At 50.7% G+C, this 57,671-nt stretch carries 42 protein-coding genes and 2 tRNA genes (2 of these 44 running past the window's edge); 34 read left to right on the top strand and 10 right to left on the bottom strand.

The window, feature by feature from the left end; all coding sequences use genetic code 11:
• Positions 1-263: the 3' end of a D-alanine--D-alanine ligase family protein gene (locus CCUR_RS07015; protein WP_015778947.1), read on the top strand. 679 nt of this gene lie to the left of the window's left edge; the window shows 263 of its 942 coding nt (coding positions 680-942); its start codon lies beyond the left edge, outside the window; it ends in the stop codon at positions 261-263.
• Here the strand turns inward: CCUR_RS07015 and CCUR_RS07010 are convergent.
• On the bottom strand, positions 260-907 hold the full coding sequence (locus CCUR_RS07010; RefSeq protein ID WP_015778946.1) for a hypothetical protein: 648 nt from the start codon (positions 905-907) through the stop codon (positions 260-262). The genes CCUR_RS07015 and CCUR_RS07010 overlap by 4 nt on opposite strands.
• Positions 908-995: 88 nt before the next feature.
• Here CCUR_RS07010 and CCUR_RS07005 point away from each other — a divergent pair, with 88 nt between their 5' ends.
• The 23 genes from CCUR_RS07005 (at position 996) to CCUR_RS06895 (ending at position 29,987) form a co-directional block, all read left to right on the top strand.
• Positions 996-4,127 carry a helicase C-terminal domain-containing protein gene (locus CCUR_RS07005; RefSeq protein WP_015778945.1) on the top strand — a complete coding sequence of 1,044 codons (3,132 nt, stop codon included), beginning with the start codon at positions 996-998 and terminating at the stop codon, positions 4,125-4,127.
• A 66-nt stretch (positions 4,128-4,193) separates the two neighbouring features.
• A complete protein-coding gene (locus CCUR_RS07365) occupies positions 4,194-7,829 on the top strand; it encodes a hypothetical protein (protein WP_015778944.1) in 3,636 nt (1,211 codons plus the stop codon).
• A 131-nt stretch (positions 7,830-7,960) separates the two neighbouring features.
• Positions 7,961-8,110, top strand: coding sequence for a DUF5679 domain-containing protein (locus CCUR_RS07575; protein ID WP_015778943.1), 150 nt, complete (start codon positions 7,961-7,963; stop codon positions 8,108-8,110).
• 113 nt (positions 8,111-8,223) lie between these two features.
• Positions 8,224-8,298, top strand: a tRNA-Gly gene (locus tag CCUR_RS06990).
• A gap of 72 nt (positions 8,299-8,370) precedes the next feature.
• Entirely contained in the window at positions 8,371-9,024 is a 654-nt protein-coding gene (locus tag CCUR_RS06985) for an HAD family hydrolase (protein WP_015778942.1), read from the top strand.
• Positions 9,025-9,065: 41 nt separating this feature from the next.
• On the top strand, positions 9,066-10,322 hold the full coding sequence (locus CCUR_RS06980) for an isochorismate synthase (protein WP_015778941.1): 1,257 nt from the start codon (positions 9,066-9,068) through the stop codon (positions 10,320-10,322).
• Positions 10,322-12,883: a 2-succinyl-5-enolpyruvyl-6-hydroxy-3-cyclohexene-1-carboxylic-acid synthase gene (gene menD, locus CCUR_RS06975; protein ID WP_015778940.1), complete on the top strand. Its 2,562-nt coding sequence runs from the start codon at positions 10,322-10,324 to the stop codon at positions 12,881-12,883. The genes CCUR_RS06980 and menD overlap by 1 nt, the downstream gene beginning before the upstream one ends.
• Before the next feature lie 15 nt (positions 12,884-12,898).
• On the top strand, positions 12,899-14,041 hold the full coding sequence (locus CCUR_RS06970) for an alpha/beta fold hydrolase (RefSeq protein WP_083771599.1): 1,143 nt from the start codon (positions 12,899-12,901) through the stop codon (positions 14,039-14,041).
• Between the two features lie 68 nt (positions 14,042-14,109).
• Positions 14,110-14,949 (top strand): 1,4-dihydroxy-2-naphthoyl-CoA synthase, encoded by an 840-nt coding sequence (gene menB / locus CCUR_RS06965; protein WP_015778938.1) that lies wholly within the window; start codon positions 14,110-14,112, stop codon positions 14,947-14,949.
• 26 nt (positions 14,950-14,975) lie between these two features.
• Positions 14,976-18,059, top strand: a complete 3,084-nt coding sequence (locus CCUR_RS07360) for an AMP-binding protein (protein WP_015778937.1) — start codon at positions 14,976-14,978, stop codon at positions 18,057-18,059.
• Positions 18,060-18,220: 161 nt separating this feature from the next.
• Complete coding sequence (locus CCUR_RS06955; protein WP_015778936.1) at positions 18,221-19,708, top strand: basic amino acid/polyamine antiporter; 1,488 nt, start codon at positions 18,221-18,223, stop codon at positions 19,706-19,708.
• Positions 19,709-19,749: 41 nt separating this feature from the next.
• Positions 19,750-20,541: a dimethylarginine dimethylaminohydrolase family protein gene (locus CCUR_RS06950; RefSeq protein ID WP_015778935.1), complete on the top strand. Its 792-nt coding sequence runs from the start codon at positions 19,750-19,752 to the stop codon at positions 20,539-20,541.
• A 202-nt stretch (positions 20,542-20,743) separates the two neighbouring features.
• Positions 20,744-21,280, top strand: a complete 537-nt coding sequence (yfcE, locus tag CCUR_RS06945) for a phosphodiesterase (protein WP_015778934.1) — start codon at positions 20,744-20,746, stop codon at positions 21,278-21,280.
• A gap of 20 nt (positions 21,281-21,300) precedes the next feature.
• A complete protein-coding gene (locus CCUR_RS06940; protein WP_015778933.1) occupies positions 21,301-21,756 on the top strand; it encodes a GIY-YIG nuclease family protein in 456 nt (151 codons plus the stop codon).
• A gap of 130 nt (positions 21,757-21,886) precedes the next feature.
• Positions 21,887-21,963 (top strand) — tRNA-Met (locus tag CCUR_RS06935).
• 395 nt (positions 21,964-22,358) lie between these two features.
• Positions 22,359-22,943 (top strand): type IV toxin-antitoxin system AbiEi family antitoxin domain-containing protein, encoded by a 585-nt coding sequence (locus CCUR_RS06930; RefSeq protein ID WP_015778932.1) that lies wholly within the window; start codon positions 22,359-22,361, stop codon positions 22,941-22,943.
• A 174-nt stretch (positions 22,944-23,117) separates the two neighbouring features.
• Entirely contained in the window at positions 23,118-23,786 is a 669-nt protein-coding gene (locus CCUR_RS06925) for a nucleotidyl transferase AbiEii/AbiGii toxin family protein (protein WP_280985057.1), read from the top strand.
• 113 nt (positions 23,787-23,899) lie between these two features.
• Positions 23,900-24,118 carry a hypothetical protein gene (locus CCUR_RS06920; protein ID WP_041225313.1) on the top strand — a complete coding sequence of 73 codons (219 nt, stop codon included), beginning with the start codon at positions 23,900-23,902 and terminating at the stop codon, positions 24,116-24,118.
• 25 nt (positions 24,119-24,143) lie between these two features.
• Positions 24,144-26,222: a DUF262 domain-containing protein gene (locus CCUR_RS06915; RefSeq protein ID WP_015778930.1), complete on the top strand. Its 2,079-nt coding sequence runs from the start codon at positions 24,144-24,146 to the stop codon at positions 26,220-26,222.
• Between the two features lie 37 nt (positions 26,223-26,259).
• The gene (locus CCUR_RS06910; RefSeq protein WP_015778929.1) at positions 26,260-27,207 is read left to right on the top strand and encodes a cyclic GMP-AMP synthase DncV-like nucleotidyltransferase; all 948 of its coding nucleotides are present in this window, start codon (positions 26,260-26,262) and stop codon (positions 27,205-27,207) included.
• Positions 27,191-28,843 (top strand): ThiF family adenylyltransferase, encoded by a 1,653-nt coding sequence (locus CCUR_RS06905; protein WP_015778928.1) that lies wholly within the window; start codon positions 27,191-27,193, stop codon positions 28,841-28,843. Before CCUR_RS06910 ends, CCUR_RS06905 begins: the two co-directional genes overlap by 17 nt.
• Complete coding sequence (locus CCUR_RS07355; protein ID WP_015778927.1) at positions 28,843-29,334, top strand: Mov34/MPN/PAD-1 family protein; 492 nt, start codon at positions 28,843-28,845, stop codon at positions 29,332-29,334. Before CCUR_RS06905 ends, CCUR_RS07355 begins: the two co-directional genes overlap by 1 nt.
• Positions 29,325-29,987 carry a Cap15 family cyclic dinucleotide receptor domain-containing protein gene (locus tag CCUR_RS06895; protein ID WP_015778926.1) on the top strand — a complete coding sequence of 221 codons (663 nt, stop codon included), beginning with the start codon at positions 29,325-29,327 and terminating at the stop codon, positions 29,985-29,987. Before CCUR_RS07355 ends, CCUR_RS06895 begins: the two co-directional genes overlap by 10 nt.
• Positions 29,988-30,077: 90 nt before the next feature.
• Here the strand turns inward: CCUR_RS06895 and CCUR_RS07350 are convergent, their stop codons facing one another.
• Positions 30,078-30,827 (bottom strand): hypothetical protein, encoded by a 750-nt coding sequence (locus tag CCUR_RS07350; protein WP_015778925.1) that lies wholly within the window; start codon positions 30,825-30,827, stop codon positions 30,078-30,080.
• A gap of 320 nt (positions 30,828-31,147) precedes the next feature.
• Between CCUR_RS07350 and CCUR_RS06885 the strand changes: the two genes are divergently transcribed.
• Together CCUR_RS06885 and CCUR_RS07570 are read left to right on the top strand one after the other, a co-directional pair.
• A complete protein-coding gene (locus CCUR_RS06885; protein WP_015778923.1) occupies positions 31,148-32,440 on the top strand; it encodes a hypothetical protein in 1,293 nt (430 codons plus the stop codon).
• Between the two features lie 9 nt (positions 32,441-32,449).
• Positions 32,450-32,602, top strand: a complete 153-nt coding sequence (locus tag CCUR_RS07570) for a hypothetical protein (RefSeq protein ID WP_169302074.1) — start codon at positions 32,450-32,452, stop codon at positions 32,600-32,602.
• 114 nt (positions 32,603-32,716) lie between these two features.
• Here CCUR_RS07570 and CCUR_RS06880 read toward each other — a convergent pair whose 3' ends face one another.
• Complete coding sequence (locus CCUR_RS06880) at positions 32,717-33,046, bottom strand: ORF6N domain-containing protein (protein ID WP_015778921.1); 330 nt, start codon at positions 33,044-33,046, stop codon at positions 32,717-32,719.
• A gap of 116 nt (positions 33,047-33,162) precedes the next feature.
• On the opposite strand from CCUR_RS06880, the gene CCUR_RS06875 reads away from it, so the two are divergent.
• Positions 33,163-33,774 (top strand): HD domain-containing protein, encoded by a 612-nt coding sequence (locus CCUR_RS06875; RefSeq protein ID WP_015778920.1) that lies wholly within the window; start codon positions 33,163-33,165, stop codon positions 33,772-33,774.
• 34 nt (positions 33,775-33,808) lie between these two features.
• Here the strand turns inward: CCUR_RS06875 and CCUR_RS07345 are convergent, their stop codons facing one another.
• The 4 genes from CCUR_RS07345 to CCUR_RS06850 form a co-directional block, all read right to left on the bottom strand.
• Positions 33,809-34,696 carry a tetratricopeptide repeat protein gene (locus CCUR_RS07345; protein WP_015778919.1) on the bottom strand — a complete coding sequence of 296 codons (888 nt, stop codon included), beginning with the start codon at positions 34,694-34,696 and terminating at the stop codon, positions 33,809-33,811.
• Positions 34,697-34,992: 296 nt separating this feature from the next.
• Positions 34,993-35,751, bottom strand: a complete 759-nt coding sequence (locus CCUR_RS06865; protein ID WP_143711828.1) for a phosphate ABC transporter ATP-binding protein — start codon at positions 35,749-35,751, stop codon at positions 34,993-34,995.
• Entirely contained in the window at positions 35,721-37,505 is a 1,785-nt protein-coding gene (gene pstC, locus CCUR_RS07440; RefSeq protein WP_083771598.1) for a phosphate ABC transporter permease subunit PstC, read from the bottom strand. Before pstC ends, CCUR_RS06865 begins: the two co-directional genes overlap by 31 nt.
• Before the next feature lie 28 nt (positions 37,506-37,533).
• Positions 37,534-38,529, bottom strand: a complete 996-nt coding sequence (locus tag CCUR_RS06850; RefSeq protein WP_015778916.1) for a phosphate ABC transporter substrate-binding protein — start codon at positions 38,527-38,529, stop codon at positions 37,534-37,536.
• 654 nt (positions 38,530-39,183) lie between these two features.
• On the opposite strand from CCUR_RS06850, the gene CCUR_RS06845 reads away from it, so the two are divergent.
• The 5 genes from CCUR_RS06845 (at position 39,184) to CCUR_RS06825 (ending at position 49,663) form a co-directional block, all read left to right on the top strand.
• A complete protein-coding gene (locus CCUR_RS06845; protein ID WP_041225311.1) occupies positions 39,184-43,413 on the top strand; it encodes a Cna B-type domain-containing protein in 4,230 nt (1,409 codons plus the stop codon).
• 372 nt (positions 43,414-43,785) lie between these two features.
• Positions 43,786-44,058, top strand: coding sequence for an ArsR/SmtB family transcription factor (locus tag CCUR_RS06840; protein ID WP_049754342.1), 273 nt, complete (start codon positions 43,786-43,788; stop codon positions 44,056-44,058).
• Positions 44,059-44,250: 192 nt separating this feature from the next.
• Positions 44,251-44,469 (top strand): cation transporter, encoded by a 219-nt coding sequence (locus CCUR_RS06835; RefSeq protein WP_015778913.1) that lies wholly within the window; start codon positions 44,251-44,253, stop codon positions 44,467-44,469.
• Between the two features lie 69 nt (positions 44,470-44,538).
• The gene (locus tag CCUR_RS06830) at positions 44,539-46,455 is read left to right on the top strand and encodes a heavy metal translocating P-type ATPase (protein WP_015778912.1); all 1,917 of its coding nucleotides are present in this window, start codon (positions 44,539-44,541) and stop codon (positions 46,453-46,455) included.
• 316 nt (positions 46,456-46,771) lie between these two features.
• Positions 46,772-49,663, top strand: a complete 2,892-nt coding sequence (locus tag CCUR_RS06825) for a Cna B-type domain-containing protein (RefSeq protein ID WP_015778911.1) — start codon at positions 46,772-46,774, stop codon at positions 49,661-49,663.
• Positions 49,664-49,805: 142 nt separating this feature from the next.
• Here the strand turns inward: CCUR_RS06825 and CCUR_RS06820 are convergent, their stop codons facing one another.
• The 3 genes from CCUR_RS06820 to CCUR_RS06810 all read right to left on the bottom strand — a co-directional run bounded on the left by CCUR_RS06820 (position 49,806) and on the right by CCUR_RS06810 (position 54,633).
• Positions 49,806-53,570, bottom strand: a complete 3,765-nt coding sequence (locus CCUR_RS06820; protein ID WP_015778910.1) for a phosphoribosylformylglycinamidine synthase — start codon at positions 53,568-53,570, stop codon at positions 49,806-49,808.
• 114 nt (positions 53,571-53,684) lie between these two features.
• Positions 53,685-53,954, bottom strand: a complete 270-nt coding sequence (locus CCUR_RS06815) for a hypothetical protein (protein ID WP_015778909.1) — start codon at positions 53,952-53,954, stop codon at positions 53,685-53,687.
• A 76-nt stretch (positions 53,955-54,030) separates the two neighbouring features.
• Positions 54,031-54,633, bottom strand: a complete 603-nt coding sequence (locus CCUR_RS06810) for a class I SAM-dependent methyltransferase (protein WP_015778908.1) — start codon at positions 54,631-54,633, stop codon at positions 54,031-54,033.
• Between the two features lie 231 nt (positions 54,634-54,864).
• Here CCUR_RS06810 and CCUR_RS06805 point away from each other — a divergent pair, with 231 nt between their 5' ends.
• Positions 54,865-57,480: a molybdopterin-dependent oxidoreductase gene (locus CCUR_RS06805; RefSeq protein WP_015778907.1), complete on the top strand. Its 2,616-nt coding sequence runs from the start codon at positions 54,865-54,867 to the stop codon at positions 57,478-57,480.
• Positions 57,480-57,671: the 5' portion of a 4Fe-4S dicluster domain-containing protein gene (locus tag CCUR_RS06800; protein ID WP_041225308.1), read on the top strand. The gene runs 528 nt beyond the window's last position; 192 of the gene's 720 nt are visible here — the first part of the coding sequence; its start codon is at positions 57,480-57,482; its stop codon lies beyond the right edge, outside the window. Before CCUR_RS06805 ends, CCUR_RS06800 begins: the two co-directional genes overlap by 1 nt.

Raw genomic sequence — 57,671 nt, 5'->3', positions numbered from 1 at the left:
AGCATATTTGCCCTGCCCGACTTACTGATGAACAAACTACTGCTGTTCAACAGGTAGCTGTTCAAGCACATAAAGCACTTGGCTGCTGTGGTGTTTCGCGATCGGATGTCATTCTTGCTGCTGATGGGACACCGTGGGTACTTGAGACAAATACCATCCCGGGCATGACAGCAACATCTCTTTTGCCCGATGCGGGTCGCGCTGCAGGGATGAGTTTTCCTCAGCTGTGTACTCGTTTGATTGAGCTTGCCCTTGAGCGTTAAAAAATACCGGTGATCAGGTGAATTACCCACAGCAGTGCAAGAATAAGAAAAATGATGAAGCCCCACCCAGCTATAAGGCATCCAGGCGCGCGCCGGCGGGAAAGATCGACCAGTGTTTCGTTTAGGGAACGTTCGCTTTTAAGGAAGATACGTCCTTCTTTTTGAAGCGGGGCCTGTCGGGTATTGGGAACCCACTGACCCTGCGAAGCAATAACCTGCTCAACACCGTAGCTTGAAAGGTCGACAGTAGGCCTGATCCCATTTGCAAGTTTTTGACCGATTACCTGGCTAAATGCGATGAAGCTTTCTGCAACGGTTTGTTCAAAAGCAAGAAATACTACTTCTCCACCATATGTACCGGGATGAGGGTTTTGATCAAAGTACAAAGAGGCAAGACGCAGTGAGGTCTGCCATCCGCGCGCATGCGCTAAGCTGAATTGTTCGATAAAGAAATCGTTCTGTATGTAACCAAGGTCACAGCCAAATTTGTTACTAATAACGACGACTCGTTTCCCGTTTTCCCATTCTTCGTGCGCAGTCAATTCGTCGCCGACGATGCAGTCGGCGCCCAGAAGGGTGCCAACGAGTGTTTTGTCGGTAACAGTGAACGTTGCATACGTGCCAAAAAAGGGGATTTGAGGCATGCTCTCTCCTTGCAGCGGACAGACAAGAAAAACGTCGCATGTTTCATGATAGGGTTATAAGGTTATAAGGTAGCTGGAGCAGAGGGACATGATAGAAAAATACCTCACTGAAACGACGCCTCATCGGATTGTCGAGCGCTATAAGGCACTAAAAGACCGCGCAGCAACTGGCCGTTTCGGTGTACTTGATAAAGATATTGTTGTGATAGATACCGAAACGACGGGCATCTCGTTCGTTCGTGATGAACTAACGCAGATCGCTGCAGCGCGCATGGTAGAAGGAAAGATTGTCGACTGGTTTGTTACCTTTGTAAACCCCGGTCGACCTATTCCTGAAGAGATATCTCATCTCACCAGCATTTATGAGAGCGATGTTGCTGATGCTCCCAGCCCCGAAGAGGCCGTTTTCCAACTGGTCGACTTTGTGGGGGAAAGCTGCTTGGTTGCGCATAATGCTGCATTTGACAAACATTTCTGCACCAAGCCCGCAACGGGAGAATCGCTTACTCATAACATATGGATCGATTCGCTTGATCTGGCGCGTATTGCCTTGCCGCGGTTAAAGTCTCACCGCTTGCTCGACCTTGTGCGTGCGTTTGATGCGCCCCTGTCGACTCACCGAGCAGATGCTGACGTTGAAGCACTCTGCGCGGTGTTTCGTATTCTTTTGGCTGCCGTCGACGCTATGTCCCAAGGTCTTATCGACGAAATTGCTGCAATGGCAACTGAAGAAGAATGGCCGACGGTGCACGTATTTAAGCAGTTTGCTTCGCAGGATGCGCTGAACAGTGCGACAGGTGACACCACCGATAGTGTCGCGACAGATGGTATGGCGATTCCCACAAATAGCGTCATGAATGCCAAAAAAAGCCACTTTGACCTGCGTGCACTACGCAATCATACCGTTAAGCAAGAATGGGGTTCACCGCGGGTGGATGCGGAAACGCTCGCAGCTGACCCTCAGCGTGGCTTGCAATTTGCTTCATCAGCTGAGATTCGCGAAGCATTTTCTTCGGCTGGTCCAGTTGGAAAGATATACCCAGAATTTGAAGCACGTGACGAGCAGGTCACGATGGCCGAAGCGGTTAACGATGCTTTTTCAACCGGAAAGAATCTTGCAGTAGAGGCTGGCACCGGGGTAGGAAAGTCGATGGCATACCTTGTGCCAGCAGTGTTTACGGCTCAGAAGAACGGTATTACTGTTGGTGTTGCGACAAAAACAAATGCACTGCTTGACCAGCTGATGCATCACGAATTACCACGTTTGTCATCAGCGGTTGGGGGTATTTCTTACTGCAGTTTGAAGGGCTTTTCGCATTACCTGTGCTTGCGTAAGGTAGAACGCCTTATGCAGACAGGACCGCACATGAAAACAGTGCAAGACCGAGAGTTGTCTCAAGCTCCTGCGTTGGCGGGTGTTCTTTCCTTTATCGAACAAAGTGAATATGAAGACATCGATGGCATGCGGGTGGATTACCGACTGATGCCACGATATGAAATTACTACGACGTCACACGATTGCCTGCGCAAGAAATGCCCGTTTTACGGACAGCGGTGCTACGTACATGGCTCTCGGTTTAAAGCTGAAGCAGCAGATATTGTTGTGACAAACCAAACCCTGCTCTTTTGTGATGTTGCGGCCGATGGGGGATTGTTACCTTCTATTCGATATTGGGTTATTGATGAGGCCCACAATGCAGAGGGAGAGGCACGTCGTGCTCTTGGCAGTAGTATTGAACTTGATGAGTTAGCACGGCGTGCCCAGCGGGTGAGCCCGTCTTCTGCGATGGGTCAAACGATATTTGATCAGGCAGAACGAAAGCTTGTGGGCAAAATTGATGCTAATGAAGATGCATTCGCATCAACAGTTACCGCTGACCTTGATGAAACCGCGCTGCTGCGCGATGACTTAACCCTGAAGAGTCAGAATGATCCAATCAGTGGTCAGACGGGGCTATCTGGCGGAGACACGCTTTTATTTGCCTTGAGCGGTAAAGCGAAACGCGCCGGCGATGCTTTTGCTTGCGCGGTCGATGAATTCACCCAGGCAGCTGAGAGTCTTCTTTATTTTGATACGTCATCGCGCTCAAAGAGCTATGACCTTGTTGATATATGGATTAACGATCAAGTTCGTTCAAGCGAAGTATTTCAGAGTCTTTCGACGGCAGGTCACGCTCTTGTTGATGCCTCTGAGAAGCTTATCAAAGCATGCCAAGAGATGGTGGGGCTCATGGAAGATGTTAAAGGAGCTGCCGCCATTCAGCGCGATATTGCTTCAATGGCCCTCTATTTGAAGGATGTCATTAATTCAATCGAGCTGATTGTATTTGAAGGTTCCGATACCTTTGCCTATTCTGTTCAGCTTGCGCGCAAAAAAAATACGTATTCACGCAGGTCAGAAAAGCTCGATGCTCTTATGTTAAATGTGGGTAATGAACTTGCTGAACGTCTGTATGCGCGGACTCATAGCATTGTTTTTACCTCTGCAACGATGACGATTGCTAATGCGTTTGATTCTTTCTTTACGGCGTTGGGCCTTTCTGAAGAAGGGGAGCGCGCGACCGTGCATTTGCAGTTAGGGTCCAGCTATGACTTCGATGAAAATATGAAGATATATGTTGTCGAGGATATGCCAGAACCAAACGACGCGCGATATCTTGCAGCTCTCGAACAGCTTCTTATTGATATTCATCGGGCAAGTGCAGGTTCAACCCTTTCTCTGTTTACAAATCGTCGGGAAATGGAGCGAGCGCACAGTACAGTTCAAGCAGCCCTTAAGGGTGATGGCCTGCGAGTTGTGTGTCAGAAGTGGGGCGTTTCAGTAAAAGGCTTGCGCGATGAATTTATCGCCGATGAGCATCTTTCACTGTTTGCGCTTAAGAGCTTCTGGGAAGGTTTTGATGCTCCCGGCGCGACGCTCAAGACGGTGGTCATTCCCAAATTGCCGTTTAGCAAGCCGACCGACCCACTCTCATGCGCCCGTGCGCAGATGGATGCCCAGGCGTGGTCGCATTATGTGCTTCCTCAGGCGGTTATTGAAACAAAGCAAGCTGCAGGACGGCTCATTCGGTCAGCGCACGATACAGGGTCTCTTATTTTGGCTGACAGGCGCTTAGTAACAAAGGGCTATGGGAAGGTTTTTCTAAAATCTATGCCGAGTCGCAATATAACAATTTTGTCCGCTCGTGAAGTGGTTGCGGCATTATCGCAGGATAGATAGGAAATAGCGTATACTCATGCAGGACGCCACCTGCGCGGTACCGCTATCTGACCGAAAGGCGCATATATGTCGACAATGATGGATGATATCGCATATCTGTCTCAGGAAATCGGCCCCCGACCGGCGGGCACGGAAGAAGAGCAGAGAGCGAGCGAATACCTGGCTCAGCAGTTTCGTGCTACGGCAGGGCTGCGTGCTCAGGTGGAAGAATTCGCCTGCAATTCTCAACCGGGGATTATTGAAGCAATCTGCTTTGGGGTTGCGGTCTTTGTAACCGTTATTGCTCTGCTTCTGCCCATGATGACATGGCTCGCATTTGCACTTACATTAGTTGCAGCGGGTCTGATAGCGGCAGAGATGTTTGGGCAACCCGTTCTTTCTCGCTTGTTTCAGCGGGGGATCAGTCAAAACGTCGTTGTACGGTATCATCCAGGCGAAGTGGCTGTTCATCGTCATCGCAAAGTTATTATTGTGGCGCCCTACGACACCGGCAAAGTTCTTTCCGATCTCAATGGTCTCGGTACGCAGGTTTATTCCATTATTCAAAAATCTGCCTATCTGGCGCTGGCGATTTTGCCCATACTCTGGTTACTTCAGGGTCTTGTGCATCCCTCAGGGGCAGGGGCTGTGGTTTTCGCCGTCCTTCTCGTAATTGCTGCGGTGCTTGCTCTTGCTCCGGCCATTTCTTTTGGTTTGCATCGGGCAGCGGCTTACAACGAAGGAGCCAATAACAATGCATCGGCTTCAGCAGTACTTGTTGAATTAGCTCGTCGCCTGTCTGGTTCCTCAGCAGGAACTGCTGTTGATGAGGATATGCAAGATGAATTTGGACAGGACGGTTTCTCATCAGCTGAGTTTGCGTCAGATGACTCTACGCCAGGTGATTTTGTAGTAGACAATGCTATGCAGGATAGTTATGTGCCTAGTAATTCTGTAGCAAGTGTTGTTGATCAGACCGGGGATGTTCCCTATAGCTCTGTACAAAACAGTTCAGAGAACACGGTTATTCACGGCGCGGCAGCTGCTGAAGCAGCTGGTGTTGTACCTGAAGGTGCCGAGCTTGTGTATGAAGTAGCTCCGACTGATGTTCCTGCGGCCGCGCACGATCAATTGCAACGCGCTGCTGCTGTCGAGGAAAAATTGCACGACCAGGAAAGAAAACCAGCTGATCAGCCGGCATCTATGTTGGATGGTGCAGCAGTCCCTGCGCTAACAGGTAATGGCGATGAAGAAGCAGGTCAGTCTGCGCATGGCCGTACTGCTGAGCCAGATATGAGTGAGTCGTCCGCTCTGAACAGCCAGCAGCCTGCCAATAGCACCAGTCAACAGTCCACCGTTCCTGATTGGTATAAAGCTGCGCAACAAAAAGCAAAACGCCCTCAGGCAGATAAACCTGCCAAACGCTCACGGTATGCTGATGCTCTTGATGCGGCAGTGGCGGAAAGCAGCGCTCATTTTAACGAAGCAAACCGGGTACTTGGTACCGAAGCGCGTGCTTATGCTGAAGCCTTCCAACCGTCAATCAGGGAAGTGGCTGCACCAACAGCACCAGAAAAAGCAAACAACGCAAGCGCTCTTTCTGCTGCTCAAAACGCTTCTGTGACTGAATGCCGAAATGTTTCTCCGAGTGACCAAAGTGTTTCGGCAACTGATCACTTCAGTGCTATCCCTTCCAGCCAGAATGTTCACGCAGCGACTCCTTTGACCCCCAGATCAGAGAGTCTCCCTAATAGTCAATCTCAAACACCCATGGTGTCTGCACCTCGCCAGCAGGAAGTGGTGGCTGCGGGCGCGCCCAGCAGTGTTGATGTCGCTAGTAACGGTGATGCGGGTCAGACAACGGCCATGCCTCCTCTTGATGTTTCATCATTGCAACAACCACAGCGAGCGGAGAACCTTAGTCGTGTAGAACAACTGCAAAAAGCACCCTCTCGCCGTGTTATGCCTGCGGTCCGTCGCGGGGGCGACCGAGTGGTAGTTAACGGAACAGACGACCCATCTTTGCAGTTTGTCGATCATGATGAAGTGGATCCACGCGCACCTATTAACGATCATGATGTATCGGATGCCACCATTGCTCGTGAACGCGCTGCGAGACCTTCTGTTTCATATCGTCGTTCACCATCACAAGGCGCTACTGCTTTGAAAGATACTTCATTACCACAGAGCGCCACCGATTCGCAACGTACTGCAGGCCAACGGAACGTTGCGTCTCCAGCGCAGCCAACCGTTGCAATGCGCCCGATTGATGTTTCTGAGGACCCCGACATCAATGCATCGGCTCTGCCTAATCTAGAAGCACCAAGCGACGTTCCACCGGCACCAAGTGATATGAAGCAGCCGGCTCCCCTGGCTGCTGCCGCAGAAGATTCATCTGATACGGCTGCCAAAACACTGTTGTCTTCGCGCATTCCGCGTGTAAATCCCGACGGGACGGGCGCGCTTTCTCTCGACATGCTGCAGATGGATAATAAGAAAGCAGCTCTGCGCAATACCCTTCCATCGATGAGCGGTTCTATTTCGGCCGTTTCTGCGAACGAACGTGACAACAACAGTACCGTGAGCCTTGCTGGGTCCTTTGCTTCAGCAGGAGCGACGGGTTCGTTTGCGCCTGTTGGCGACGAACTCGTCGCTGATGTGGCTGAAGATGAACTCTATATTGACGATGCCGACGATTCCGATTACGAATCGCAGGCTACCCAGACCGGGTCGTTTGCGGGTCCTGGATATATGGAAATGCCCACAAAACGCGGCTTCTTCTCGCGTTTATTTGGGCGTCGTAAAAAGGATGTCGAGGAGCAAAGTACTTCCGAGTGGCTTGATATTGGAGACGACTTCAATCCAAGGGAAGTAGGCGCAGCGCGCGGCGGATGGGAAAGTTTCCAGGAGGGAAGCGACTATCAAACCTCGCGTGGCACGGAGGACTCATCGGATTCGTACGATCAGTCTAAATGGGATCATGACGACGAAGATAAACGCTGGAATGGCGGCGCTTTCTCGCGTGCTCGGGCGGCTGCGAGTGATCTTGTTTCACGTGCTTCATATGCGCGTGAAACCGATGAGGGCGCTGCTGAAGCACCTATCGAACCAGAACATCCGACACGGTCTCGTGCGGCACACGAAGGTGTTTCCCCTGAATTTGCTGAGGTTGCACGCATGGCAGACCGTCTTGCTGCGGGTGATAGCGCGGCTTCTGAAGGTTCACAGGCTTCCCCAACGGTTGCTGATGAAATGCAAGAGATCTACGCCTTGCGCGGTACCGACGTTACTGTTGAAGTGTGGCTTGTCGCGCTTGGTTCGTCGGTTGACGGAAATGCCGGCATGAAAGCGTTTTTGCGCGACCATCACGCGGAGCTCCGTGGCTCTATCGTGATAAACCTCGAATCGCTTGGCGGTGGCACGCTAAGCTATATCGACGAAGAAGGTGCGGTTCTCACGCGGAAGCTTTCCGCGCGCGTGAAGCGTTATCTGCGCATGGCAAGTCAGGCTTCGGGCATCCTGGCAGCTTCAGCGAAAATCGACTGGCGAGATAGCGCTGCGTCTGTCGCCATGAAGAACGGCTTGCAGGCTGTAACTGTCGCTGGCATGGCGGCGGGTAAGCCAGCAGGGCTGGGGCAAGGCGATGATGTTGTGGAGAATATTGACGCTGAAGCACTGCAAACCAGTGTAGATTATGTGCTCGCCACACTTAAAAATATTTAGTCACATATAGATTTCTAGTGTTTTCCCTGTTTTAACTGGAGATTTATGAAGAAGGAGTATAATTGGTACTATCTTAGCCACATCAGCTAAGCGCAGGCAGAAAGACAAGGGAACGAAAAAGAGGTTATTTCATGGCTGTAGAAGCGTACTGCATGAAGTGCAAGGCGAAGAAGATCATGAAGGATCCCGTCGAGGGCACAACAAAAAATGGTAAGCCGATCGTAAAGGGTAAATGTCCAGACTGTGGCACTACTATTTGCCGTATCGGCTCTGTGAAATAGCCTACATATCTTTGCAATAAAGAAAAGCCGTCTGCCTTGAAAGGTGGGCGGTTTTTTAGTGGTCGAGTTGCAACGGGTTGGCAAAACGTGTCTGCTATAATGCTCTTCGCATTGCGGGTGTCGCCAAGTGGTAAGGCACAAGCTTCCCAAGCTTGTATGCGCGGGTTCGAATCCCGTCACCCGCTCCAATCGATTGTCAGCCCCGCTTTATGCGGGGTTTTTGCTATCAAAAGGTGCTATCGGGAATAAGGAGCAAGCGGATGGGTACAGTGCGGGCAGTGATCTTTGATCTGGATGGAACCCTGCTTGATACCCTTCCTGATTTGGTTGTCATCACTAACAAAGCCCTGAGTGATTTGGGATTTTCAACTCATAGCCGTGATGAAATCTTGAGCTATATCGGTCTTGGCGCTGAATCGCTGATCAGCCAGGCACTTCCTGCGGGGACCTCGCAAGAGGATCTTTTACGGACGCTGGATCATTGGCGTGCGCTCTATCCAGTAATGGGGGATACCCTTACCAGTTATTTCCCCGGCATAGAAGATATGCTTGCAAATCTGCGGCGGGCAGGTATTAAAACCGCAGTACTTTCTAATAAGTTTGATGCTGGTACTCAGCAAGTTGTAACGCGTTATTTCCCCGGCTTGTTCGATATCGTTCATGGCGAGGGTCCTGAAATACCGCGTAAACCCGACCCAACGGGCTTATTGCGTACGCTGAGTGAACTTGCTTGTCGGCCGCAAGAAGCCGCTTATGTTGGAGATTCGCCAACAGACATGGAGGTTGCGCACCGTGCCGGCGTGCAAGCCTGGGCGGTTACCTGGGGATATAATCCTCCTGCAAGTCTTATAGCAGCCGGGGCGGATAAGGTGGTGCAAGCGGCGAACGATATCGTTCGGTTTGCGTGTGGCTGATGTTAGAATAGGGCGAAATCACCCTCAACAAGGACGTTTGCATGCCAAAGCTTTACACGTACACGATGCCTCTTGAAGGTGCGGTGCTTGATGCCTTCTGCAACGTGCAGGATGGCTTTACCGATCAGTTTGTCTATTATTGTAAAGACTGTTCCCGTCGCTTTCTTGGCTTGGGTCGCTGCATTGCGGTGCCTGCTCTTGCCGATATCGACCCCGTGTTTCAAGGGCCGAAGACACTGTCGCCCATTCTTTTTTCATTTAATCGGTTTGACGCAACGAATCCCAAACCGCTTGATGATTTGTTTGCAAGCTTTCCTCAGGTTCCCTTTATGGTTCCTGAACTTGTTTTTATAGAAACCGAAAGCGGTCGCTTTATTCAGGTTAACAGTCTTGGACCGGTGTACCCCGGTCGTGTCGAGCGGTTTGCTGAGGCCGCGAGTCGCCCGTATCAGCACGCTTGCGTGAGTATTCCGTATCAGGTTGGTAAAGACGATCGTCAGATATGGTCTGGCCAGGTAAAACGTGCTCTTGAGGCTATTAAGCAGAAGCGTCTATCGAAAGTGGTTTTATCTCGGCGGATTCCCCTGCATGCTCAGCGTCGGTTTTCAAGCAAAGACGTGCTGGTAAATCTTATCGACGGACCAGCGAAGGGTTGTGTCTTTTTATATCGGTACGGTGATGTTTTCTTTTGTGGCTGTACGCCAGAGTTGCTTGTTCGTGTGTGCGCCGGTCAGGTGGAAAGTGAATGCCTTGCCGGAACGGCACCAGTGGGAGCAACCGACCAAGAAACAGATAATTTGGGACAGCAATTGCTTGCTGATGAAAAAAATAGACGTGAGCATGAAGCAGTTGTTGGTTTTATTCGACAGGTGCTTGAGCGTAATTGTTATCAGGTCGACATTCCCACAATTCCGCAGCTCAAACAGCTTGTTCAGGTGCAGCATTTGCAGACTCCCGCACACGCCTGCTTGATGGAGGGTCACCGCCTTGATGAATTGGCCGCTCAGCTCATGCCAACCCCTGCTCTTTCTGGGCTGCCCGTTGGTGAGGCGCTTATGCTTATTCGCGAGATCGAATCGTATAATCGTGGCCTTTTTGGGGGATCGGTCGGATATAGTACGGCTGATGGCGAAGGAGAATATTCAGTAACTATTCGCAGCGGCGTTTTTGATGGTCAGGACGGATGGCTTTATGCCGGTTGCGGTATCGTCGAGGGCAGCAATGCCGATGAGGAATACGATGAGATAGACATGAAGTTGAAGACCATTCTTTCAGCCTTTGAAGGGGGCAGGGAATAGTGATTGTCGAGTCGAAAGAAGACGCGGAATCAACGCGTCCGATGGCTACACAATTAACGGGGATTGATCGGCGCATTATCGAGGCCGCTGAACGTGCTATTGCGCGTGAACGAGGGCGTGCGATAAAGCCGGATGTAGATCAAGAAGTGTCGACGTTCGATATTAACCAAGAAGCACGGATGCTCGATATCGGCCAGGAAGCACAGGCTGTTGTCAATCATAATCGGGCAGCGCGTTCGGCTATTGAACGTGCTCGTGAAGCAATGGCGCAGCAGGAGTCGGGCGAAGCAGTGATTGCTGACGCTGCTGTTGCTCAGCAGATGGCGGCCGATGCGGGACGAGCTATCGATCGCCTTCATGACGACGGAAGCGAAGAGCCAGAAGCTGATGACGAATTAGAAATAGCATCAGAAATTGGTGACACGCGAGTAGAAGCTCGCAGTGAACTATCAGCTGCTGATGAGTCAGCAGAGTCCCCGGTCGATGCTGAGCCTCCAGCTGACAATGTGCCAGAGGAAGTGCGCACCAGCACAACTGACACTAGCGCTGAGATACCTGTGCACGATGGCCTTCTCGACCAGGCAAAACAGCCTGCACAAACAGGCCCTTCTGAGGCAGTTGATGCTTCTGAGCAAATGAGCCAACCTGCACAAGTCATTCAATCTGCGGAAGGCGGCTCTCCCCAGCAGACTGCTACCTCTTCACAAGGAGACCAGATTGAACAGATGGATCAACTGGCATCGGTTGATGCACCCGTACAAGCACAAACGGCCTGGAAGAATACACTTGTCGACAAGGTGCGGGAAAGTAAGTGCATTGTCGATGTTGATGACAAAGCTGATCAGGTGCTTGCTACATATCTCGATATGTTCTTTTCCGAAATGGCGCGCTGCGGTGTAACCGACTATGTTATTAGCCCGGGAAGCCGTTCAACCGGCTTGGCCATGAAGGCATTTGAACGTTTTGGACAAGTTTATGTTGATGTCGATGAACGGGGTGCTGCCTTTTTTGCTCTTGGCTTAGCCAAAGCACGCAAGCGCCCTGTGGCAGTAATCTGCTCAAGTGGTACCGCACCGGCAAACTGGATGCCGGCCTTACTCGAAGCAGAATCAAGCCGTGTACCAGTTATATTCCTTTCAGCCGATCGTCCTGCGCGTCTACAACATCTTGGAGCGCCTCAGACGTGCGACCAGATCAAGCTTTTCAGCGATCATGTCCGCTTTTTTGCCAACATGCCTGTTCCTTCGGCAAGCGCTGCAGTATTGCGATCAGCCCGGCAGATAGCGCTTGAAGCCTGCGTGGCGGCGTATGGTTCTCACCCGGGCTGTACGAGCTCTGATGCTGGTCCCGTTCATCTTAATTTCCCTCTCGATGAACCGCTGATTCCTGCTTCAACTACGACTCAGAGTCTGCCACCAGCAAATCCGCTACCTCCCACGATTGCGCCTGGACAGGGCCTATACCCGCGGGACGCAAAAGGCATTTTTTCAGTGTTTCACGGGAAACGTTGCGTGGCGGTTTGCGGAGAAGGGTCCATCAACAGCGAAGAGGATGCCCGCGTTCTCATTGAGTTTGCGCACACGAGAAATATTCCTCTTTTAGCTGATCCGCTTTCAGGGCTGCGGTCTTATGATGACCCATTCATTATTGATGCTTACGATACCCTGCTTGGTGGCGATGCGCCGCATATTGAGGTAGTCATTCGCTTTGGTCGCTGGCCTATTTCCAAGCGTCTTACCCAGCTGGTCGCTTCAGAGCAACCAGTGCAGATAGTAGCTGACGTGCGGGACACTCGCGACTTCACGGCAGGAACCGATCTCTTAGTGCGCACTCTGCCAGTGGTATGTGCTCAAGCATTAATTGACTTGCCCACCAAGAAAGGGGCATCGCTCGCCGCCGCCCGTGAATGGGTAGCTGCTAACGATGCTGCTGCGAAGAAGCTCGAACTTGTTGATCAACCGCAGAATAACGATTTCGAGGGCGCCTATGTGGCGAAGTTGCTCGAAATGGCACCTGCCGATTCTCTTGTTTTCAGCGCTAACAGCATGAGTATTCGGGCTATTGATACATTTTATCGGCGGTCGGATAAGCATCTGAGCCTTCTGTGCAACCGCGGGCTTAACGGTATTGACGGAACGCTTTCGACCGCTTTTGGTGCTGCGCAAGATTTTGAACAGACCACTGTTCTTATTGGTGATCTGGCATTTCTTCATGATGCAAATGCCCTTTCACTTCAGAATGAAATGCATATTCGTCAAGCGCGTGGTGAAGGACATATGCCGTGTATTGTTGTTGTGCTGCTCAACAACAATGGGGGCGCTATTTTCGATATGCTTCCACAGAAGTCGACAGAAGATTATTTTGAGCGACTGTTTTTAACGCCACAGAACATGAACGTAAAGCATTTGTCGCTGGCGTTTGGGGCTGATTATCGTCGCGTTGAAAGTGTGCATGATTTCAGGCGGGTGTATGACTCTTGTCTCGGGACACCGGGCATCACCGTGATCGACATTCCGGTGCCTCTTGCGGGCGTGGCTGATCGCTACCGTTCATATCGGTAGGCCGTGCAGATAGGTATGCAATCGAGAGCGCCGCTGCTTGTCGTCTTCTTGCATGGATTTATGCAGTATGGTCGTACGTGGGATGTTGTCCGAGCTCAACTGGTTGCGTTACAAAGCGATTCGGCGAGTAATCTAAAGAATACTATGCCGCTCTTTGCAACCTATGCGCCGTCTTTATTTATCGAGGGAGAGGTCACTTTAGGCGAACTTGGCGGTTCTGGTAGCTCTACAATTTCAAACACACCTGCAGATTCAGCAGTGTTTACCGACCCGAGCGCCCTCTTGAGTTCAGTGATGTCTATAACCCCAGACGGTCTTGCGTGTGAAAGAGGGGAATTTCAAGGTGGATGTCATCTGCCAGCAGAAGAAAAGCTGCAAGAAGAGCAGCGTCTGTCGGCGGAAAAGGGATCGCAAGACGGGCAGTGTCTGACAGTAAAAAAGGAACTACAGGAAAAGCAGCACCTGCTAGTAGAAGAGAAATTGCAAGAAAGATGGAGCCTGTCGGCACTGGCAGATACAGCACACCAGCTTGTTGAGCGTGAAAGAGAAAAACTCACCGAGCTCTTTTCAACCAAACCTCGTCTTTTACTGGTTGGTTATTCACTTGGTGGGCGTGCGGCCTTAGAGTATGTGCGCCGCTACGAAAATGACGTCGATGCGCTGGTGCTTGAAAGTGCAGGTATCGGACCTGTTGATGCTGCTGAGCGCGCTCGTTTAGCAGCGCGCAACGAAAGCTGGGCACGACGCTTTGAAGAGGCTACATCCATGGCGGATGCAGTGGCATGGTGGGAGTCGCTGCCAATCTTCGCAAGTCAGGCGGCACTTCCGCAAAAGATCCGTCAGATGCAACATCTGATGCGCATGGAAAGCGATTCTCATATTTTGGCAGCACTTTGCCGCGCAGCGGGCGCTCATACCATGCCTCTTGCGGCTGAAACAAGTAGTATGCTTAACTCACTTTCCGTACCTGTGCATTATGTATATGGTACGAAGGACAGCAAGTATGCGCGCGTTGCCGCTGGTCTTGCATCGCATGCTTCCTCGGTACAGCTTGTACCGGTTGAAGCGGGGCATAACGTACACTTGGAAGCCCCGGAAGAATTCGCTCGCGGTATCGCAGCGATAGCAGAAGACGTTTTGGTTCGAGGCACTCCATAAGTTCGAGGAATACAAACTGCGGGAGCTAATGTTAATACGTCAGCCAGTATCTCAAGGAGGGAAGACCCATGAGTGACATCCAATGGGTTCAAAAAAAGCACTATCGCGAAATTGTCTACGAAACCGCTGATCGCATTGCTAAGATCACTATCAATCGTCCCGAGCGACGCAATGCTTTTACTCCGCTCACGGTGAGTGAAATGTTCGATGCCTTTTCACTTGCCCGCGATGATTCCCGGGTGGGTGTCATTATTCTTACCGGTATGAATCATGGAGGTCGCCATGAAGACGAAGCGTTCTGCAGCGGTGGCGACCAGAAGATTCGCGGCAATGGGGGATATGTTGGTGAAGACGATATTCCGCGGCTTAATGTGCTCGATCTGCAGCGGCTTATGCGCGTGGTGCCCAAACCCATTATTGCTATGGTTAACGGCTATGCCATTGGCGGCGGTCATATTCTGCATCTGCTGTGTGATCTGTCTATTGCGGCTGAGACAGCTAAGTTTGGGCAGACCGGGCCAAAAGTGGGCAGTTTCGACGCGGGGTATGGCGCCTCGTATTTGGCGGCTATCGTTGGTCAAAAGAAAGCACGTGAGATCTGGTATCTCTGTCGTCAATATACTGCTGCAGAAGCCGAGGAAATGGGCATGGTAAATAAAGTGGTGCCATTCGATAGACTCGAGGATGAATGTGTTGCATGGGCGCGCGAAATGCTGCAGTGGAGTCCCACTGCGCTGCGCTTTATGAAGGCAAGTTTCAATGCTGCGACAGATGGATACGCGGGCTTGGCTCAATTAGCGGGGGATGCAACCCTTTTATACTACACCACTGACGAGGCAAAAGAAGGTCGCGACGCCTTTAAAGAAAAGCGCAAGCCCGACTTCTCTCAGTTTCCAGTTTTTCCCTAAGAAGGTAGACAGAGAAGAGAGCTGCCGTGGAGTTGAATATTATTCGGTTAATCGAAGAGAGGTTGGCTGCGCAGCCGGAAGCGATAGGCCTTATCGATGCAACTGATGCGTATCGTGTAATACCGCTGCGTGAACTGGTAGCTTCTGCTAAAGAGCGCGCAGAGTTGTTTGCCGCTTCAGGTGTAGGAAAAGGCGGTTGGGTATCGACTGACGGAGAAAATAGCGTCGCCTTTGTGGAACTGTTGCTTGCTGCTGCATACGGTGGCTTTACCGTGGTGGCGCTTAATGCCCGCTTAACCGAAGAAGAAAAATGCGATCGTATTCGCAGTATCGAAAGCGTGCTGCCGAGTACCGATAGACCCATTCGTAGCATAGAGAATGCACTGTACGGTGCTAGCCCGCAGACCCACAGCGACACAAGAGACAAAAGAGGGTCGCAAGACCACGAGACTTCGCGTCTAACAACCACCAGTTTTGTTGCACAGTCAACCTTGGATACGAGCACTATTGCGCAAGATGCGCAAGAGCCCATTTTGCACGCTAAGGTGGATACATGCTCGAGTGTATCAGCCACGAACTTTGATCTTAAGCGACGAGCGGTTGTGATGTTTACTTCGGGAACGTCAGGCAGACCTAAAGCTGCTTCTCTTAGTTGGGGAAACATCCTCGGCGCGGCAGCTGCTTCAAACGCTGTTCTTAATAATGGTGTCTATTACAGCAGTGATTTTGCTCTTGGTGAGACTGCTTTCGATGGGTTTACTGTTTCCGATAGCCTTTCTAGCATCAATAACCCTTCTGCCGCTAATAATGATGCTGTTCTTAATACCAGTTTTCCCCTCATGGACGACGCTACTCTTGGCAATGCCCCTGTTTCCAGTGGTAGAAAAGCAGTGCTTTGGCAGGCGACGTTACCCTTCTATCACGTGGGCGGTATGGAAATTATCTTTCGGTCGCTCTTAAGTGGCACCCCGTTTATTTTGTATCGAAACTTCGATGCTTCGGTTGTTCTGGCAGACGCTGATCGGTTTGGAGCCACCCATATATCTGTTGTCGACAAGACTCTGCGCGATCTTTTGAACTGCGCAGACGCCAATAAACAGGCGGCCGGTATCTTGCAGCGCTATCAGTGTATTTTGCTTGGAGGGGCAGTTCCTAACACCACTACGCTGGATGTTGCCCGCCGTCTGAATGCGCGGGTGTATGTGAGCTACGGAATGACCGAAACATGCAGCCAAATTGCGAACGCCCGGCTGACAGCCAACTTCGATGGAACACTGCACCTGTTGCCTGGATATGAAGCAGTCATTGTCGATGCTGACGAGTCAGGCTTTGGTCAGTTGGCAGTCAGCGGACCAGGCGTTATTTCGGAATATGTGAACGCGCAGGCGACCTTTACTCGTGATGGATGCCTGTTAACGGGCGACCGAGCTCGCCTCGTTGAGGAGCGCTTACAGGTTGCAGAGCGTACTGGCGACATGTTTGTTTCAGGCGGTGAAAACATTTACCCGGAAGAAATTCGTGCAAAGTTACTTGCCTACAAGGGGGTAACTGACGCATTTGTATTTGGGGCAGAAGATGAGGTGTGGGGGAGGCGCCCGGTTGCGTTTGTTGAAGCCGCCTACATATCCCAACAAGACGGCTTTAACGAGATTGCCTTTGCGGATGACATTCGGCGAGAGCTTTCTGTTCGCCTGTCGCGCCTCTATCAGCCACGAGACATTATTGTTGTGCCTGAATTTCCCTGCACCGGTATTGGCAAGGTCGATCGTGCTGCGCTGCGCACTATCTATCGCGAACGGCTGGCTGTTACTCGTCTTGATGTTTGGCGTATCAAGCAGCCAATGGTCGATACGCGGACTGCAAAAACACAGCTTAAGGAACGAGAATCGCTTATTGTTGCCGTGTGTGATGCGCACGGTCATACCGGAATTGCCGAGGATGTGGCTTTTTCTACTCCGTGGTACGGGCCAGAGACCATTGAAGACGACTTGCAGTTTATAGAAAAGCGCATCGTGCCGTGTATTGTTGGGAAGACGTTTATTCATCCTCTCCAAGTGAGTAAGTATCTAGCTTTTCAGGATAAATACGGGGTGGATACCAGCAATGACGCTGATGATAAACCTGACACTAGCAATGCCCATGCTGTTAAAAAGAGTAATGCTACCGATGTCGCTGAGACTGCCAATGACAGTAATGCCACTGAGAGTATGAGATCTCATCCGCTGGCTTGTGCTGCGGTGGAGCCGGCGCTGTGGGATCTTTACGGCGCGATCGTCGGAAAAAGTGTACGCGAGCTTATTGATGGACGACTGGAAACAACAGAAGCGTCATCTTCACATCCTGTGCCACCGGGGTGGGTTGCAGGCGGCGCGGTGGTTGGCATTGCGAGCACGCGGCTTGTGCTCGATAGTGTTTCTCGTGCTGTTGAGACGGGGTATACGCGCGTTAAATTAAAAATTCAGCCAGGCCATGATCTGCGGATAGTACGCAAAGTGCGTGAGAGATATCCAGGACTGACACTCCTGCTTGACGCAAACCAGAGTTTTACCGAGGCTGATAAGGAAACGCTTATAGAACTGTCACGTCTAAATATTGCCTGCATCGAAGAACCGCTTGACCCGCATAAGGCTCCAGCGGTTGGACCGCGAGGTCTGTTCGAACGTCTAAGTCGCTTACAAGGCGAATTGGCTTGTCCTATCTGTTTAGATGAAAGCTGGACAGATGCTCATGAACTGCGTCGCATAGTAACCAATCATCCAGATTTGCGGTGCGTTGCCATGAAAATTGGCAAGTTTGGAGGTGTACAACCAGCCCTCGATTTTTACTATTGGGCACGCGAACGTGGTGTTGCTGTTTGGATGGGCGGTATGTACGATACCGGCATCAGTAAGCGATTGCATGCGGCCTTTGCGACGCTGCCTGGCATGTTGGTACCAGGCGATATTTCTTCAAGTTCTCGATATTTTGATACCGAGATAACGACACCGCCGCTTACGCTTGAGCGGGGCATGCTGGAGATTAATCCCCCTGAGCAGGCTGTCGGTTTGGGCTGTGCGCTTCACCAGGAAACAATTGACGAGATTGCCGTTGAACATCGGGTATACGAATAAGAAGAACGGCCTGCACGCAAATAATCATACTCGATGAAGATGCTATACTGCGATAGGTGCATAATTATGCCCTTGATGGCAATCTTTTTGCGTTTTTCAGGGGATATAAGAGTATGATTGTGCATAGTGCCATAAAATTACGCATGATAGAGGGAACCTATATGCCTGCTCAGACACCTTCTGCCGCGAAAACCCCTGACAATTCTCAGGGTATCGGTCTATTTCACCTGGTCACTTCCGTTATTACCTTAATTATTGGCGCCGGCGTCTTTTCGCTGTGTGGCGATATGGCGGCGCGTGGTGCCGACGGGCAAGCCATTATTACTGCCTGGTCCATATCGGGTGTGGGCGTTCTTTGTTTGGTGCTGACCTTTTTTGCGCTGTCTCGTATCAAGCCAAACCTCAAGGGCGGTATTTACAGCTATGCGAGTGAAGGCTTTGGGCAGTTTGTCGGGTTCTGCAGTGCGTGGGGCTATTGGATTTCAGCCATCCTGTGTACTGTTAGTTTTAGTGCACTACTTTTTTCAGCGCTGGCATATTTCTTTCCCGTGTTTGGCGCAGGGAATAATCTGCCTAGCATCATTGGTGCATCGATTATCGTATGGTTTTACGTGTTGGTTGTTTCACGTGGTGTCACCGAAGCTGCCGCCCTGAATGCGGTTATTACTATCAGTAAATTGGTGCCGCTTTTTGTCGCCCTTGTGGCGATTATCTTTCTGGGGAAATTTAACCCTGATGTGTTTGTCGCCAACCTCAGTGCTATAACAGTTAATCCTGATACGGGCGCGACACTTTCGGGCATTGACAAAGTGACAGCCGCTCTTACAACAACCATGTGGGTATTTATTGGCATCGAAGGTGCTGTGGCTATTTCGGGTCGGGCAAAATTCAGCGGCGATGTTGGCAAGGCAACTATTATTGCGTTCTTCTGTGTGTTGGCTATCTACCTTATGGTGAGTTTACTGTCGTTGGGTGTGCTGCCATTGGAAGACCTAGCTGCCCTAGAGAATCCACCAATGGCGCAGCTTATGCAGGCTGCCGTGGGCGATTGGGGTGCCATCCTTATCAACATAGGCGTTGCCATGAGCCTTATTGGTGCAATGCTGGGCTATACGGTGCTCACGGCTGAATCACCGTTTGAAGCAGCACAGCAGAGCGCCTGCTTCCCGCGTATTTTCGCGAAGGCCAATGAAAAGGGTGCACCAGTTGCTACGCTTGTCATCAGTGCGGCAGTGGTTGAAGCGTTCCTTATTATTATGATGTTCAGCGATAACACATATCAATTCTTCTATGTGATTTCGGCCGGCATGATTCTGCCGCCGTATCTGTTGTCAGCAGCCTATCTGGTAAAGCTTACGTTTACAGAATCGGGGAGTTTCGCCGGTAAGGTTAATGGCAGTGTGCCGCTGTATCGTATTTTAGGCATCGTTGGCGTTGCGTATAGCCTGTTGCTTTGCTTTGCCACCGGCGCGACCGGGCTTGCCATCATGAGCTTTTTGTATGCGCCTGGTATCGCGGTGTATATCTGGTCAAAGAAGGAACACGGCGAAAAGCTTCTCTCGAGTGTGAGTGATAAGGTAGTTCTGGCCATTATTCTTGTTGCGTTAGTTGTTTCGATATTTTTGGCAGCAACTGGCGGACTTTCTTAATTGGGTTTTGCATTAACGAATTCTAAAAGAAAGGGATACCAATGGCCTTTAAGAATATTATCGTGCGTCGTCCATGTCCGGCAGTTTGTGATGGCATTACGTCAGCTCCTGAACTCGGTAAACCTGATTATGATAACGCGCTGCGGCAGCACGATGCGTACATTAAGGCACTCGTCGATTTAGGTCTTGAGGTGGATGTGCTCCCCGCAGCTAATGAGTATCCTGACAGTTGTTTTGTTGAGGACACCTGCGTACTGACGCGCGAGTGCGCGATTATGGACAACCCTGGTGCTGGCACGCGTAATGGCGAAGCAGCATTGATGGAGCCAATTATTCGCCGTTATTACCCTGCAGACCGCATTGAACATATTGTGACTCCCGGCACCCTTGAGGGTGGCGATGTCATGATGGTAGGCGACCATTTCTATGTTGGGCGGAGTGCTCGCACGAACGAAGAGGGCATTCGCCAGTTCATTGCCATCTTGGAAAAGTATGGCTTGTCAGGGTCTGAAGTTCCACTGGAAGAAGTACTCCATTTAAAGACCGGCGTGAATTACTTAGAAGACGGCAACATGCTTGTTTCGGGCGAGTTTGTTAATAAGCCTGATTTTGCCCAGTTCAACAAAGTGGTTATTCCTGAAAACGAAGCCTATGCGGCTAATTGCATCTGGATCAATGGGACAGTTATTGTGCCGGCAGGGTACCCAGCCGTTCTTAAGGCCGTGCAAGATTTGGGCTATCAGACGGTGACGGTCGATACGAGTGAGTTCCGCAAGATCGATGGCGGCCTGAGCTGCTTGAGTTTGCGCTTCAGCGACAAGATGGGTGCGTAAGGCCAAGAGGGCAAAAGTTTCGGTGAGGGTGCAGGCAGGCGGGGCGGCTAGTTTGTCGTCGTCCTAGAGCGATAGCTAACCCCGCAGCAATAGCTAGATAGAGCGCATAAGTTTGTCATCGCCCTAGAGCAGCGCCGCACAAAGCTGCAGCACTAGATAGGCGCCCGCTATAATAGGGGAAATACTCGAAAGGGGATTCCCTATGAAGTTAGTTATTGCTTCCGATATACACGGCTCGGCGCTTTGGTGCGGCAAATTAATGAGTGAAATCGAGCGCGAAAGCCCAGATATGGTGCTGCTTCTGGGCGATTTGTTGTACCACGGACCGCGCAACGATCTTCCTGAAGGCTATGCACCAAAGCAGATCGCGCCGATGCTGAATAGCCTGGCCGACCAAGTGTTGGCAGTGCGAGGCAACTGTGATGCAGAGGTCGACCAGATGGTACTTTCCTTTCCGTGTATGGCTGATTACACGATGGTGACAGACGGCTCTCAGCGGATGTTTTGCACGCATGGACATCTGTGGAGCCCAGCTAATCCCGCGAGCTTGCCAGTGCTTTCTAACGGAACAACATTTTTAAGTGGTCATACGCACGTGAAACAGAATAAGCTGCTGGAATTAGCGGATGGCAGGACGATTCGTGTGGTGAATCCTGGCAGTGTAAGCGTGCCGAAGGATGGTAGCCATAGCTATGCGGTGTATCAGGATGGTACTTTTGAACTGCGGGTGCTTTCTTGAACGAACAACGAGCAGCTAAAGTGAGCGAAGAGGTAGAAGAGGTAGATGCGAGTTCAGGCAAGCAGTCTGAAGCATATTTGAATAAAGGGCCAGACGTAAGCTCCTGTTACTACGTTTATATCGTTCAGTGTGCAGACGACACGCTCTATACTGGCATCACAACTGATGTGGTACGTCGCATGATGGAGCATCAATTAGGAACGGCGGCCGGGGCAAAATATACGCGCAGTCATGGTGTAGTTGATTTGCTGGGGTTGTGGCTGGTGCCTGATCGCTCACAGGCAAGTTCTTTGGAATGTCGCATTAAGGCGCTTTCCCGTCAGCAAAAAATTGATCTGGTGATTCACCCTGATCATATACGGCCGATCAGTCAAGAAGTGCCCAATAAAGCACTGATAAATGTTCAAGTTGTACCAGATCAAGTGCGTGATGCGCTTTGGCAAGAAGTCCTTCTAAGGGAAGAAGCTGAGCTGTAAAACTAGCTAGGAGCTTGCTGATTTTTCAGGTTAAGCACCATGTTCGTTGTGTGAAAGGGGAGTTCTGCCTTGCTGGTTAGCAATGGTGGTGCGTATTATAAATGTCTATCGCTTATGCGATACCAGATAGTGCGGGGTGGAGCAGTCTGGTAGCTCGCCGGGCTCATAACCCGGAGGTCGTAGGTTCAAATCCTGCCCCCGCGACCAAAAACAAGGCCCTGAACTGCGAAAACAGGTCAGGGTTTTCTCTTTATGTCGGCAATGCCGACACGTTGCCGACAAAAATTTAGCACGTTATCAAAGAACGGCTCAAAAAATCGGGAAGCTTGCGCCATGCCGTTACCTTCATTTCACAAGGTTTCGCCCTAGCGCGACCATAGCTTGCGGGCGTGCGCAAGCAGCTCTCCACAAGGTTGCGGTCTGGCGAAACCGAATTACCAAAAGCTCTTCTGTGTGTCTAAAAATAACTGCCTCGTGATCTCGACTTCGAGCTTGGTTCTCCACAAGCGCTTGTGGAGAACAGGGCCTTCGCTGCTTGTTGTACAATAGCGCCTAATATGAGAGAATATGAGGTGTGAATGTACATTCAGGGAGGAGGGGCCATGGAGACGGTTGCCGACATCGCATTGGTGCAGAACGGCTACGTCAGCTCGGCGCAGGCCACCGCGGCGGGAATCCCCAGGCGCTGCCTCGCCGAGGCGGTCGAGGCAGGCGAGCTCGTGCAGGTCGACCGCGGGCTCTACGCGCTGCCGGAGACGTGGGAGGACCCCTACCTCATCGCCCAGCACCGCTTCGCGAAGGGCGTCTTCTCCGACGGGACCGCCCTCTACCTGCACGGGGCGACCGACCGGGCGCCCTTCCAGCTGACCATGACGTTCTCGCGCAACTACAACAAGGCGAGGGCCAAGGCTGCGGGGATAATCTGCCGCTCGTGCGCGGACGAGGTGCTCGGCCTCGGCGTGGCGGAGGTGAGGACGATGCACGGCAACGCCGTGCGCGCCTACGACCTCGAGCGCACGCTGTGCGACATGGTCCGGGGGCAGCGCGTCGTGGACGAGCAGGTGGTGAACCCGGCGATGAGGGCCTACGTGCGCAGGGCGGACAGGAACATCCTGAAGCTGCTCGGCTACGCCCGGGCGCTCGGCGTGGAGGGGAAGATCCAGAACTATGTGAGGGTGCTGCTATGAGGATGAGAAACGCGATGCAGCTCAAGGCGAGGGTGAACGCCCGTGCCAGGGAGGCGGGCATCCCCGCTCAGATGATGATGCAGAACTACCTGTTCGAGCGCCTGCTGGAACGGCTGTCTAAGACGCCGTGGCGCGAGCGCGTGGTCGTGAAGGGCGGAGCTCATCTCGTCGCTCGTGGGCGTCGCGATGCGGACCACGATGGACCTCGACACGACGGTGCGGGGCTTCGAGCTGACCCACGAGTCGGCCGAGGCGGCGTTCAGGGAGATAGCCGCCGCGCAGGCCGACGACGACTGGGAGATCGAGTTCGTCCGCACGGAGGACATCCGCGAGGCCGACGACTACCCGGGCATCCGCGTGCACCTGCTCGCCCGGTACGCGCCCATGGAGGTGCCGCTGACGGTCGACGTCACCACTGGGGACAGGATCACGCCCGACGCGGTCGAATACGAGTACCCGCTCCTGTTCGATGACCGCAGCATCCGCCTGATGGGCTACCCGCTCGAGACCGTGCTCGCCGAGAAGCTGGAGACGGTGGTCTCGCGCGGCACGGGCAACACGCGGCCCCGCGACTTCTACGACATCCACGTGCTGTGGCAGCTCAAGCACGCCGAATGTGATCCTGCCACGCTCCGCGATGCGCTCGTCGCGACAAGCGAGAGGCGCGGCAGCGCTGAGGTGATTGACTCTTGGGACAAGACGCTGTCCGAGGTGTCGGAGAGCGAGGTGATGCAGGGCCTCTGGGCGAAATACGTCCGCATGAACCCCTACGCTGCGGGCATAGCCCTCGAGGATGCCTGCAAAACCGCAAAGTCCGTCATGAAAGCCGTCTGGGAGGGCTGACCTAGGCCTTCCTTCCGCGAGCCACCCGATCATCCAAACCTGCAAGGTCCTGATTTGCGGTTTTCGCAGGTCACGGTTGCAGTAAAATGTGTTGTATTGCAACCGTCAAGCACATGGAGGATGCGAAATGGGCTACTCGGACCTTAGAGAAGGGTGCTTCCAAACAGGAGCTCAAGGAGTTCTTCGCGGGAGGCGGGCAGACCGCGATAACTATCCGCATCCCCGCGAACCTGCGCGACGCCTTCAAGGAGGAGGCTGAGCTTCACGGGATGAAGAAGCGACCCGCATGGTTCATCCCCGCTTCGGCGGCCGAGCGGGCTTTGAAGAGATAAAGGCATATAGCAGGAGAAGATACTCATGGACGGTCACAAGCAATACCTAACAGACCTCATCGAAGGGAAGCTCACGCGGTTTGTGATACCCGTGTACCAGCGAAACTACGATTGGAAGCCCGAGCAGTGCGGACGCCTCTTCGATGACCTCGTTGAAGTGGCAAAGACCGGAAGAACGGAGCACTTCTTCGGCAGCATCGTCTCCCAGACACCCCGCGGCGAGCGTGTCGTTATCGATGGCCAGCAACGCATAACTACGGTCTTCCTCCTGCTGGCAGCTATCAGGACGCAGGTGAAGGCGGGGATCGTCACCTCGAATGACGAAGACCTTGCCGAGGACATAGACGACTACTACCTCATCGACAAGAAGCACAAGCAGGATCAAAAACTGCGTCTCAAGCTCGTCAAGAGCGACAGCGAGGCGTTCAGGGCGATTCTCGACGAGAAGCCCGACGACTACATACAGGGCTCGAACGTGACGCAGAACTTCCTGTACTTCCTGGACCGCATTGCCCGCATGGACATCAGCGTCGACGAACTCTACGAGTCGATAAAATCGCTTTGCATAATCGACATTACTCTCGACCCGCCAGATGACGCGCAGCTCATCTTTGAGAGCCTCAACTCTACCGGGCTTGACCTCTCCGAGGCGGACAAGATTCGCAACTTCGTGCTCATGAACCTCAATCAGGAACGCCAGGAGATCTACTACGAGGACTATTGGAATGCGGTTGAGCACAACACGGACTACAGGGTGAGCGACTACATTCGCTTCTTCCTTGCGGCCCGGGAGGCGAAGACTCCCGCAATCAAGAAGGTGTACCCAGCGTTCCGCACGTATGCGCACAAGTATTTCAAGGATCCCAACGGCGGCGCATTGGAGATAGACACCGAGCCGCTTTTGAAGGAGCTGCTCGCATACTCGAAGCATTACCGCGCATGCATACGTCACGACACCGGCGTGAAGGACATTGACTCTGCCTTAAAGGCGATTCATGTATTCGATGCGAGCGTTACACAGCCATATCTTCTCAACCTCCTCGAATACCGCGCACAGGGCGATATTGACGATGATGCGGTCGCCACGGTCCTTTGGACGCTGGACACATACCTCTTCAGAAGGTGGGCAAGTGGCCTTCCGGCAAACGCCCTCAACAAGGTGTTCGAGACACTGCATGGCGATGCCTTGAGAGGTGTAGCGGATGGTGCGGAATACTCTAAAGTCGTCAAATACGTTCTGACTCACAAAGGCGGCCAGAGCAGGCTCCCAGACGATGGCGAGTTCCTCTATGCGCTGGACACACGCGATTTCTACCGCGTCCAGAACCGCAAATACTACCTGTACGATCGGCTCGAGAACGGGACGAGCGACGAGCGGGTCGAGGTGGTGAGCGGCCTTGAAGAGGGCAACTTCTCCGTTGAGCATGTGATGCCGCAAACGCTGAATGCGGAGTGGAAGCGTGCCCTCGGCGACGACTGGGAGCGAGTGCACGAGGAATGGTGCCACAAGATGGCTAATCTCACGCTTACCGCCTACAACTCCGATTACAGCAACCGCCCGTTCCAGCAAAAGCGTGATATGAAAGACGGCTTTAGGGCGAGCGGCTTCCGCATGAATCAATGGATTGCCCAGCAGGAGACCTGGGGCGAGCCGCAAATGAAGAAGCGTGAAGAGATGCTCGAGGAGCAGTTCCTTGAGACGTGGCCATACCCCGAGACTTCCTATGAGCCGAAGAAAGCTTTGCCAGAGGTTGCAGAGCTCGATTCAGGCGTCGAATTTACTGGCAGAAGAATTGCGGCGTTCAGTTTCATGGGCGTCCGCTATGTCGCAACGCAGTGGAACGATATGGAGGCTAAGGTCCTCCAGCTGCTTCACGAACTCGAGCCAGCCAAGATTCACTCGCTTGTTGACGGGACAAGCTATCCGGCGAGCGCGTTCCGTAGCACTGAGGCGCAGGGACATTCGAAGATTGCCAGGGGGGTATATGCGCGTACGGCTTCGAGCACTGCTGCGAAGATTGACCTGCTCAAAAGCGTTTTCGAGATTTGCGAGATTGACGCCAACGAACTCTCGTTCGAGATGCCGCTGGACGCGGATGAATAACACAAGATCAAGCTGAAGGCTTGCAGGAAGGAAGAAAATGGCGAGCACACGCAGACTGTTCAGAGAGTTTGATAACGCGATCAAACTCACTACTTCCAAAAGAGACGAACTGACAACAAGCCGCGATGCCATTAGATCCGATATCAGACAATGGCTAAAGGACAAGGACAAAGGGCAAGCGCGATTCAAGTTGCAAGGCTCATTTGCCATGCATACCGTAATCAACCCAATAGATGATGATGAGTTTGATATCGACGATGGACTCTATCTCGAAGAGTTCGAAGATGCAAATAAGGAGGATTGGCCGGCTTGCAGCACGGTTCACAGCTGGGTGGTATCAGCTGTTCAGGGCAGGACGAAGACTCCACCGAAAGATAAAAACGCATGCGTCCGAGTCACCTATGGACATGGATATCATGTCGATATTCCGATTTATATCAAGTTAGATGGAGCCGCTTATTTTGCCGACAAAGCGCGGGGATGGACTCAGAGCGATGCGGAAGGCTTTGTTGAGTGGCTTGACGGAAAGAACGACGCCGAGGGGCAGCTCAAGAGGATTATTCGATACATCAAGAGATGGAAAGACTATTGCAATGTGCCATTGAAAGGCATCGAGCTTACGATTCTCTGCGCCCAAAACTTCAGTCCCGCAAACGGACGCGACGACGATGCAGTTCGATATACGATGGAGAACGTGCTGACAAGTCTTAAGGCATGTTTCGAGTGCAAAAAACCAGTTGCTGCCTGGGAGGATTTGTTCGAAGGCAAATCGGATGCTGATAAGAGTTCCATTCTTGCAAAGCTCGAAAAGCTCCTCGATGCGCTGATTTCAGCATCAAGTACGCCAAGTGAAGGGGATGCAGCTGATTTCCTCAGGGGCGTATTTGGAAGCGACTTTCCAAAGCCTGATCGCCCTAAAAACACATTGGCATACGTTACAACCTCTGCTCCGGCGGTGTTGAAGCACGATGGACGATCTGGTTAGCCGAATTAAAGGCGCCGTAGCAGCTGCGGGCTATGATGTGCTTGAAGGAAAAGGAATAAACGTAGAGGGAAGCTTGCGAAATGGAGCTCGTGTTCGGATGAGCCTCATTCTTCCGTCTGGTTTCCCATACGAACTCCCTGAATTCCAGCTCGATTCAGACATGTTGGCTGAATATGGGAGGCTACCCCATGTTGGCCCGACAGGGCAAATATGCGCCTTTGATCGGGAGACAAACATTCCTTGCCCCTCAAGGCCTGAAGGACAGGTGATCGAGGTCCTGAACAAGACCCTCGAAATCCTCTCAGATGGTATCGAAGGGAAAAACGCGGATGACTACCTTGACGAATTCTTGGCATATTGGGGCTATGGCCAGGAGACTATACTGCCCCTATATTCATTAGTTGATAGCATGGGAAACTGCCCCAGAATTCTGTCCGTATACGCATCGAATCAAGAACAAAAACAGCTCTTCATCTGTGAAAACAAGGAAGAGGCTGTTCAACTTGCGGCAAGGATGGGAGACTTGCAAGAAGAACAAAGCTTCTTGAGATGTCTGTATATACCGCTTTCAAGTCCCATCGCCTATCCGTTCCCTGAAACTCACAAAGAATGGTTTGATCTCATACATAAGGACGATTTGTGCTTTTCGGAGTACGAGAAATTCGTGCAATCGTCAGACAGACAGAAATCGGTAGTTGTGTTCTCGTGCCCTTATCTAGATGGACGCAGGGTCTTTGCGGCTTTTGAGCACGATGGACTCCCTTCCGCGAGTGGCTTCCGTCGGGGCAAGGTGCCCTTGGAAGTAGGTCTATGCAAAATCGGTGAAAACAAGGTGGTCCGTTACGATTATGTAGATGCCAGCCAATCACGTTTGTATTGCAGGGGAGGAACCGGTCTCATCGCGCGCATGAAAGCATGCGTTATCGGATGCGGCTCTCTGGGCGGTTTTTTGGTTGGTGCATTGGTTGCTTGCGGCGTTGATGACTTCGTTCTTATTGATAACCAGACACTTGGAGTCGAGAACATAGCCAGACACTTATGTGGATTCAAAGATGTTGGAAAGCCAAAGGCCGAGGCAGTTAAGGGAAGGATCATTTCGGACAACCCCAATATCAAATGCAAGGTCTACAGCGAGAATGCAAACTCGCTCATTGAGGCGCATTCAAATAGCATCTCGTCATCAGACTATGTCTTTGTGACTGTCGGCTCTTATCCACTTGAGAGGCATGTGATAGAGAAGGCTTTGGAGCTTAATTGGAGCGCAAGAGTGGTTCTGATGTGGGTGGAGCCTTTCGCGATTGCAGCGCATGCACTCGTGCTGAATAAGCCGCAGGATGTTCATTCTAAGATGTTCGATTCAGAGGGTAGGTTTGTTGGTTCTGTGGTTGCCAACAGCAATGAGTTATTCAAAAGGGAGGCTGGGTGTCAGTCAACATACGTTCCGTATTCCGGGTTAGATGTCGAGTCCTTTCTCAACGACTTCGCACGGTCTCTAGTGCGTGGACGACTTGATAAGCACAACTATCACTATGCTTGGTACGGCGCATTGTCGCAGGCTGATATGTTCGGGGTTATTGTTAAACCGGAGCATGCAGATAGATTCGATTACACTAGCGAAGCCCAAAGGATTGACTGATGGTCAGTCGAGTTGTTTTCGAAGATGGCACTACGCTTCGCTTTGCGGGCTCTGTTGTAGAGGAGATCTCGAATCTCATTGCATCTAAGGGTTTTGATTCCGAGTCAGGTGGGATATTGCTTGGGAAGCAGGTTCTTGGAACGCAGCATTTCGAAGTAACTCTTGCATCGAAGCCATCTGCCTTTGACGTTAGTCGGCGATTCTCGTTCCTACGAAGAATGAGCCCGGCAAACAAGCTGATCAACTCTGCATGGCGCAAATCAAAGGGTACCGTTAATTATCTTGGGGAATGGCATACACACAACGAGTCAAAGCCAGTTCCTTCAAAAACCGACAAGTCCCTTATGCTTCAAGTCGTTGAAGACAGCAGCTGCCCGTTCACCAGGGCTTTCATGCTCATAATCGGCAATGCGGGAGAGGTGTATGTTGGTGTGACGAATCCGCAGAATCGCGAAGGCATCTACAACGAAAGACTTATCAAATGGCAATGAGACACTATTCGGTTGAGAACGATACAAGAAAAACAGTAGTTGCCGTGGCGGCAGCAACTGCGACAGTTGCGGCCATTCTTCTCTACGGGCCGACAAACGTGCTGATAAGCATTCTGGTGGAGGCTATGCCGAGCCTTACCTGGCTGGAATATGCAGGCGTCATTGGAGCGTTAGAGCCGATGGTGCTGTTTGGTTTAATATGGCTTCTATTTGATAACGTGATTTGGAACGCCTCGGTTTTCAGGCGCTGGCATCATATTCCATACATTGGCGGTACCTGGGTAGGAACCCTCGATTCTTCTTATGAAAACGAGACTGGGGATAGGACCATTATGCCAATGGCCATGAATATCAAACAAACCTATTCGAAAATGAGTGTGCACTGTACCTTTGCAGAATCCTCGGAGTCTTATGCAGTCATCATAGGAATCGTTGATTGTGATGATGCAAACGATGAGTGCACTCTGGAGTTTTCCTACCACAACAAAGCAATCGACGACAGCGTCGTTTTCGACCCCAATCGTGACGGAACCCATCCTGGCTTCAATTCATTGAGGATTATCAAGGGTAAAGCAGTGGGAAACTATGCAACGCTCCGAAGTAAACCAACAAGCGGGCACATCGAGCTCACGCGAAAGCAAGATAGTGAATAGCTCCCTCGGCGCTGGCATCTTGGTATACCTTGCGCCGAGGGGCTGCCCGGGGCCGTGAGGCCCCGGGCCGTCAAGCCTTGGGGCGAGGTCCTACCCCAGAGGGTTGAGCGCGTTGACGTGGTGGCGGAGGAGCGCCCGGCTCTCTCCGACGATGAGCACGCTCACGATGTCGAAGCAGACCACCGTGCTCTCCATGTCCGATTCGGACAGGTACGCGACTGCCATCCGCTCGAACGCCCTGCGGTCGGGATGCTCGTCGGGGATGCCCTCGCCGGTGTTGGCGTTGACCTCGCAGCTGACGAAGACCAGCTCGCCGTCCTCGTCGGTGGCTATGAAGTCGATGGCGTCCTTGCCGTGGCACCAGCCGTCTTCGAGGATGTCGATGGCCATGGCGTACTTCAGCGCCTGCTTGAGCAGCCGGAACGGCTTCGCGTCGCTCTTGGGCGCGTAGCCGGCCTCGGCCATGTCGTGCATCCAGCCGTTGACCTGCAGGATCGAGAGGTCGCCGAGCCTCACGTCGCCCAGCCAGCGGCAGATCTGCCTCGCCTCGGCGCGGTAGCCGCGCACGGTGGCGGGCTCGATGGTGCCGCTCTTCTCCTTGTAGTCCAGGAACATGTCCATGAACTCGCGCACCGTCATGCTGCTGCCGGCCGTGCCGCTCTTGCGCTCGAGGTCCAGTATCAGCTTGTCGCGCTTCCTCTCCGCCTGCTTGCGGGTCTTCGCGGAAATGGTGTGGTATGACCTGACGGACTCGCCCGTGACGGGGTCGGTGTGCGAGAGCGTCGCCTCCCACTGGTCCTTGGCGCCCCGTTGCCTGAGGCCCCTGCTCGTGTACTTCATCGCAGTTCCTTTCGCGTGGAGTTTTCCACATAGGTTCCTTACCGACAAATTGCCGACAAAGCGTTTTCGGAACTGCCGATTTCAGAGATTTGCCAGAAACCAGATATTTGCAGGCAAGCCGCTGACCTGCGAAAACAGGCCGGGGTTTTCTTTTGACCGACATCTGTCTAAACCATATAACCCCCTATACCCTATAATTCAAAGGTGGCGGGACCCATGACTGAACACCGTCTCTTATTACAGAAACAAATAATCGCGCTAACCGAGATGCGTGACCGTCTCCTGCCCAAGCTTATGTCTGACGAGATAGAGATCTGAACATGAGAGAAACAAAGACGTTTCAGATACATCTCAATCCAGATATTATTGAAGAGTTCAATGCAACTCTTGATGCGCATGAACACATTTCCGAACAAGTCTCGTTTATCGAAAAAGCATTTGATAAGAAAAGATATCGCGGAGTGCCGGCGTGGGATTGCATCTGCGCCTGTGTGCATCGGATACGAGATACCATTGGCTATCTAAATGACCAAACCCTTGGAGTGATGGAGCATGGGAGCGCTTTCGACTTTATAAACTTTATCAACAATGCTTCCGTTGTGCTCAACAGCATTGACATGTTAGCGGATATCTTCGACGTAGACTTGAAGGAAGAAAACGCACGAATCGGCGCTTTTCACATGCCTGGCAGTGACGGCAAAGGCACGGATAAGAAGTACTTTGAGTTCTTGCGCTCGCTCTGCGCTGTACATCCTACAGAAACAAACCGATACAAGGGCACATATCATGATATCGACATTGTCACTTGTCCTTATGTAACGTGGATCCGAGAATCCATTTTTGAGGATATGTGGCATTGCGACTTGCATGGGCATGCGTTCACCAACGACGCAAACAGCTGGGGTGAGGACATCTGCGTTCATATGGATCAGGTGTTCGCATATATAAAATACCGCTACAACCTTCTCAATAAGATCAGCGTTGCACTAGAGCGATTCCAAGAAAGTAAGATTCAGGAGTTTCGAAATACTCCTGTCCCCAATCGCTTGGAAGGCGAATCTGAGATTGAATACATCGAGCGCCTTAAGCAGGTCGAGGCGGAACGTTTCGGTATGGACAACGATTTTGTGTACGACTTTGCAAAGAGAGCGGTCGCGTTCAAGCCATCCAACGCCGCAAACCGGGAAGCTGCAGAAAGGTATGCAAACGCCTGGCGGTTTGCCCTAAGCTTGCAACTGAACGTACTACGCGACATGTCCCGTAAGGGGCCTGAACACGGTAGTATCGTAGGCGACAATTCCGGTTGGGTATTGTTTGAGAATCTCGAATATGGAGACAGACGCTGTAAAGAGCTCGCAGAGTTTGGCTATCAACTTGAAAAGGTCGGCTACCTGGACGGAACAAGGGGTTCAGACAATGCTGCGTGGGGCAGACTCATGCTCAAGGAGGTTGAGCCTGTATTCCGTCCGTACGTCACAATGGATCTGGTCAATGACTGCGACGAGGAGTTATACATGCTCTTCCGTGTTGCACTGTACGAGATCTCGCTCCGTCACGATTGCTGGATCAACCAGCTAATTCCGCAGGATGAGGCATATAGAGGAAACGTTTAAGGTGCTGTCATGACAAAGAGTCGCTATTCAGAGGAAGAAGTCGCGCAGACCACCGCTGGCGAGTTGCTCCACAAAATGGGCTGGGAGCTCGTCTATGCCTACGACAACTGCGGCTGCGTGGAGACATCAGACCCGGGAAGCTACATTGCCACGAGCGGATGACCTAGTTCGCAAGCTCAAGGGCAATCCGAGTTTTATCTTCATCCTCATTCAGAAGTTCAATAACCCTGACATAGAGCTTATAATTCCTGACCACGACGTGGTTATCCTCTGCGACTAGATGCACCGAATCAACAACGGGGTCCTCGCCGCGAGCATGTGCCGCCTCTTGCCGACTGCATCCAGAATCGCATTGATGATTCCATTTTGGAATCTCAAGTCTATGAACTCATTTCGAGTCAGACGAAATTGGAAGTTCTCGGAAAATCTCTCGACATTGCGTGAGACGGCGCGATTAAGGGCGCCGGTTTCGACCTCGTACAGCTTGGCAAGATCGCTGTCGAGTATGACCTGCTTGCCGCGTACGGTGTATATCAGATTCTTGATTTGATTGTCATTGAGAAAGGAAATTGTTGTTACGTTTTCGGAGGGTTCCTCCCCAGACATATTTCTTATCCTTTTCTCGAGCTATTAATGAAATTCCACCAGGTTATATGTTCTATTATCGTCAGTGAAGCGCTCTGCAGTACAAGTGCAGTGCAGACAGGGAAGCGAGGCTGAATGTGGAGAATACGATTCTCGATAAAGCAATTGAGTTCGCCACGCAAGCGCATGCGGGCCAGGTGCGCAAGGGCACTTCGATCCCTTACATCCTTCATCCGCTTGAGGCTGCGGCAATATGCGCGATAGTTACGGACGACTTGGAGGTACTGTCTGCCGCTGTGTTGCACGATGTTGTAGAAGACACCAGTGCGACTGTCGATAAAATCGAGCAGCAGTTTGGGGCTCGGGTGGCCACTCTTGTCGCAGGTGAATCTGAAAACAAGCGCGAGGATATACCAGCTGCTGAAACGTGGCGAGTTCGCAAAAAGGAAACGATAGAGCATATCAAGTCGACCAAAGATCCAGCTGTGAAACTCATCTGCCTTGGCGACAAGCTTTCCAATATGAGGGCTATACATCGTGACTTTGAAGCACTCGGCAATGAGCTATGGAATCGTTTCAACCAGAAGGACCCTGCACAGCACGCCTGGTATTACCATTCGCTCGCTTTAGCCCTCGAATCTGATTTTGGCAAAACAGCCGCATGGCGAGAACTCGCAATGCATATTGATGCGGTATTTGGAAATGTAACAACATCCCTTTTCATGAGCCAAGAAGAGAATCCAGAATAGAGCTGTCGCGCTGTTCCGGCTATGGCCATTAACATCAATCAAGATTGCTTTCGTCAAGCATAGTGCGCGCTTTTTCCTGTCCTTCAATGGCCTGCGTGAGGCGCTTTGTATAGTAAGTTTGACCGTTGGCGATATCGATACGAAGTCCGATTTCCGCCTGTTGAAAGAGCGAAAGCGCACTGAATGGATCAAGTTCCAGGTTCCATTTCTCACATTTAGAATCAATGAGAGTCTGCGCCATCCGAATAGCAGGCTGAGCAACCTGCACAGCCCCATCAGCAAGCTCAAAACTTCTTTGCCATAGCGCAAAGGCGCGACGCATATCACGTTTGACCGACTGACCGCGGGAGTACATATCGCCCAGCTTATAGACCGCTTCATAAGAAGGAGCAAGAGCTGCCGCCAAAGCATAACACTCGTAAGCGCGGGCGCAGTCAGGTTCACCTGTACGACCATATTCATAAATATAGCCGAGATTAATTATTGACTGGAGACATCCGTGGTCGATGGCCATCTCATAAAATTGACGTGCCTTCTCGTAGTTTTGATCAACGATGTCCCCCATGTAATAGAGCGCACCTAAGTCGTTCATACATGTGCCACTACCTTGCGAAACGCCGTATCGGAATCCAAGAAGGAGGAGTTCCCCAACGCGGTCATCACAAGAAGCGGCTTCCATAATTCGAGGTCTATTTTCTTCAACAAACTGGGAAAATAAATCTGGATCGTATGAGAGCGCAGCTTCGGCCAGCTCATGTAAAAGAATCTCGATATCGGGGTTGTACTCAATAGGATCCGCATCTACGAGATCATCATTAGGAGAGAGCTCGGCTACGTCTTTCTTGTCGTTTGATAGAGCAATCCCTCCAAGCTCAAAAAGGCGTTGAAGATCAGCTTGAGAGAAATCAAAAGTATTTTTCATGGTTGGTTCCAATCTCTACACGAGCAAGTAAAAGCATCAACTGTGGAAAGTATAGAGGATTGAAAGGCGGCCTTATCGCGACACATAGTGCATCGGTTTTCTGCTGGTATTCAAGCTGGTGTCGCTCGACGTAGTAGATCGCGCTCGATGAGATATTCTTGGATTATTTCGCCCTGGTGTATGAACTTGTAGATGGATGTGAGCGAGATGGCGAACGGCTTGCTTCTGGGTAGTGAGTTCGTCTTGAGGGGAGGCACCGTCTCCCACACCTTCCACAAGCTGTTCCTGTCGGAGCCTTAGCGGTATAGCTCACGGAGTAGATCGTGGTCAGGTCCATTTTCGTCGAAGAAGTGCTCTGCCGCACCTTCCTTTACTAATTTTCCTTCAGCGAGGCATACCACACGGTCCGCTATACGTTGCGCTTGCGCCAAATTGTGCGTGACCAACAATACAGTCGTTGTTTTCTTCAGTTGCGTGATGATGTTTTCAATTATGTGTGTACTCGCCACGTCCAATGCCGAGCACGGCTCATCAAGCATGAGCACCTGAGGGCACACCGTTAAAGCACGTGCGATGCACAGTCTTTGCTGCTGTCCACCTGAGAGTTCCAAAGCGCTGCGCTTGAGATCCCCATCAATTTCGTCAAGCAATCCCACTTGGTTCAGATAATGCCGTACCTGTTCGTCAAGGCACTTTTTATCGCGTATACCCTGGTAGCGCAACGCATAGGTCATGTTGCGCTCAATGGAGAATGGAAATGGAGCAGGGTTCTGCAGTACGAGACCAATCTGCTCGCGCACCCAGTCAGCCTGCTGTTGGGTGATGTCGGCCCCTTTAAGAAGAACGCGTCCGCTCCAACTGGCCCCGTCCGTCAGTTCGATAGTTCGATTAATGCATGAAAGCAAAGTTGATTTTCCACAACCCGAAGATCCTATAATTGCCGTAACTAAGTGAGGCTGGACAGTAAAGGAAACGTCATCTAAAACAGGAGCATTGCTGTACGAAGCTGAAACATGTTCAAGTGTCAGTATTGGTTCCATTGCTTCTTTCCCCATTGTGCGCCTACCGTAACAATAAGATTGACAAAAAGTACTAGTGTCATCAGTACGAATGCGGTTGCGTAGACCTGCGGGACAGTCGTGCCTTGCGCTAGCATCAAGTACAGATGCAAAGGGAGTGCCATTGCTGGATCAAATATACTGGTTGGCACGGGCGCATAGGCCACGCCACCGGTAAATATCAACGGAGCCGTTGCGCCAAGAGCGTAGCATCCGCCCAGCACTAAGCTGCTGAATAACTCTCCTAGGCAGTACGGTATAGCGATGGTGCGCAGCACGTACGACGTAGAACATCCCAGACTACGCGCATTCACTATAAGTTCGCGCGGGATACTCATAAGTGCTTTTTCAGCTCGCACCTCGATAAAAGGGATAATCATTAATGCCAGCGCTACGCCACCAGCAAGAATGCAGCGTCCCAGCTTAAGTTCGTTTACTAACAACATGTAAGCGAAAAGTCCTAGCACGATAGAAGGTGCACCCGCTGTGCAGGCAATAATGCGCCTGATAGCAGCAGCTATTGTCCTATGCTTGCAATAAAAAGTAGTAAAAATGGCTGTTCCGATGGCAAGGGGAGCGGCAATTACGAGGGCACACACACTAAACCAGATGCTACCCGCTATCGCTGGGAAAACGCCGCCTTCGGTTCCTAAGATAGCACCTGATGGACTGTCAAAAATAAAGTCCCAGGACATGCAGCTTGCGCCCTGCACGAACACATAAGCGAATAAGAACACCACGGTGCCTATCACAAGAGTAATGCTTGCATAGGCCCATGCTTGCACTAAACGTGCGCCCACGCGGCCGAGTATCCACGTGCTTGTCCCGCTACTATAAGTAGTGCGCCGATGCATCCTATTTTTTATGAGGTTGGCGATCACATCGACCGTAAACACGATAACCAGCAATACAAACCCCGCGGCGAACAGCGCGTGCATGTGAGTGCTGTCGACAGCAGCAGTCCCCATTTCTAGCGCAATCAACGATGCGATGGTTTCGCCCTTTCCGAGCAGAGTTGGGAAAAGATTCGCGTTTCCCACAACCATCATTACCGCCATTGTTTCACCCATAGCACGCGCAAACGCCAACATAACGCTTGGCCATAACATGCGTATGGATGCTGGCAAGACAATAGCGTATATGCCGTACCACCGCGGTACACCTAGCAGATATGATGCGGTTAAATATGTTTGCTTAACAGCGGTCATGGTATCGCTCATAGATGACACCATGAAGGGAACAACCATCACAGCAAGCACGATAGCGGCAGCGAGTACACAGCTCCCTGAGGGGTGCCCTGCAGCAAGAAACAGTTTGACTACTACAACAAGACCCACGAACCCATATACCACTGAGGGGATACCTGCAAGCAAGTCGATAGCTGGGTAAACTATATTGCGCACGGTAGTGCTGCCTGCACACGAAAGAAAGAGCGCCGCTCCCACCGAGACAACAAACGACAGAGCCAGTGCCAAAGCAGATACGATCAATGTGGCACATATAAAGTTGAAGATGCCGAATGTTGTACCCGTGCCAAAGTCTACTGGCATCCAAGACTGTCCAAACAAAAAGGAGTCGAGCCCGATTTCGTGCACCACAGGCCATCCTTGTACTGCGGTGGTTATTGCCACGCTTGCGAGTGTGCCTATTGAAAACAGGGTCACCAGACAAAAGAATGCAGACCACAATCGATCCGCCCGCACAGGGCGCGAGCGGATCAAAGAAATAGTATGGTTGGCTATAGCAGACATGTGCGTCGTTGAGTGCGTGAGCTCATATTTACTTGTTGTTGGGGGCAAACGACGGAATATAGCCGTTAGCTACGATGACATCGTAACCAGTTTGCGAATAAACGTAGTCAATAAATGCCTGGCTCGATTTAGTTGGCGTTCCTTTACCAACAAACATAACTGGGCGCTGAATAGTGTAGTCACCTGAGACAATATTTGCCTCGCTCGCTTCGACACCGTCGACTTTCATAGCCACGAGTTTGGTCCCATTTGCATTTGCCTTGTTGTATGCACCAAAGCCGGCGTATCCAATAGCCCATTTGTTGTTAGCAATATTGGTTGCGAGCTCGGTCATCGATGCCGACTGGGTTGCCGACGCCGTTACGGTGCTGCTACCCATAACACTCTTTTGGAATACCTCGTAGGCTCCACCTGAAAGGTCGCGGATGTACACCTGAATTGGTTCGTCAGGAAGCGATGCGTCCACCTGATTCCAGGAGGTTATTTCACCAGCGAAAATCTGGCGGATGGTATCGGTGGACAGATTGTCGACAGTACCTACGATGGGATTTTCAGCATTAACTGATACGGTGAGCGCATCTTTTGCGACCTCGTATTCGGTGTAATCACCCAGCGCTTCTTTTTCGCTATCTTTAAGCGTGCGAGCAACCATGCCGTAATCGCATGTGCCTTCTTCAAGCGCGCTGACGCCTACACCTGATCCACCGGGAGCTACATAGATAGATACGTTAGTCTTTGGGAAGCTGGCATCGACTTCGTTCCATGTTGGGTAAGAATCAGTGAAAGAGGAAGCCAAAGACGACATAATCGGATAAAGCGAAGTGGATCCGCAGAACATGATGTTGGATTTGAACGACTGATCAGTCGCACTTTCTTGAGATGATTGGGATGAATTGCCTTCCTGGCTGCTTGATGAAGTTGACGATGAACATGCGGCCAGCATTCCACAGCACAAGGCGGCTAGGCACACGAAGACTAAAAGCTTCGCGTTCCATGACTTTTTCAGTTTGATCGATTGCGACATTGTGTTCCTTCCTTTTAAGCTCTTTTAACCCTGACAAAGTATTGTTTTGAAAAAGTGATTCGACAGCATTGCCAATCGTAGTATTGCTACCAATTTTTCGAATGCTGTTGTAGCGCTCAAATATCTATACACAATAAGATGGCCGTTTATGCAGAACGGATGAACGACAGAAACGATTTATCAAAGCAGAATATGCAGATGGATGCAGTGTTGGGCGCATAGGATGATGCAGAATTTATTTCGCCCAACTGCGCGCTTCATTGTAAGAGGCACTATTTTACCTGTCAATAAGCACCAGGTGAAAGGGGGTTATGGAAATGAAACTTATATAGTTGGCTGGATTTAGCCGACTAGTGATGCGATCGAGCAGTAATAGATTTAGTCAGTAGTCGAGCAATGCGGACTTATGTGAAGGCAAGCGACTTTATGTCATCCATTTGTTTGGACTTACGAATGAAGCCCTGAATAATTGTTTCCGCCTAAAGACCATTTGCGATATTGTCGTGCACTTACCTCTTGTATTGTATATACTGTACCGATGCAAGTAACTGTCTTTGCAGGAAAGGCAGTTGCAAAATATGATTGTAGGAATACAACACCATTAGTTATGCGGGTCGTAAGGATAGACGCGCGAAACGGATCGGGGGGGGGCTTATGGACTCACTGAAGAAGAGATTGGCAACACTACTTTTTGTTTCTGTTGCAATGATGGCCGCCATGCTCTTGAGCATGCATGCCGCCTATGCTGAGGACACCACTGGCTTAGCATTCGATAAGATCACTATTGAAGACGCAAGCACACATACTCAGGTGGCTGATCTTACCGCGGGAGAAGTTCCTGCCCTTAAAGCGGGAGTTACCTACGCACTTAACGTGAGTTACAACGTTCCCAGTTCGTTGCAGTTTACTCCTACCTATTTGAATGTTTGGTTTGATAACGGCATGTACGTGACGGCCTTGCCGGGTTCTACTTTCAATGAAGGGGCTATCACTAGTACTAGCTTCAGCAAGCTGGTAAAGACCCCAACGGGTACTGGGACTTCACCGTATGGTTATCCAACTGCCGGCTCTAATGAGAGCAGAAACGGCGACCTGAAATATATGACCAAAAACGGGCTTGTTCGCGTGGACACCAAGTCTGAAATCCGCTTTCGTATTGACGATGCCTACGAAAACGAAGATGCTGGACAGATTATTGCTAACGCTATTAAGGTAAGCCTCAGTACCGATGCGACCAACAATATCGATCCGCATTCCTTCAATATTAATCCTGCTGACACCCCTCATTACGGTTTCTATGTCAACCAAAGCACCGAAGTTGTGTCTAAGGGCGGAACCACCGGGACTATTGAAACGTACAATTCAGGAAGTGGTAGTTCCCTTACCGAAGCTAATAGCAAAACAACGGTGCAAATTGTTTATCCGAAAGATCTTGAGCTCGTTAATCTTGAAGAAACAGCTCTCTATCATACGAACGGCACGATCGTAAATACAGTGGTCGAGGGTGATAATAAAGTTGCTACTGTCGAATGGAACGAGCCGGGGTCTTATTCAAGTGGACTGAATTTTAAACCTCATATCAAGGTGCCTGCTGACAGTACTCGTGCTAATGGCTCCACATTTGATGTAACACTGCGGAACTTTAAGAAGACTATATGGAACGATTCGCCCAATGCGGATAGAACCTCTGGCACACAGACCGCAACGATGCATGTTACTATCATTGATGGTGCGACCCCCGAGAAGATTACAACTCATGCACTTGTTGATCATGCACCTAACTGGGCGCTCAAGAAGTATGATACATACAATACGCGTCTCGGAGCTTATCTCATCAAAAATGAGCTTTCATCTCCCACGATGCCAAAGACTCTTGAGATGACCATCGATAAGGGCAATACCGCTATTATCCGCGGTGTTACTATTCCGTATAAGGAAGGCATGACTTACGGGCCTATCCATTGGACAGCTTCCGATGGTACGAGCGGCACGGCTGACCCAAGCATTCTAAAGAAGCCAGGCTCCGGTTCAGCGAATGTTTCAGCGCTTATTACCAATACCGCATTAGGTCTTGACATTAATACATCTATTACTTCCATCAAAGTTGATCTGGGGCCCATACCAGGTGGATACGATGGCATTAGGCCTATGAGCGACCTTTTGGATACTCGTAATCCTGCTGATAAACATGTATACGATGAATACTATGGATGGAGTTATATTTCTAATGGCGTATATGGATCTTGGAAACAGGGCACTGACGCTGATGTAAAAACTACGGTAAAGCTTTATACAACGGGGACCACTCCGTCAGATGGCGATGTTATTACCGGCAAGACAAGCGCGCCGAAAGTACTTAATGGTGTCGGAACCATTAGTAAGAGCCAAATAAATGGTGGGGATTCTTTTAACATCAGTGGCACTATCGATGACGGCAATTGGGATTGGAACCCTCTGCAAGAGCCCGTCCTTTATACTTTTATGCCTGAAGGGTTTTCCTATAGCAACCTAAGCTTGACAGGTGGAACGCTGGGCACACCTGAATTTGTTGGCTCGTTCGATAAGAATGGCACTAAGATAAAGGTATGGAAATACCCCGTCAATGTTGGTAATGAGACGCGCGGACAGTATCAGCCCGATTTCAGCATTAAAAGCATGCGTCTAAACATGACCGTAAGCACTAATAAACTTGCGGAAAAGGGCGTATACCACATCAATGATTTTGTTGGCTTCACCACGAAGGATTTCAAAGAAATTGGTGCTGTCATCAAAGCTGAAAAGTGGGATCACAGCAACTGGAATACCGAGAAATACACAGAGACGTTCGGTGATAAAGTAAACTCCGGTAAAACGATGGTGTCCCTTTCTGAGGGTCCTGGCGTTACCATTAATCAGGCAGCTGAAATTGCAGCCCATTCAACCTTCTCTGTGAAGGACGGACAAAGCGGTGCTGTTACTGATTACACTTATGATCCAGCAAATCCCTCTGCTACTACGGCTGTGCTTCAGAAGGGCGATACTGCTACAGTACATATTGCCATACGGAACAACGCAAACACTGAGACGAATTCCACTTCGCTTTTTGTACCATTGCTTTCAAAGAGTATGGATAGGGGGAATTCGTTTACGCCTGAAGGCGCAACCAAATTGCCTTTGTCTCTTGCATCAGTGACGACTTCGTCTAACTTCCAGGTAAAGTACATTAAGCTAAAGCCGGGCGTTACTTACAACACAAACCATGCTCCGCAGCCGGGTGACTACACCGAAGTAAGCGACCCTTCTCAGGCAGACATGTTGCAGCTCGTATCTAATCAGCCTCTAGCAGCTAATGGAGGTGGATACGTTGATGTTTCTTATAAGGTAAACGACGAAGTTGGCTCTAGCTATAATGATCAGCGAACCGTATTTAATACGACGCTCGATTATGATATTAACGGCAACCATTCTATGTTGACTCTTGATACCAATGCGGTGACCTTTGCGGGTACCGACGTTGTTCTTACCAAAGTTTGGGACGATAGCAATAATGTTGGCGGAATACGCCCGACCACCAGTGATTTTGCCGCGGCACTTACGCTTACTTCCGATAAGGGTATCGACCTGAGTAGTTTTTCGCCACATGTGGTAGACCAAGGAAATGGGAAATATACCGTTTCCTACCTGGGGCTGCCTAAGTACGTAGGTGATGCAAGTAATCCCATTACATATACTTTAAGTGAAGGGGCGATTGCCGGCTACACTGCCGATACTACGTCTATACAGGGCACGGGTAATAAGGTTGAAGGTACTATCACCAACACCCATACCCCTGAAACCATCAATATCCCAGTAACTAAGAAGTGGGTTGGACCAGAAGGCTCATCAGTTACTGTCAAGCTTTTGGCTGATGGGGTAGATAGTGGCAAGTCTGTCACGCTTTCCTCAGCTAATAGCTGGAGCGATACGTTTACTAACCTGCCTAAGTACAAAAATGGTACTGCTATTACCTACACCGTTGATGAATCATCAGTTACTGGTGTGGATGCAACCAAGTACACAACGGCTGTAAGCGGTAGTGCTACTGCGGGCTTTACTATCACGAACACCAATAAAGAAAAGATTGACATCTCAGGAACAAAGACCTGGAATGATGATGGCAATCGTGATGGGGCGCGTCCGTCTTCTATCACCATCAACCTTTTGGCCGATGGCATCCAAGTAGACTCAAAGGCAGTCACCCCGGATGCATCAGGTGCATGGAGCTATAGCTTTGCTGGTCTTGCTAAGTATTCTGCAACCGATGGTCACCAGATTGCCTACACGATCACTGAGAATGCTGTTGCTGATTATTCAACAACCATTACTGATTATGATGTCACAAACACTCATACACCAGCTCAAACATCGCTGACAGTTACTAAAGCATGGAGTGACGATAATGACCGCGATGGCGTGCGTCCTTCCTCTGTGGAAGTAGTGCTCTATGCCAATGGAGTAGCAAAGGGAACACCTGTTACTCTCAATGCTGCCAATAATTGGTCATATACGTGGACTGGCCTTGACCAGAAGGACAATGGCACCAACATTGTCTACACGGTCGATGAGCCCACTGTTCCCACTGGATACACCAAAGAGGTAACGGGGGATGCCACCAGTGGCTTTACCATCACCAACACCCATACCCCCACTCCTCCAGAGCCGGGCCCAAATCCTGCTCCCGAGCCCGATCCAACACCAGCACCGAGCCCAGATCCTGATCCAGACCCCAATGGCAAAGGACCAGCTTCCATCCTTCCCAAAACCGCTGATGAAGGAACTCTGTTTGCGGGAGCTGCTGGTTTAGCTATTCTCTCTGCTGTCGGGGGAGCGGTTGCTGTTACTGCTCGCCGTCGCGAAGAGGACTAGCGAGTGAGGTGAGTTAGACACCAAGAAGATCTGGGAAGCCTTGGTGGTCGATCATGAACGCTAACTGCTCAAGTGGATAAGAGCAAAAGTGCGTCCAACAAAGGGGTACTGGCATAAGTCAGTACCCCTTTTATGTTTAGTGCCTTATATACAAATGTGGCTGTATTTATTGGAGATGGCCAGGAGATACAACGGTTGACTTCCACGTTTGGTGTCCTATAATAGACTTAATATTTGAACAAATGCTCATATATTAAGGGATATATGATGAATGAAGAAGCGTATAAAGACTCATCACCAAGCGCAAAACAAGCGTGCTCATCTGGCGAGCGGCCGTTGGCGGACAGTGCAGTGGAGCTTCTCGATGAAGAAATGCTTTACGACCTAGCTGACCTTTTCAAGGTTTTTGCCGATACCACCCGCATCAAAATATTGTACGCGCTCATGGAAAGTGAGCTGTGTGTCGCGGATATTGCTGAAGCAGTTGGTGGGGTCTCTCAAAGTGCTGTTTCCCATCAGTTGCGCATTTTAAAGCAGGCACATCTCGTGAGGTTCCATCGCGATGGTAAGCAAATTATCTATTCACTTTCCGATGACCACGTGTACACGATGCTTTCGCAAGGGCTTACCCACATTTGCGAATAAGCGAAATGCAAGTAAGAAAGCGCACGTACGTTAAAGCACGAACGAAAGTGCGGACAAGTTAAAGCGCGAATAAAACTTGCAGATCGGTACATATAAGCACAGGTTCCATAGGTTTGAATAGCGTTTATTAATTCGAATAACGCTTTCGAACATGAGAGATTAGACAGGCTTGCAAGAAAGGGAAGGAACATCATGCGGAGGAATTATAAATTACAAGGCGAGATTTGTGCCAACTGCGCAGCCAAAATTGAAGATAAGGTGCGCAAGCTCGACGGAGTAAACGATGCGAAGGTGAACTTCATGATGTTGCGCTTCACGTTAGACGCATCTGAGGAAAGCTTTGACGACGCGCTAACCCAATCGCTGCGCATTTTTGAGGACATTGAACCTGATTGTACGGTGGTTGTGTAATCGCTTTAGCAGCAGTTACGTAATATTTGTTCAATATGTTCAATAGCCACTTTCACAGGAATTAGGTATATGACATCAACCCTTTCGAAATCGCAGCGGCGCACTCGTAATCGCATCGTTTTGGCGCTCGGCATTTTTATAATGCTCGAGCTGCTCGATAATCTAACCCCTCTATTTGAGGTGTCGGGTGGATTATGGCTTGAGTTTGCTGCTTTTTTGGTGCCGTATCTTATTGCGGGATATGATGTTTTAGCTCGCGCTGGGCATGGTTTGGTACGGCGTCAGCCGTTTGACGAAAATCTGCTGATGGCTATTGCGACTATTGGCGCGTTTGCTCTGGTGGTTTTCCCCAAGGCCGAGCCTCATATGGCTGAAGGTGCAGCAGTCATGCTGTTCTATCAGGTGGGAGAGCTATTCGAAAGTTATGCGGTAGGTAAAACACGCAAGTCCATCGCCGAAATGATGGATATTGCTCCCGACTTTGCAAATGTCATGCGCAACGGCGAATTGGTGCAAGTTGATCCTTACGAGGTAACTGTTGGTCAAGAAATCGTTGTAAAACCTGGCGAACGTTTGCCGCTCGACGGCACGGTAGTCGAAGGGTCGTCGCGCATAGATACCAGCGCTCTTACCGGTGAATCAATTCCTCGCACCGTGAAGATAGGGTCAGATGTTGTCAGCGGTTGTATCAATCTTTCAGGGGTGCTTACAGTAAAGGTGAGCAAACCTTTTGGTGAGTCAACAGTTCAGCGCATTCTTGAATTGGTAGAAAACGCAAGCGAAAAAAAGGCACGTACAGAGAATTTCATTACGCGTTTTGCTCGCTACTACACACCAATTGTCGTAGGTCTTGCTGTGGCGATTGCTATCTTTTCGCCGCTACTATTTGGTGCTGATATAAGCGATAGCGTGCAGAGCGCCCTGGTATTTCTGGTAGTGAGTTGCCCCTGCGCTTTGGTTATTTCCGTCCCACTTTCGTTTTTTGGCGGTATTGGCGCGGCAAGTCGTTTGGGTATTCTTATCAAAGGATCAAGCTATCTGGAGACATTGGCTCAGGTGGATACCGTTGTGTTCGATAAAACGGGGACGCTTACTAATGGCACCTTTAGTGTAGTGGCTGTGCATGGACAAGAAGGTATTAACGCCGATGATCTTCTTTCTCTGGCAGCCCACGCTGAAGCATACTCCGATCATCCTATTGCTATTTCAGTACGCGAGAGATACAGCGGCATTATTGATGCTGATCGTATCCAGCAGGTGGAAGAAAGAAGTGGGCGTGGTATATCAGCTCAGGTAGACAATCGTATGGTGCTGGTGGGAAATGACAAGCTCATGCGCGAAGCTCATGTGATGCCGCACGATTGCAAACTGGTTGGCACTATCCTGCATGTTGCTGTTGATGGTGCGTATATCGGGCATATCGTTATTGCTGATGTAATGAAACCTGATGCGGCTCAGGCGATAGAACGTTTGCGGGCGGCCGGTGTGAAAAAGACTGTCATGCTAACAGGCGATCGCGAAGAAGTAGCAGCTGCGGTGGCAAGCGACCTTGGTATTGATGAATATCGGGCGCAACTGCTTCCTCAGGATAAAGTAACTGCACTCGAATTGCTTTTGAGTGTCAAACGTGAGGGCGCGAAACTCGCTTTTGTTGGGGACGGTATCAACGACGCACCGGTTCTTATGCGTGCTGATGTGGGAATTGCCATGGGCGGTATGGGTAGCGATGCCGCAATTGAAGCGGCTGACGTGGTGCTTATGGATGACAAGCCGTCACATATTGCAAGCAGTATTTATATTGCACGCAAGACGGTGGGCATTGTCTGGCAGAACATCATATTCGCTATTGGTGTGAAGGTAATTATCATGATCCTTGCGTTGCCGTTTATTGGACTTGCCTCCATGTGGCTTGCGGTGTTCGGCGATGTAGGTGTGGCATGTCTTGCCATTTTGAATGCCATGCGTGCTCTACGTGTAAAAGGGTAGGGCATTGTAAAAGTGCAGCCATATCAGGATTCACGCTTTTGCATAAGTGGTAAGTACAAAGAGCCAAGTACGGCGAATCGACGTCGCTGATTGTCCGTTGATGAGTGCCTGTGTGGAGTGGAAAGTGAAGGGTTGTAAGAGTTTTTCATTCATCCATTTCATCAGTCCATTTTATGTAGACTATTTCTGTATAAATTAATGTTACCCATAAAGACGATAAACTAGTCTGTCATACGATGCGCCAGGCATCGACTTCTGGGGGGGGGGGCGCCTTTCCTGGAAGCCATACAGAGAACGCGCGAAGGCGGGATCACGCGTGAAAAGAAAGTTATGTTGCCTCATAAGTGCTGTACTGGCATTCAGTATCTGTATGCCTGCGGGAGCCTTGGAGGCGGTTGCCCTTGATAACGAAGGAAGCACAAGCTCTGCGAGTGCAACGCAGGAAAGTCCTGCCACTTCTATAGAGAACAGTGAAAACAGCCGTGCAGTTGTAAATGCTGAGGCTCCCATGGCACAAGATGAGTGGCAAGCGAGTCAATCTGATACAGCTAACGGAAGCAAACAGACATCATCTACGGGCACCGTTGACTTGACAAGGATGATCGAGCCGGTAGATCTTAATACTTCTCACAAGGTGTCTAAGCGTGCTGCTTCTGGATCAAGTGGCGTTGAGCTTCCTAATGTTGTTACGAGTGCCAAAGTTACTACCGCTACTGGCACGACACCGGTTAATGTGGGGGCGTGGCAAGCATTCAAGCTTAATTTCCATTATGCACTTCCAAATCTTGGCGTGCATGCGGGCGACACAACTACGATAGAGCTTCCAGCCGGGTTCAAAAGCGCTCCGCCAACTGACTTTGTCATTCAAGACGGATCAGGCAATATTATTGCGCGCGGTAAGACTGACCCGACCAACACCAAGTTTATTATTACATATACGGACTACGCTGAGGGTAAATCGGATATCTCTGGAGACTTCTCGGTTAATGTTCAGATCGATAATGATGTACACACTCATTCTGGCGTCTTACCAGTTAATCCGGTGATAAGCGGTGAAACAGTTCCGGCTGGCAATGTCAACTACACGGTACATACTGAAACAGCTGTGCCTATTATTAAATCTGGCTGGGCTAACGCTTTCGATACCACTAAGGGCGTTTGGCAGGTAAAGATTAATCAAGATGGCAAGGCGTATACGAATGCAGTACTTGATGACAGCCTTTTAACTCCAGGCGTGTCGTTTATTCCTGGTACACTTGAAGTATTCGAAGGAACCTGGCAGCTTCAAGGCACGAGCTATAAACTTGTTGGGCAGACCAATGTTACAAGTCAGTATGCTTCAAAAATTACTTATAACGGAACAAACTTTAAGCTGAATCTGGGAAATATCCCTGCCACTAAAGGGCTATTGGTACGTTTCCAAACCAAGATTAACTACACACCTCTTCCCGGTGAAAAGTTCGAAAATAAAGCAAGTCTCACTGATAACGGCGTAACTAAAGAAAGTAAGGCCTATTACCTTCTACCAACCTCTGGTGGCACTGGTGAAGGTTACAAGTACAAGATTAATATCAAAAAGACTGACGAATCAGGAAATCCACTTGCCGGAGCAGTTTTTGATATTGTTCGTGCTCGTTCTGGCGCGGTTGTTGGCCAAGTAACAACAAATGCGTCTGGCGAAGCAAGCCTGGGCGGTCTTTTGCGTGATGGTTATATCATTAAGGAAACTACTCCGCCTTCTGGATATCTTGCTGCAGCTGATCAGACGATTGCCGATACTGATTTCTCAACAGCCACTCAAGACGTCACGCGCACGTTTGTCGATAAAGCCATTCCGCCTACTGTTAATGTCTCCGTTGAAAAGACGTGGAGCGATGCCGACAATCAAGACGGAATGCGTCCGACTTCGGTGACGGTTCATTTATATGCTGATGGTGTCGATACCGGTAAGACAGTAACGCTTGATGGAAGCAATTCGTGGAAAGATACTTTCGCGAGCCTCGATAAGAAGAATGCAGCTGGTAACGATATCGTTTATACCGTGGCTGAGGATCCAACTCCGTCAGGGTATATCGCTGCTGTTACTGGTTCTGCGGTCGCAGGCTTTACCATCACCAACACCCATACCCCTGAAACCATCAATATCCCAGTAACCAAGAAGTGGGTTGGGCCAGAAGGCTCATCAGTTACTGTCAAGCTTTTGGCTGATGGGGTAGATAGTGGCAAGTCTGTCACGCTTTCCTCAGCTAATAGCTGGAGCGATACGTTTACTAACCTGCCTAAGTACAAAAATGGTACTGCTATTACCTACACCGTTGATGAATCATCAGTTACTGGTGTGGATGCAACCAAGTACACAACAGCTATAAGCGGCAGTGCTACAGCGGGATACACTATCACTAACACCAATAAAGAAAAGATTGACATCTCAGGAACAAAGACCTGGAATGATGATGGCAATCGTGATGGAGCGCGTCCGTCTTCTATCACCATCAACCTTCTGGCCGATGGCACCCAAGTAGACTCAAAGGCAGTCACCCCGGATGCATCAGGTGCATGGAGCTATAGCTTTGCTGGTCTTGCTAAGTATTCTGCAACCGATGGTCACCAGATTGCCTACACGATCACTGAGAATGCTGTTGCTGATTATTCAACAACCATTACTGATTATGATGTCACAAACACTCATACACCAGCTCAAACATCGCTGACAGTTACTAAAGCATGGAGTGATGATAATGACCGCGATGGCGTGCGTCCTTCCTCTGTGGAAGTAGTGCTCTATGCCAATGGAGTAGCAAAGGGAACACCTGTTACTCTCAATGCTGCCAATAATTGGTCATATACGTGGACTGGCCTTGACCAGAAGGACAATGGCACCAACATTGTCTACACGGTCGATGAGCCCACTGTTCCCACTGGATACACCAAAGAGGTAACGGGGGATGCCACCAGTGGCTTTACCATCACCAACACCCATACCCCCACTCCTCCAGAGCCGGGCCCAAATCCTGCTCCCGAGCCCGATCCAACACCAGCACCGAGCCCAGATCCTGATCCAGACCCCAATGGCAAAGGACCAGCTTCCATCCTTCCCAAAACCGCTGATGAAGGAACTCTGTTTGCTGGAGCTGCTGGTTTAGCTATTCTCTCTGCTGTCGGTGGAGCGATTGCTGTGACTGCTCGCCGTCGCGAAGAGCAGGATTAGCCCTAAGGTAGCAACCTCCTAAACAAGCTATACGCCCACAACCGTACGCCGCACATCCCCGTGATGCTGCGGCGTATTTGTTTAAGGAACGGATAGGTACGACGTGTAACACCTCGCTTTTGAACAGTTGCGGCGTACTTTATTAATCTGTGAAGTAGCCGACGCCACTTTCAATAATAGGTTGGATACCTTCGGCGCCAGGAATGTTTTGATACAGACCTGCGCCCGAACGTTCACTATGCGCCATCTTGCCAAATACCCGTCCATCAGGGCTGGTGATGCCCTCAATTGCCCAGAGTGAACCATTTGGGTTAACGCCTAAATCCATAGATGGCACGCCTGCTGCATTGGTGTATTGAGTGGCTATCTGCCCAGCAGCTTTCATGTCCTTTAACAGATGTTCGGGTGCAACAAAGCGGCCTTCACCATGGCTAACCGCCACGGCATGAATGTCGCCTACTTGGCAGCGAGATAGCCAAGGGCTGAGCGTGCTCGCAACGCGGGTATGCACGATGCCGCTCTGATGGCGACCGATAGTGTTAAACGTGAGGGTAGGGCAGTCTTTATCTATCGCGCGTATATCACCAAAGGGAACGAGCCCCAACTTCACGAGCGCCTGGAACCCATTGCAAATTCCCAGCATAAGACCGTCGCGATTTTGGAGAAGATCGCGTACGGCTTCGGTTACTTCGGGAGATCGGAAGAATGCTGTAATGAATTTGGCTGATCCATCAGGTTCGTCGCCACCGGAAAAACCGCCAGGAATCATGACAATCTGACTGCGTCGGATTTTGTCCGCTAATGCGCGCGTGCTTTCGGCTACCGCCTGCGGAGTTAAATTGTTAATAACAAAGGTTTCCGCTTGTGCGCCAGCACGCTCGAAAGCAGCCGCTGAGTCGAATTCGCAGTTGTTGCCAGGGAACACCGGAATAATCACTCGCGGATGCGCCAGCACCCCAGGATAGGTAAGGGGGAGCTTGCTATCACAACTGATTGTTTCAATAGGCGCTTCAGCAGCAGCGGAGGTTTGCGTTGCCGCTGACACACTGGATGATACCCTGCGATAGGGGAACACCCCTTCAAGTTTGCTCTCCCAGGCTTCCTGCAGGTGCGCTAAATCGAGTGTTTCTCCACCCACAGTCAAAACGTACTGAGGGGTGGTCATGCCGATTTCAGTAACAGAAAGTGTGCCTTCGTCAGCAGGAAGAGGGGCGTCTTCAGAAAGCTCCACATAGAAGGTGCCATATACTGGTGTGAATAAGTCCTCAGCGCATGCGTTGTCGTTTAAGGCAAGCCCAATACGGTTGCCAACGCACATCTTAAATAACGCTTCGGCGGCACAGCCATACCCAGCAGTAGAGACGGCCATGGCCTTCTTTTCACCGATAAGTTTTTCTATCAGGGTAAATGCCTTCAAGAGATCTTCGGCATCAGGGATAAGCCCTGCTTCATCGTAAGCGGGGGCAATTTCAATAACGCGGTGACCCGCCGCTTTGAACTCGGGGCTTGTTGCTCGGCTGAGGGTGCCAACGCCCGTGCAGAACGATACAAGTGTGGGTGGCACATCAATGTCTTCAAAGCTGCCTGACATACTATCTTTTCCGCCGATTGCAGCCACACCAAGATCCACCTGTGCCATCAGAGCACCAAGTAATGCGCGCGCCGGTTTTCCCCAGCGCTCAGGATTGTCGCGGAGCTTTTCGAAGTACTCTTGGAATGTGAGGTAGGCATTCTGGTGCTCAAATCCGGCAGCCACAAATTTGGCTACGCTTTCAACAACGGAAAGATACGCTCCAGTAAACGGATCGGCTTCCATAGCATAGGGGTTGAATCCCCAGGACATTCCACTGATGGTAGTTGTTTTGCCTAAAACTGGCAGCTTGGCAACCATCGCCATGGTGGGTGTTAGCTGCTGCGAACCGCCATAGGGCATAAGTACGGTGCCCGCGCCGATGGTGCTGTCAAATCGGTCAGACAATCCACGCTTGCCCGCTACATTCAAATCGGTCACAAGGTTTTGCATACGTTGGGCAACTGATGCGCCCTGCCATTGTGGGTGCCACACCTTCCCGCAGGTTAAATGCACATCCTGTTGCTTTGGTACGCCATTGCTTGCTAGGAATTCACGACTGATGTTAACAACATCAGTCCCTTGCCAAACAATTTGCACGCGTCCGGTGTCAGTTACCCGCGCAACGGGGGTTGCTTCAAGGTTTTCTTCGTGGGCATAGCCAAGAAATTCTTCGACATCTTCAGCTGCGACGGCGCAGGCCATGCGTTCCTGACTTTCAGAAATAGCCAGTTCGGTGCCGTCGAGGCCGTCGTACTTTTTAGGAATTTTGTTCAAATCGATGAAGAGGCTATCTGCTAGCTCACCAATAGCAACTGACACACCCCCTGCACCAAAGTCATTACACCGTTTGATCAGACGACAGGCATCACCTCGGCGGAACAGGCGCTGCAGTTTGCGTTCGACGGGGGCGTTGCCCTTTTGAACTTCTGCCCCGTCCTTTTCGATACTTTCTTTATCGTGAGCCTTTGAAGATCCGGTAGCACCACCAATGCCATCGCGGCCCGTGCGACCGCCGAGCAGTACCACAACATCGCCCGGTAGTGGTGTTTCGCGGCGTACATGGTTGGCAGGGGTTGCCGCCACAACAGCACCAATTTCCATGCGTTTAGCCACGTATCCCGGATGATACAGTTCGTCAACCTGTCCGGTTGCAAGACCGATTTGGTTGCCATAGCTGGAATACCCTGCGGCAGCAGTAGTCACCAGCTTACGCTGGGGTAACTTACCAGGCAGCGTGTCGGAAAGCGGGGCGAGGGGATCGCCAGCTCCCGTGACACGCATAGCCTGATAAACGTAGCTGCGGCCCGAAAGAGGGTCGCGGATGCATCCACCAATACAGGTAGCTGCTCCACCGAAGGGTTCGATTTCGGTGGGGTGGTTGTGTGTTTCGTTTTTAAACAGGAAGAGCCAGTCTTCATCGATGCCGTTGACATCAACGTTTACCTTGACAGTACAGGCGTTAATTTCTTCAGACTCGTCAAGGTTTTTCAAGATACCTTTTGCCTTAAGATACCGACTGGCAATCGTGCCCATATCCATAAGGGACACTGGTTTATCGTCGCGCTTGAGTTCGTGACGCATGTCGAGATACCGCTCAAAGGCGCGACGCACTGCTTCATCGTCGATCTGCACATTAGTGAGTTCGGTATGGAAGGTTGTATGACGGCAATGATCGGACCAGTAGGTGTCGATCATTTTGATTTCGGTAATGGTGGGGCAGCGGCCTTCAGACCGGAAGTATTCCTGGCAGAACAGAATATCGGCCAGATCCATCGCAAGCCCGCGCTCAGCAATAAATGCCTGAAGTTGTTCTTCCGCAAACGAATTAAATCCGTCAATGATCTCAACGGGTTTTGGCTCCGGTTGGGGCGTGTCGAGTGTTTCAACCTCGTCAAGACAGGCTTCGCGCGTCTCAACTGGGTTAATAACGTAGTGTTTGATTGCATCGATGTCATCTTGAGTAAGCGAGCCCGCTAAAAGATACACCTTTGCTGCGCGTACGGTGGGACGTTTCCCTTGGCTGATAAGCTGGATACATTCACTTGCGGAATCAGCGCGTTGATCGAACTGGCCGGGAAGCGCTTCGACAGCGAAGGTCATATCATTAACCTGTACGGGAAGGTCACGATATGCCAGATCAACGGGTGGCTCGCTGAATACTGTAGGGATGCACTGCTCAAAAAGTTCTGAAGAAATTCCTTCAACGTCATAGCGGTTGAGAATCCGTACGTAAGAAAGATGGGCAATGCCTAAGATGTCGCGCAATTCACTGGTCAATTGCTGAGCTTCAACGTTGAAGCCGGGCTTTTTCTCAACATACACGCGAGAGACCATGGATTTCTGCCTTTCAGGGTTTGGAACCGATACGCGAAGGATAAAACATTTTCATTATAGGGGCGTACTTGCTCTTCTACTGATAATTATCCTGGTCTTGTTTGATTTCCATGCCTATATATCACGGTCTTTATGGTAACGACCCGCTTCGTCATATGAGTCGGGATTGCGGTGTTGAACTTGCCACGAGCGATATTCTTGCTGAAAGAACGTCACCACCATAATGAGTGCGAAAAATACCAGCAACGTGACAATTTTCTGCCAGCTGAATGCTTCACCGGGCACAATCAGATAGACAACAAGGGACGCAAGGCAGACAAGGCCGCTGATGGTTCGCTTAAGCGCGTAGGGATTTTTCTGGCTGTCATTATTTTGCTGGGACATCGCACGCTCCTTTTGCTCTGTACGTTATTGTAGCTGGTGTAAGCGGAAAGAAGACGACGCAGTTGGCTAACAAATTTTATCGAGAAGCGACAATGCAGAACTGTTCATCCTGCTTAAAGAGTTCAGCGCCGGTAAAACCAGCTTGCCGTACAAGACTGTGCAGCTCTTCGGGTTCGTATACCGTCAGGTAGTTCACGCCAGCAAAGCGTGGGTCATGCGGATCGGCCATCTCGCAGATAATAAGCAGAGTACCGTTCGGCTTTAATATGCGATGGATTTCTGCAAGTCCATGAACGACATGAGGCCAGAAATACACTGTTTCGCAGGCATTAACAAAGTCGATTGAGCTATCGGCGAAGGGTAAATTGTCGACACTCGCCTCCTGTACAGAAAGCCGACCAGCATCTACAGCAGCTTGGTTGTGTTCGATACTCATCTGTACGCTAGTAGGCGAGTAATCGATACCGAGTATGGTGCCTTGCGGACAGAGGTTGAGCAAACGTTCAAGATTGGCGCCTCCGCCACAACCTATATCGAGCGCAGTGGCATCGTGCGCGATAGAGACATGCGAGAACGCCCAGTCAGCGAGCTCTTTATGATGTTCGTTCATACGGGTGAGCACCTCGGTGCCCATTTCCCCCGTCGGCTTTGCAGCATTGCGGAGATATAAATCGTCCATGTACGGTTTCTTTCAGTAAGGCAATACAAGCCATCGTCGGCGAATAATTAGCTCGACGAATAATTAGTTTCCAATCTTACATATATACCCTAATCGCAAATTTTAATTCTGCTACATAGAAGGCACTGAATAAATTGCATAACCGCTACTCTTTTTAGCCAGGAGGCTCCAGGCGCACTGACGAGGGCGCTGCATTTCGACAAACGCATCCATAAGGATGCCATATTGCCTATGGAGGACGAGCTTATGGAAGAGAAAGCTCTAGCAAAACCCAATGGTTTGCTGCAGACACGACGAAGATTCGTGAAAAATGTTGCCACAGCCGCTGCAGCAGCTTCTGTTGGGGGACTTGCATCGGCCTGTACGAGCACGGAGGATCGTCAGGCTGAAGAGATGAGGGAAGAGGGCCTGCAGCATACACGCTCAACGTGCTCTCCAAACTGTACGGGTGCCTGTGGATGGGTCGCCGCGGTCAAAGATGGCCAGGTGAGAACCTTGATACAAGCGTCTGATTACGAAGACGAAGAATACAATCCACGCGGCTGCCTGAAGGGCAGCACATTCAATGCCACTATGTACGGCGACGATCGCCTGTTACATCCGATGATTCGTGAAGTTCCTTACCGTGATGGCGGACAGTTGCGTGAATGCAGCTGGGACGAAGCGCTTGATTTTGCCGCGCGGCGTATTAACGAACTAACTGAGAAATATGGGGCCGAGTCTATCGCCATCGATTATCAGGTGCCGCCGCTCAACTACATCAACAAAGGGACGTTCATGCGCCTTGTTAACCGTGCAGGATGGACAAACCTGCCGGGTTTTGAAATGAATGGCGACTTGCCGATGTTTTTCCCTGAGACATTTGGATGTCAGTGCGAAGAATTGGAAACTTATCATTGGCCACATTCGCGTCTAACGTTGAATTTTGGGTCGAACATTATGGTTACGCGCTTGCCCGATTCGCATCTGCTTGCACGCAGTCAGGAAGCGGGTGGCAAGGTAATCTGTTTCGATCCGAACTTTACGGTAACGGCATCAAAGGCCGATGAATGGGTGCGCCTTGCTCCAGGCAGTGATACCGCTATCGCTCTTGCTATGGCAAAGGTTATTATCGACGAGGATCTTTGGGATCGCGCTTTCGCCTGCTCCTACACCGATCTTCCCATCCTTATCGATGTTGAAACAGGCAAAAGGCTGCTTGCTTCTGAGGTGGCAGGGCTAGAAAAGCCAGCTGACACACCCGAGGCGCGTGAAGCGTATGTGGCATGGCGTGACGGTGTTGCTCTTGTTGTTAACCCGACAGAGCTCAATTTGCCAGATGATGTTCTGCTTGAAGGAACCATCGAAGTAAGCATGAAAGACGGTTCCACGGTTGTTGCAAAGCCAGGATTTCAGATGCTTAAAGATATGCTGGAATCCTACACGCCCGAGCGTGCTTCCGAGATTAGCCAGGTTTCTGCTGAAACTATTGTGCGTCTCGCTCGTATGGCAGGCACCATTAAGCCGCTTCACATTATTTTGGGCGGGTCGGCGCACCAATGGAACCATGGTGATCTTAAAGGCCGGGCACTTTCGTTGCTTGCGGCGCTAACTGGCAATATCGGGACAGTCGGCGGCGGAATTTCCGACTATATCGGCCAGTACAAGACGCGCTTCAAGCCAGCTGCTTGGTGGGTGCCATCGGTTAACAATGCTCGCGCCACACCCTATCATTACTTCCTTTTGGGTCCCACTGAAACAATGTCAGCACCATATCCGGCCAATGGGTTCCATGCTCTTTTGACTGGTTGGGCCAACCCCTTTGATCAGCATGCGCTTTGTGACATCTTGCGCAAACGAGTCATGAGCGGCGAGATCGAGTTCATGATGTCGTGCGATTTTCTGCACACCACAACCGTTGAATATGCTGATGTGGTTCTGCCCGGGTGCGCGTGGTACGAAAAAACTGACGTTACAACGACGCCTATTCACCCTTATATGCAGCTACAGCAACCTGCTGCTCAAGCGCCGGGCGAGGCGCGTCCTGAGATTTGGATATTCTCCGAGCTTGCACGACGGATCAATCCAGAATGGGAAGTTGATTTTCCGGCATTCCCCGTTGAGGAATCCGAGGCACGCATCGAAGAGATTCTCGCGAAAGTGCTTGAAACAGGCGGCGAGGCGACTGCAGGCATTACGGTTGAAGCATTGCGTAAAGGGCCCGTTAAGTTGCGTCATTCTAATCCAGGTGACATGCGTATTCCGTTCTACGAGCAAATTGCTGAACACAAGCCGTTCCCGCCAGTGTCGCTGCCGAACAAAGTTGGTGCGACAGATCACTTTGTTAAAAGTGGCCGTATCGAGTTTTACAAAGATGACGACCTCTTTATTGCTCAAGGTGAGCAGCTTCCCGTATGGAAACCACTGTTTGAGGATACCGAGTACGCACTGGATCCGACCTCGCGTGAGCGCTTCCCTTTTATCTATCTAACGCGCAATAGCCTCTACCGTATTCACTCGAACTATTCAAGTAATCCAGTCATGCTTGAGCTGCAAGACGGTTTGCCTCATGTGTGGATGAACCCTGACGATGCAGCCGAAAAGGGGCTTGCAGAAGGCGATACGGTTGAGGTGTACAACGATCGCGGGCACGTATCAGGCAAGCTTGTTTACGAGCCGGGGCTTTGGCCAAAGATGTGCGTGTTCGAAATGGGATGGTGGGCTCGATATACAAAGGACAGCTCATACAACACGCTGATCTACCCGTTCATCAACCCTATTCACGAACGGTATTTCATTGGCGCTACGTGGTCGCCAAACATGGCATGGAACGAATGCCTCTGCGATATTAAAAAGGCGGTGGAGTAATGAGACTCGGAATGGTAATCGATCTCAATCGATGCATCGGGTGTCGCACATGCACGACGATCTGCAAAAACCATCATTCGCAGCCGGAAGGCATTTGGTGGAATCGCGTATTTACTAAAGGGTCGGACACTCATCAGGTTGCAATCGCTTCTATGGGCGACAACTCTTTTACGATGACGTTTCTGCCGGTC

It is taken from the genome of Cryptobacterium curtum DSM 15641, assembly GCF_000023845.1.
In the GTDB taxonomy this organism is placed as follows: domain Bacteria; phylum Actinomycetota; class Coriobacteriia; order Coriobacteriales; family Eggerthellaceae; genus Cryptobacterium; species Cryptobacterium curtum.
The sequence above is the reverse complement of the archived record's forward strand: the minus strand, read 5'-3'. Positions and strand labels throughout refer to the sequence as shown.

Excerpts from the sequence above, each read along its gene's own strand:
- CCUR_RS07010 (WP_015778946.1), bottom strand. The coding sequence starts at position 907 with ATGCCTCAAATCCCCTTTTTTGGCACGTATGCAACGTTCACTGTTACC.
- CCUR_RS07005 (WP_015778945.1), top strand. The coding sequence starts at position 996 with ATGATAGAAAAATACCTCACTGAAACGACGCCTCATCGGATTGTCGAG.
- CCUR_RS07365 (WP_015778944.1), top strand. The coding sequence starts at position 4,194 with ATGTCGACAATGATGGATGATATCGCATATCTGTCTCAGGAAATCGGC.
- CCUR_RS07575 (WP_015778943.1), top strand. The coding sequence starts at position 7,961 with ATGGCTGTAGAAGCGTACTGCATGAAGTGCAAGGCGAAGAAGATCATG.
- CCUR_RS06985 (WP_015778942.1), top strand. The coding sequence starts at position 8,371 with ATGGGTACAGTGCGGGCAGTGATCTTTGATCTGGATGGAACCCTGCTT.
- CCUR_RS06980 (WP_015778941.1), top strand. The coding sequence starts at position 9,066 with ATGCCAAAGCTTTACACGTACACGATGCCTCTTGAAGGTGCGGTGCTT.
- CCUR_RS06970 (WP_083771599.1), top strand. The coding sequence starts at position 12,899 with ATGCAATCGAGAGCGCCGCTGCTTGTCGTCTTCTTGCATGGATTTATG.
- menB (WP_015778938.1), top strand. The coding sequence starts at position 14,110 with ATGAGTGACATCCAATGGGTTCAAAAAAAGCACTATCGCGAAATTGTC.
- CCUR_RS06955 (WP_015778936.1), top strand. The coding sequence starts at position 18,221 with ATGCCTGCTCAGACACCTTCTGCCGCGAAAACCCCTGACAATTCTCAG.
- CCUR_RS06950 (WP_015778935.1), top strand. The coding sequence starts at position 19,750 with ATGGCCTTTAAGAATATTATCGTGCGTCGTCCATGTCCGGCAGTTTGT.
- yfcE (WP_015778934.1), top strand. The coding sequence starts at position 20,744 with ATGAAGTTAGTTATTGCTTCCGATATACACGGCTCGGCGCTTTGGTGC.
- CCUR_RS06930 (WP_015778932.1), top strand. The coding sequence starts at position 22,359 with ATGGAGACGGTTGCCGACATCGCATTGGTGCAGAACGGCTACGTCAGC.
- CCUR_RS06920 (WP_041225313.1), top strand. The coding sequence starts at position 23,900 with ATGGAGGATGCGAAATGGGCTACTCGGACCTTAGAGAAGGGTGCTTCC.
- CCUR_RS06915 (WP_015778930.1), top strand. The coding sequence starts at position 24,144 with ATGGACGGTCACAAGCAATACCTAACAGACCTCATCGAAGGGAAGCTC.
- CCUR_RS06910 (WP_015778929.1), top strand. The coding sequence starts at position 26,260 with ATGGCGAGCACACGCAGACTGTTCAGAGAGTTTGATAACGCGATCAAA.
- CCUR_RS06905 (WP_015778928.1), top strand. The coding sequence starts at position 27,191 with ATGGACGATCTGGTTAGCCGAATTAAAGGCGCCGTAGCAGCTGCGGGC.
- CCUR_RS07355 (WP_015778927.1), top strand. The coding sequence starts at position 28,843 with ATGGTCAGTCGAGTTGTTTTCGAAGATGGCACTACGCTTCGCTTTGCG.
- CCUR_RS06895 (WP_015778926.1), top strand. The coding sequence starts at position 29,325 with ATGGCAATGAGACACTATTCGGTTGAGAACGATACAAGAAAAACAGTA.
- CCUR_RS07350 (WP_015778925.1), bottom strand. The coding sequence starts at position 30,827 with ATGAAGTACACGAGCAGGGGCCTCAGGCAACGGGGCGCCAAGGACCAG.
- CCUR_RS06885 (WP_015778923.1), top strand. The coding sequence starts at position 31,148 with ATGAGAGAAACAAAGACGTTTCAGATACATCTCAATCCAGATATTATT.
- CCUR_RS07570 (WP_169302074.1), top strand. The coding sequence starts at position 32,450 with ATGACAAAGAGTCGCTATTCAGAGGAAGAAGTCGCGCAGACCACCGCT.
- CCUR_RS06880 (WP_015778921.1), bottom strand. The coding sequence starts at position 33,046 with ATGTCTGGGGAGGAACCCTCCGAAAACGTAACAACAATTTCCTTTCTC.
- CCUR_RS07345 (WP_015778919.1), bottom strand. The coding sequence starts at position 34,696 with ATGAAAAATACTTTTGATTTCTCTCAAGCTGATCTTCAACGCCTTTTT.
- CCUR_RS06865 (WP_143711828.1), bottom strand. The coding sequence starts at position 35,751 with ATGGGGAAAGAAGCAATGGAACCAATACTGACACTTGAACATGTTTCA.
- pstC (WP_083771598.1), bottom strand. The coding sequence starts at position 37,505 with ATGTCTGCTATAGCCAACCATACTATTTCTTTGATCCGCTCGCGCCCT.
- CCUR_RS06850 (WP_015778916.1), bottom strand. The coding sequence starts at position 38,529 with ATGTCGCAATCGATCAAACTGAAAAAGTCATGGAACGCGAAGCTTTTA.
- CCUR_RS06845 (WP_041225311.1), top strand. The coding sequence starts at position 39,184 with ATGGACTCACTGAAGAAGAGATTGGCAACACTACTTTTTGTTTCTGTT.
- CCUR_RS06840 (WP_049754342.1), top strand. The coding sequence starts at position 43,786 with ATGCTTTACGACCTAGCTGACCTTTTCAAGGTTTTTGCCGATACCACC.
- CCUR_RS06835 (WP_015778913.1), top strand. The coding sequence starts at position 44,251 with ATGCGGAGGAATTATAAATTACAAGGCGAGATTTGTGCCAACTGCGCA.
- CCUR_RS06830 (WP_015778912.1), top strand. The coding sequence starts at position 44,539 with ATGACATCAACCCTTTCGAAATCGCAGCGGCGCACTCGTAATCGCATC.
- CCUR_RS06820 (WP_015778910.1), bottom strand. The coding sequence starts at position 53,570 with ATGGTCTCTCGCGTGTATGTTGAGAAAAAGCCCGGCTTCAACGTTGAA.
- CCUR_RS06815 (WP_015778909.1), bottom strand. The coding sequence starts at position 53,954 with ATGTCCCAGCAAAATAATGACAGCCAGAAAAATCCCTACGCGCTTAAG.
- CCUR_RS06810 (WP_015778908.1), bottom strand. The coding sequence starts at position 54,633 with ATGGACGATTTATATCTCCGCAATGCTGCAAAGCCGACGGGGGAAATG.
- CCUR_RS06805 (WP_015778907.1), top strand. The coding sequence starts at position 54,865 with ATGGAGGACGAGCTTATGGAAGAGAAAGCTCTAGCAAAACCCAATGGT.